Here is a 57,671-nt window from a genome sequence, read left to right as displayed (position 1 = left end):
AGGACGGCGCCCGCTGGCTCGCCGAGCGCCGCGTGGTCGCCGCGGGCGCCGACACCACCGCCTTCGAGCGGATCCCGCCCGGCGACGGCCACCGCGTGCTCCCGGTGCACCGGATCCTGCTCGTCGAGCACGGCATCCACATCATCGAGCACATGGCGCTCGAGGAGGCCGCCGCGCAGGGCCTCACCGAGTTCCTCTTCGTCCTCACGCCCCTGCGGATCGTCGGCGGCACGGGCTCGCCGGTCCGCCCGGTCGCGGTGGTCGGCGCATGACCCCGGCGAGCACCCCGGCCCAGGAGTTCGCCGCCTTCGCCGCCCGCGCCGCCGTCGAGGGCCTGCCCGCCGAGCTGCGTGCCGACCTCGTCGCGCGCACCGCCGACGTCCTCGGCAACTCCCTGGCCGCCCGCGACGCCGAGCCCGCCCGCGTGGCCGCCGCCGTCGTCGCGGAGTGGGGCGGGACGGGTGCGGCGACCTCGCTCGCGGACGGGCGCCGGCTGCCGACGCCGTCGTCGGCGCTGGTCAACGGCACGCTGGCCCACAGCCTCGACTTCGACGACACCCACCTGCCCTCGGTGCTCCACCCGTCGGCGGTCGTGCTGCCCGCCGCGCTCGCCGCGGCCGAGGCCGCCGGCGCCTCGGGCACCGCGTACCTGGACGCGGCCGCGGTCGGCGTCGAGCTGACGTGCCGGCTGGGCATGGCCGGCTACGACGAGGAGCTCGGCAACTCCGTGTTCTTCGAGCACGGCCAGCACGCCACCGCGATCTGCGGGGCGGTCGGCGCCGCGGTCGCCGCCGGGATGCTGCGGGGGCTGGACGCCGAGGGCCTGACCTCGGCGATCGGGATCGCCGCCAGCACCGGCGCGGGCGTCATCGAGGCCAACCGCACCGGGGGCACCGTCAAGCGGGTGCACTGCGGCTGGGCGGCGCACGCCGGGGTGGCCGCCGCCGACCTCGCGCGGCACGGGCTGACCGGCCCGCCGACCGTCCTCGAGGGCCGCTTCGGCTTCCTGCGCGCGTTCTGCGGCGAGCGCTTCGACGTCGGCCACGTGACCGACGCGCTCGGCGAGCGCTGGGAGACGCTGCGCGTCTTCACCAAGCCCTACCCGTGCAACCACTTCACGCACGCCGGCGTCGACGCGGCCCTGCGGATGCGCGACGCGGGCGTGGCGCCCGACCGCATCACCGAGCTGACGCTCGGCGCGCCGGCCCCGGTCCTGCGCACGATCGCCGAGCCGCCCGAGGAGAAGGCCCGGCCGCGCTCGGGCTACCACGCGGCGTTCAGCGGGCCCTACACCGTCGCAGCGGCCCTGCTGGGGGGCGGCGGTCTGGGTCTCTCGCACGACGACTTCACCGACGCGGCCGCCGCCGACCCGGGCCGCCTGGCCCTCGCCGAGCGCGTCCGCTGCGTGCCGGACGAGGAGTCGACCGCGATCTTCCCCCGACAGTTCCCGGCGGTCCTGACCGTGCGTCTCGAGAACGGGGACTCGGTGACCGAGCGGATCCGCGAGAACCGCGGCGGCCCGGAACGCCCGCTCTCGCCCGACGAGGTGGCCGAGAAATTCCGCACGAACGCGGTCCGGTCGATCCCCGCCGACGACGTGCCGGGCGTCGTCGACGCCGTGCGGGAACTGCAGGGCGGGCGTCCCGTCACCGATCTCATGGACGATCTCGGCGCCCGACTCTGACGATTGTTCCCCTCGCCGGAACAATGTCGAAATCGTCCGCACCCCGAGCTCACAAGCTCTTGACCTGCACTGCTCGACCCGGACAAGCTCGAAACCAAGAGGCACGAAGCCCTGTTTCTCCGAACGGAACACCACCGATGCAGACACGGTTCCGCTGGGCGACCATCGCGCTGATCGTCGCCCTCATCATCATCAATTACATCGACCGCTCGGCGGTCTCGTACGCGGTGGAGCCGCTCCAGCGTGAATTCGGGATCTCGACCGCGCAGTACGGGATCATCTCGAGCGCGTTCGCCATCGGCTACATGGTCTTCGCGTTCCTGTCGGGCCCGCTCGTCGACCGTTTCGGCCCGCGCAAGGTCCTCCTCGTCGCGATCACGATCTTCTCGCTCGCGACGGCGCTCATCCCCCTCGCCGGCGGCTTCATCGGCCTCCTGCTGATCCGCATCGTCCTCGGCGCGGGCGAGGCCCCGGCCTTCCCCGCGGCGACGCGCACCGTGAGCCGCTGGCTGCCGCGCGCCGAGCGGGGGTTCGCCCTCGCGCTCATCGGCGGCGTCGCGGTCTCGGGCAGCCTGCTCATCGCGGGCCCGGTGCTCACGAACCTCATCGGCGCCGTCGGCTGGCGCGGCACGTTCTGGGTCATGGCCGTGCTCGGCATCGTCTGGGCCGTCGTCGCGATCGGGCTGCTGCGCAACACGCCCAACGAGTCGCCGCGGGTCAACGAGGCCGAGCGGGCGCACATCGCCGCAGGACAGGACGTCGAGGAGTCCGAGAACCGCTCCGGCGGCGTCGACTGGCGCTCGCTGCTGACCAACCGCAACCTCTGGATCGTCGCGGTCGGCTACTTCGCCTGGGGCTTCATGTTCTGGGGGTTCATGTACTGGCTGCCCCAGTTCCTGTCCACGAACTACGGCCTGAGCATCAAGGCGGTCGGCGCGTTCTCGGTGGCGCCCTGGGCGGCCGGCGTGGTCGGGGCGCTCGTCGGCGGGGTCCTGGTCGACCGCGTCTACCGGCGCACGCAGAGCATCCGCAGCCGTTTCACGATCATGGGCTGCGCGCTGCTGCTCTCCGGCGCGTCGCTCGTCCCGGTGTTCCTCGACCCCACGCTCACCGTCGCACTGATCTTCATCTCGCTGGGCGTGGGCTGCGGGTTCGTCACCGGTGGCATCTGGTGGGTCGCCTCGATCGACGCCGAGCCCGGCCAGCCGGGCAGCGCCGCAGGCTTCGCGGACGCCGCGTTCGCCCTCGCCGGCATCGTCGCGCCGGCCGCGATGGGCTTCATCGTGCAGTCCACCGGCACGTTCACCAGCGGGTTCGTGCTGATGAGCGTGCTGACCGCGATCGGCGCGCTGCTCATGCTCTTCGCCACTCGCGAGCCGGTGCGCCCGTCGCGGCGGCCCGTGGAGAGCTCCGTCGAGGAGGTCTAGGCTCACGCCCCGGCGAGGCCGGCGATCTTGCGCCGGAGCAGGCCCCGTTCCCGCTCGTTGCCGCAGCGCGCGACGGCGAGCTCCAGGGCCTGCCGCGCCTCGGCGGGGCGTCCGAGCCGGGTGAGCAGCTCGCCGCGCACGCTGGGCAGCAGGTGCGAGCCCGCGAGGACGTCGGAGCCCTCCAGCCCGTCGACGATCGCGAGCGCCGCCGCCGGACCCTGCGCCATGGACACCGCCACCGCCCGGTTGAGGTCGACCACCGGGGAGGGCGCGAGCCGGCCCAGTGCCTCGTAGAGCAGCACGATCCGCTCCCAGTCGGTGGCCCGCACCGACGGGGCGTCCGCGTGGCACGCGGCGATCGCGGCCTGCAACCCGTAGGCACCGAGGCCCCGGCCGAGCCCCTGGGCGCGGGCGAGCGCGGCCCGGCCGCGGCCGATCGCGGCGACGTCCCAGCGCCGGCGGTCCTGGTCCTCCAGCAGCACCGGCTCCCCGTCCGGCCCGGTGCGCGCCGGGAAGCGCGCCGCGGTCAGCTCGAGCAGCGCGAGCAGGCCGTGCACGTCGGCGTGGTCGGGCACCAGACGCGCCAGGACCCGCGCGAGCCGCTGCGCCTCGGCGGCGAGGTCGGAGCGGATGACGTCGTCGCCGGAGCTCGCCGAGGAGCCCTCGGTGAAGATCAGGTAGATCACGTTGAGCACCGACCCGAGCCGCTCGCTGCGCTCCGCGGCCGGCGGCACCCCGAACGGCACGCCGGCGGCGCCGAGCGTCTTCTTGGCCCGGGTGATCCGGGCCTGCACGGTCGCCGTCGGGACGAGGAACGCCCGGGCGATCTCGTCGCTGGTCAGACCGCCGACGACCCGCAGCGTCAGCGCCACCCGGGCCTCGCGCGAGAGCACGGGGTGGCACGAGACGAAGATCAGCGCGAGGACGTCGTCGTCGATCCGGTCGGGGTCGAACAGCAGGTCGTCGACGACCGGCCCGGGCTCGGCGCCGGTCGCGGCGCCGCCCTCGTCCAGCTGATGAGCGAGGGCGGCGTAGCGCTCGTCGCGGCCGGCCCGGCGGCGGAACGCGTCGATGGCGCGCCGCCGCCCGACCGTGAGCAACCACCCCGCGGGCTCGCGCGGGACGCCGTCGCGGGGCCAGCTCACGAGGGCCTCCGCCAGCGCCTCCTGGGCGAGGTCCTCGGCGAGCGCGAAGTCGCCGGTGTAGCGGGCGAGCGCGCCGACGATGCGCGGCGACTCGATGCGCCACACCGCGGCAGCGGCGTCACGGGCGGCACGCTCGGCCCCGGCGCTCAGAGCTGGCCCGTCGCCTCGCGCCACGCGCGCTCCTTCTGGATCCACGGGTTGTCCTGCGGGAACTCGTCGATCGACGAGACGCGGCGGATCTCGGTGCGGAAGCCCGGACCGGTGCCCGGCGCGCGCTTGGCCCACTCGACGGCCTCCTCCCGCGAGGAGACGTTGAGCAGGTAGAAGCCGCCGAAGAGCTCCTTGGTCTCGCCGTAGGGCCCGTCGGTGACGATCGGCGGCTCGGAGCCGTGGTCGACGACGACGGACTCGGCGGGGTCCTCGAGTCCCTCGGCGGCGAGCAGCACCCCGGCCCGGAGCATCTCCTCCTGGAACCGGCCCATCTTCTCGATCATCTCGTCCATGCTCACGTCCGCCATCGCCGCGTACGCCTCGTCGGTGGCCCGCATGATCAGCATGTACTTCACGGCTGTCTCCCTGGGTCGTGCCGGGTCCCTGGGCGGACCCTGGCACCCACAGGTCGAGCCGCCCCACCCCGGATCGACACCGATCCCGGGGAATTCTCGCGCCACCCGGTTGATCACCTTGTGTCACCGGTGTCGCTCCCTGTCCGGGCGGCGGTCCGGAGGTTAGAGTCCGCCGGGTGACAGCCGACACGCCGGAGCTACTGACGGTAGCCGCGTCGGTGTTGGACGCCACGACAGCGCGGGCGGCCGGGCTCCAACAGCTCACCGAGCAGCTCTCCCGCGCGCTCACCCCCTCCGACATCGGGCGGCTGACCGCGACCACCGCGGCCGCCCTCATCGGCGCCGACGCGTGCGCGGCCTACGGACGCCGCGACGGGGCGGACGTCGTGGAGTCGCTGCACACGCACGGCTGGCCCGGCGACGTCGCGCCGTTCGCCCGCATCCCGCTGCACCGCGGCCGCCCGATGTCCGACGCGGTGCTCACCGGCGAGCCGGTCTGGCTCGAGGACGCCGAGCAGTGGCGCACGCGCTACCCGGAGATGGCGCACCTCGGGGTGTCCCACGGCCACGAGGCCTGCGCCTGCCTGCCCCTGCGCGTCGAGGAGCGCGACCTCGGCGCCGTGGTGTTCAGCTTCTTCCGGCCCCGCGCCTTCGACCCCGCCGAGCGCGAGTTCCTGGCCACCGTCGCCTCCCTGTGCGCGCAGGCGCTCGACCGCGCCCGGCTCTACGCCGCCGAGCGCGACGCGCGCGCCACGGCCGAGCGCGAGCGCGACCGCATGGCGTTCCTGGCGCAGGCGAGCCGGCTCATGGAGGCCCCGCTGTCGGTGGAGGAGCGCCTGCGCCAGCTCGCGGACCTCGCCGTCACGGGCATCGCCGACTGGTCGGCCGTGCACCTCGTGCGCGGCGCGCGTGTCGAGCAGGTCGCCGTCGCGCACCTGGACCCCGAGAAGATCGAGTTCGTCGACCGGCTGGAGCGGCGCTACCCCCGTGACCCCGAGGCGCGCGGCGGCGCGGTCGAGGTGGCCCGTACCGGCATCCCCGTCGTCCTGCCGGAGGTCCCCGACGAGCTGCTCGCGGCCTCGGCCGTCGACGCGACCCACCTCGAGCTGATCCGCGCGCTCGGCATGCGCTCGGCGATCGTCGTCCCGCTGCTGGTCCGCGGCCGCAGCCTCGGGGCGCTGACGCTGGTGCACGCCGAGTCGGGACGACGGTTCGGCGAGGAGGACCTGACCTTCGTGGGCCAGCTCGCCGCGACGGCCGCGCTCGCCCTCGACAACGCCGCGCTCTACGAGCAGCAGCGCCTGGTCGCGCGCACGCTGCAGACCGCCCTGCTGCCGAGCGAGCTGCCCGACGTCCCCGGGGTCGAGTGCGCCGGGCGCTACCTGCCGCCCGACCCCGACCTCACCGACGTCTACGTCGGCGGCGACCTCTACGACGTCCACCCCGACGAGGAGCGCGGACGCTGGGCGCTGACCGTCGCCGACGTCTGCGGCAAGGGTCCGCAGGCGGCCGCCCTGACCTCGCTGATCCGCCACACCGTGCACGCCGAGGTCCGCCACGGGCTGCGCCCCGCGGAGGTGCTGCGGCGCGTGAACGCCGCCATGCTGCGCCACCACGGCGAGGCGCGGGCGCGCTTCGCGACCATGGCCCACGCGGTCATGACCCCGGACCCCGACGGCGTCTCCGTCACGCTCGTCAACGGCGGGCACCCGCCGGGCCTGGTGCTGCGGCCCGGAGCGCCGCGGAGCGGCCGCGCCGGAGGCGGAACACCGCCCGGTGACCGGGTGGAGTGGATCGACCTCCCGGGCACGCTCGTCGGGGTGTTCGCCGACGTCGACCTCCCGGAGATCGACATCCGGCTCGATCCCGGGGACACGCTGGTGCTCTACACCGACGGCGTCACCGAGGCCCGCGGGCCGGCGGGCTTCTTCGGCCCCGAACGGCTCGCGGCCGTCGTCGCGGGCCTCGCCGGCCGGTCGGCCGACGGGCTCGCCGACGGCGTGCTCGCCGCGGTGTCGGATTTCCAACGCGGCCGGCTGCGCGACGACGTCGCGGTGCTCGTGGTCCGGGCGCAGCCATGACCGAGCCACGCGCCGTCCTGGAGGTGGACCGCATGTCGCACGAGGGCCAGGTGGTGCTGGCGCTGCGCGGGGAGCTCGACAACGACACCCTCGGCGTGGCCCAGGACCAGGTCGCCGCGGCGGAGGCCGACGCCCCGCCGGTGCTCGTCCTCGACCTCACCGGGCTCGAGTACGTCGGGTCGTGCGGCGTGCGCCTGGTGCTGCTCGCCCAGCACGGCGCCACCGCCGCGAACCGCCGCCTCGCGGTCCGCCTCGGGCACGGCCAGACCCGGCGGATGTTCGACATCCTCGGGCTCACCACCCGCCTCGAGGTGCTCGACCGGGACGACCCCGAGGGCCCGGCGACGTGACCGCGGCCCCCGACCGTCCCGCCCCGCCGACCGACGGCGAGGCGGACCCCTTTCGCCACCTCGCGATCGAGTACCGCGACGTCGACGGCCTCGTCGCGACGCTCGCGCCGGTGCTCGAGGAGGCGCTGACCCGCGGCGACCTCGTGCTCGCCGTCGTCGACGACGTCGTCCGCACCGCCGTGCTGCGCCACCTCGGGGTCGGGGCCGCGGGGATCGTCTTCGGGGAGCCGGCGCAGCCCTACACCTACAGCGGGCAGACGACCGCCGCGCGCCGCGCCACGACTCTGCGGGAGCTGACCGCGGGCGGGCGCGCCGCACTCGTCCTCAGCGACAGCTCTGCCGCCGGCGCCCCCGACGCCTGGAGCGTGCTGGACGCGAGCTCGAACCTGGCGCTGCGCGGCCTCCCGGTGACCCTGCTGTGCCTGTGCGACGCCTCGCGCGCTGTCGAGGACAGCGAGCGCTTCCTCTACTGGAACCACCCCGAGCTCTACGTCGGCGCGACGGCGAGCCCGAACCCCCGGTACCGCACCCCCGAGCGGGTGCTGACGGCCGTGCCGGCCCCGCCCGCGCCCGAGCTCGGCCCGCCGGACCACGTGACGACGTTCGCGGGTGCCGGCGCGCTGCGCGGGGTCCGCCGCGAGACCCACCGGCGCGGCGAGGAGGCCGGCCTCGACGACGAGCAGATCGACGGCCTCGTCCTCGCGGTCGGCGAGCTGACCAGCAACAGCATCGAGCACGGGCCGGGCCACGGCACGCTGTCCTGGTGGACCCGGCCCGGCCGGCTCGTCGCCCAGATCAGCGATCCCGGGCTGATGACCACCACGACACCCGGGCTGCGCTGCCCCGAGACGCGGTCGGTGCGCGGGCGGGGCGTCTGGCTCGCGCGCCAGCTCACCGACGTGCTGCACCTCTGGACCGGCGCCGCGGGGACCCATGTCCGCCTGGAGATCGGCGACAGAGCGGGAAATTAGTTCCCGGATTGCTCCCCCCACGCGCGCCGCCATGCGGTCTGCTCGGCCGCGCGGCCGTCGAGTACCCGGCGGCTGCGCGACAGGTGTCGGCCGGGTGCCGGGCATTCGGCCCCGCACCACCAAGGAGGCCATCGGTGATCGTCCTCGGCGTCATCCTCATCATCCTGGGGTACATCCTCGGGATCTCCATCCTCTACACGATCGGCGCGATCCTGCTGGTCGTCGGACTCGTGCTCACCCTGCTGGGGGCCGCCGGCCGTGGGGTCGGTGGTCGCAAGACCTACTTCTGACGCTCCGCACGTGAGCGGTCCGGGTCGTCATGGCGAGCCGTTCCGCTCACGTGCGCGCAGCGCGTGGAGGTCCCGCAGGAGCGCGATCTCCGCGCCGTGGAGGATCACCTGGCGGTGGACGTGCTGCACGACGCCGGCGACGCTCCAGCCGTCCCGCCCGCCGCCCGCCGCCGCGGCGAGCCCCGCCCGCATCCCGCGCGACCCCGACGTGCCGGACCGTGGCCGTCGCGCTGCAGACCGGCAATCGAGTTCCGGCGCTCCGCCTCAGGCGGGAGCGATCCCGATGGGCCGGGTCGGCTTCCAGCGCGGGACCGGCTCGGGCCACGGGGCCGGATGCGGCGTGGGCACCCGGGGCGCCGGGATCGCGTGGTACGGGATGGGCGGCGGATAACCCCACAAGGTCCACGCCGGGGCCTCGCCCCGCCACCCCGCGGCGATCGCGACGGCGTGCTGCCAGGCGGCGGTCGCCCACGGCTCGCCGAGCTCGCCCACGTCGACCAGCCCGGCCGGCGCCTCGACCCGCGGCGGCGCCGGGTGCCGGAACCTCTGTCGCTCCATGTCGCTGAGACGGTCCGGGGGCCCGGGGATGTTCCCGTTCATGCCGCCGACGGTCACAGATTCGCGGACGCCGGGCGTCGGTACTTCTACCCGGTCGGCGGCACTCGGTCGCGGTGCCGGAACACCCCGCGCACGGCGCGGAGCAAGTCCGGCGAGGTGGGTGCTGCGCGCGCAGCTACAGCTCCTCGGCGAGCGCGACGACGATCCCCGACGGTCCGCGCAGGTAGCAGAGCAGGAACATCTCCTCGAACTTCGCGATCTCCCCGACCAGCTCGCCGCCGCGGGCGCGCAGGCGCTCGACGGTGTCGTGGATGTCGTCGACGGCGAACATGAGCCGGCGCAGGCCGATCGTGTTCGCGGGCGCGCCCGGCTCGGCGGTCGTCGCCGCCGGCGTCCGGAACTGTGTCAGCTCGAGCTTGCTGTGCCCGTCGGGCGTGCGCACCATCGCGATCTCGACGCGCACACCCTCGAGGCCGACGACGCGGTCGACCCACGCGCCCTCCGCCGGCATCCGGCCCTCGAGCTCCATCCCGAGCTCGAGAAAGAACGCGATCGCCGCGTCTAGGTCGTCGACGACGACGCCGACGTGGTCCATCCGCTTCAGCGCCACGGTGTCCTCCTCGTTCGTCCCGCTCCTCGCCCGGGGGACGGAGCCGACGCGGCGATCTCGACAGAAAGTCGGATGCGTCCGCCCGGCGCTGCGCGTCATGGTGCCGACATGCTGCGGCGACGATCGGATCGGCACACGCGGCTGCCGCGGATCGCGCTGACGCTCGCCCGCGTCCTCGTCGACGCCGGGCCGGACACCGCCGAGCTGGTGCGCGAGCACGGCGATCAGTTCGACGAGGTGCTGCCCACGGTCCTGCTGGCCGACCTCGCCCGCTGGTACGTCGCGGCCTCCCTCGGCCCGGTCGCGGGCTCGCGGGCCGTCGCCGACCGGGTCGTCGTGGCCCTGGCCCAGGAGTTCCGCGACGGCGACGACGTGGCGCGGGCGGTCATCGCGACCGGGTTCCTCGCCGCGCTGCCCGCGCCCGGGGAGCTGGGGCACGAGGTCGTGGCGCGACTGCCGCGGCGCCTCGGTCGCGAGGTCGCCGCGATGCAGCGCGGGTAAGGGCTCAGGCCGGGAGCGCCGCGAGGGTCTGCTCGATCTCGACGTGGTGGAAGGCGCGCGGGGAGACGCGGGCGCCCGTGCGGTGGTCGCGGTGGCCCGCCCGCATGCCGCACCATCCGCAGCACCCGGCGGTGTCGATCACCGCACGCGACTCGATCTCGTGGCGGCGAGCCACGAGCGCGTCGGCGCGACGGCGGTCGAGGCCCTGGGTGTGTCGATCCCACAGCCACCAGACGCCGAACGGGATGACGAGGATCGCCGCGGTGATCAGCACCCACTTCACGATGAGGATGACCAGCCCGATCACGACGATGCCGGCGACGACGACCGCCGCGGGACTCGCGGTGCGGCGCGCCATCTCAGCACCACCACTTGCGCGCGCAGTAGCCGCCCGTCAGGGCGCCATCGGGGAGACCGTTGTCGCGGCCGTCGCCGAGGTCCACGTCGACGTCTGGCCCGCTCGTGCTGCTGGTGGTCGGCGACCCGGAGCACTCCCGCTCGCCGTGGTCGGCGGCGCGCAGCCGCGACAGGTACTCGGGCGCCGCGCCGTTGCGGCCGTCGTACACCCCGACCGTCGGGTAGATGACCATGAGCTCGCCGAGGTCGGACGACGCGGTCGTCTCGACCCGGCGCAGCAGTCGCCCGGAGCCGTCGCGGTCGCGGGCACCGTCGGCGACGAGACGGACCTGACCACTCGCGACGAACCCCTCCAGCAGGTCCTTCGCCTCCCGGCCGCCGCGCGTGCTCATCTCGCAGGCGTCGATGCCCAGCAGGCGGACCCGGCGATCGCCACTGACCTCGAGGGTGTCCCCGTCGATGACGTCGGTGACCGTGACCGTCTCGCCGGCGCCCGCGGCCGCCGTGCTCGTGGTGACGGGCGCGGCGGTCGTCGTGGGCACCGTGGTCGTGGTCCTCGTGGTCGTCGTGGTCGTCGACGGCGCGGCGGAACTCGACGCCGCCGGTGTCGGCTGCGCCGTGGACCCGAGGTCGGTGACCGCCACGAGGACGAACACGCCCGCCGCGATTCCCAGCCAGACCTGGTGCGCCTGCCTCACCGAACTCCCCCCGCCGAGATCCGCATCGTGTGATCACGGTTTCGGCGGAGGGGTCCGCGTCGTTACCGAGGTGCCCCGGGCGAGGTCACTCCCAGGGCGGGTCCTCCTCGCCGTCGTTGATGCGTTCGCCCTGCTCGACGAGGTCGCGGTGGAGCTCGAGGAGCAGGCGGGCCTGCTCGCTCTCGACGTCGTCACCGTCGAGGGCGCGGGTGATTCAGTGATGCGCCATCACCGGGTCGGCCTGCGCGATCGCGATCTGCGCGAGCCGCAGCCGGGCGCGCCGGGGCCAGCTGCCCGGCGCCGACATCGCCGCGCCCAGCCGCGATTCCGCCACCTCCAGGTCGCCGCGCCAGAACGCGATCTCACCGCGGATCGCGCACTCCCAGGAGCGCTGGAGCTCGGACCCCGCGCAGAAGCCGGTCAGCTCGCGCTCCGCGCGGTCGAGGTCGTCGGCCCGCAGGTGCTCCTCGGCCAGGCACAGCAGGTCCTCACCGGTGCGGGCGCGGCGGAACGCCGCATCCGCGTCCGCCGGCTCCCCGCGCTTCTCCAGGAGCCGGCCGAGGGCCAGCGACGCCTCGGTGATGCCGGCCAGGTCGGCCTGCCGCAGGAGCGGGAGCGCGTCGTCCGGCCGCCCGCCCCGGAGGTCGGCCCGACCGGCCCGCCAGGCGCCGAGGGCGGCGAGGTCCGGGTCAGGGCCGGCCGCGGCCTGCACCCACCAGCTCCGGGCGAGGCGGCCGTGGCGCAGCCACGCGTCGATGTCGCCGAGCGCGAGGAGCGCACGCTGGTCGGGCACGGCGGCCTCGAACACGGGACGGAGCGCGTCCCGGATGTCGCTGTCGGTGGACCATGCCGCCAGCACCACGGCGGCGATGCGGACGCGGGTCGCCGTGAACGCCACGGGGTCGCCGGCGGTCGGCGCGTCGCGTCCGAGCAGGCGGGCGAGGCTCAGCGCCTCCCCGCGCGCGAGCTCGTGCTCGAGGTCCTTCGAGGTCACGGGCTCGATGGTCGCTCCCGGGGGCGGCGCGCGGCGAGGCAATTCGGGGCTCAGCTGCCCGGCGTGCGGTAGGCGCGCTGGACCGTCGCGGCGCGCTCGAGGACCGCGGGCAGCTCGGAGCTCGGGAAGATCTCGTGGGTCTCGAGGGCCTTCGCCGCGCCCGTGCTGTTCACCGCGAGCGACAGGCCCGCCGCGGCTGCCGCGTCGGGGAGGTCGGAGATGACGAAGCCGTCGTGCGACCCGAACATGTAGTACAGGGCCTCGACGTCGCCGCCGAGCGACTGCGCGCTGGCGCGGACCGCCGCCAGCCGGTCGCTCGGGTTCGCGATCATCTTCGCCCACGTCTCCTCGGTGTAGGAGAAGAAGGTGATGTACTTGGCCATGGCGCACCCCCGGCGCTCGTCGACGCGCCGCCGCCGGCTCTGGTGCCGGCGTGACGCCGGGCCACTGTCCCGCCGGCGCTGGTCCGGGCGGGTGTCGAACGGGGCGCGTTCTCGTCACGCACGAAAGTCCCGCATCGTCGTCGACGACCACGGGGACCAGACCGTCAGCAAGGCCTACGACTCGACGATGGACCCGGCGGTCGCCGACCTCCTCGACCGGATCCGCCGACACCCGGCGAGCGCCGAGGGCGACGGGTAGGTCGGACCAGCGACAGGGCGGTGTCCGGCGTCTACCGTCACGGTCACCTGACCGTGGCGGCGGGAGTCCGGAGATGACGTACGACGTCGTGATCGTCGGTAGTGGATCGGCCGGCTGCGTGCTGGCGAACCGGCTCGCGGCGAGCCCGGCGCTGTCCGTGGTCGACGCCTCGGTCATGCCGACGATCCTCGTCGCCGAGCGCGCAGCGACGCTGCTGGGCCGGTGGCTCGGCGCGACGTCGCGATGACAGGAGCTCGAGTGGACTCACCGGCGGACAACCCCCTCGCCCTGCCGGTCACGGTCATCGTCGGCGCGACCTCGAAATGGCAGCCCGACGGGCCGAACACGAGGTTCGTGCACGGCGGGGACGTCGGGCAGGACCTCCCGGTCGAGCGCCGATGGGGGCTGGGCGGGGCGCTGGCCCAACGGTTCGCGCGGGAGGGCCACCACGTCGTCCTGACCACGCGCCGACGCGGCAACGCCGAGGCGCTCGCCGCGACCGTCGAGGACGGTGGCGGTTCCTGCTCGATCGTCGAACTGGACGTGGGCTCGGCGGAGTCGGTCGCCGACGCCTTCTCCTCCATCCGGACGCGCGCCGGCTCCCCCGAGGTCCTGATCTACAACGCCGGCTACATGGCGGGCCGTGAGCTGACGGCGGACCAGGAGCTGCTGGAGCACTTCCCGAACGACCTCTTCGACGTCGCCATCGCCACCGCGTGCCGCGGTCCCTTCCTGGTGGCGAAGGAGGTCCTGCCCGCGATGCGGCAGCGGGGCTCGGGCTCGATCCTGTTCTCCAACAACCAGTACTCGCTGCGCGGGCGCAAGCGGTCGACCGGCCAGTCGCTCTACTACCCGCGCACCATGATGCGGGCGCTCGCCCAGGCCCTCACCGAGGAGTACTCCGAGCACGGTGTCCACGTCGCCAACGTCGTCGTGGACGGCTTCATCGACTCGCCCGGCACACGGGCGCTCCCCGCGCTGCAGGAGCGTCCGGACCTGTTGATCGACCCCGCGAGCATCGCCGACGCCTTCCACTTCCTGCACCGGCAGGACCGGTCCTGCTGGACGCACGAGCTCCAGCTCACCGCGGCCACCGGACCCGTCAGCAACTGAGTCCCCGCCGCGATCAGTCCCGGAGGTGACGCGAGGCCGACTCGTCGGCGACGTTCCAGACCGTGGTCGCGATCGGCTGCGCGAGCTCCTCGCGCAGGTGTCCGACGAGACCGATCGTGCGCGCGATGACGCCCATCCCGCGGGCGATGCGCCAGTCGACGCCGAGCAGGACGACGCAGACACCGATGGCCCCGGTGGCGTTGACCGGCAGGTGCCGTCCGGACGCCTCGCTCGCGGCCGCCGCGACCGCGCGGACGAGCCGGCCGGCGGTGCTCGGGAAGTCGAGCCGGTCGGCGAGCCCGAGCAGCGCCTCGGCCCTCGGGTCGATGGGTGTGTGGACCGGGTGGCCGACGCCGGGGACGTGGGCACGCTGCTCGCGGAACCCCGCCACGATCCGCGCCGCCTCGGCGCGCACCGCGTCGTCGGTGGGTTCCGGGCCGAGCGCGTCCAGCCCGTCGGCGAGGTAGCGCGCGGAGCCCTCGATGGTCCCCACGAAGCGGGTGCCGAGGCCGAGCAGGCCGGCCGCGACGGCACCCTGCAGGGACTCGGGTGCCCCGAGGTAGGTCATCCGGGTGGCCAGCACGTTGGGCGTGACGCCGTGCTCGACGAGGCTGACCAGGGCGGCGTTGAACAGGGTGGCCTCGGCGGGCGACGGCATCCGTTCGGTCAGCAGCAGGTGCGCGAACGTGCCCAGGTCGACCGAGCCGATGAGCTCGGTGCTGAGGTCACGGCCGAGTACGGTCACCGAGGTCTCGTCGCTCCAGCAGATGTCACTGCGCACGTCGAGGGCGGGGGCGGGGCGGCTCACGGGAGGCTTCCTTCGGTCGGGGACAGGAGCCGCTCCACCTCGTGGCGGAGCAGCTTTCCGGAGGTGTTGCGCGGCATGAGTCCCGGCGCGACGAGCCGGATCTCCTTCGGCACCTTGTGTCCGGGGAGCACGGCGCGGCAGTGCTCGAGCAGGTCGTCGGTGGTGCCGGCCTCGTGCGCCACGACCGCGACCGGCACCTCGCCCCAGGTGGCGTCGGGCCGGCTGACCACGCAGGCCTCGACCACCCCCGGGACCTGCAGCAGCACCCGTTCGATCTCCGCCGGGTAGACGTTCTCACCGCCGCTCTTGATCATGTACTTGACGCGGTCGACGAACGACAGCGTGCCGTCGGGGTGACGGACGAGGACGTCGCCCATGTGGAACCAGCCGTCGCGGAAGTCGGCGGCCGTCGTGGCCTCGTCGTCGAAGTAGCCGCTGAACAGCGTCGGGCCGCGCATGCAGAGCTCGCCGGGCACGCCGTCCGGCACCTCGTGCCCGTCCGGGTCCACGAGGCGGACCTCGCAGAACGCGCTCTGCACCTTGCGGAACTCGCTCGGTGTCTCGCCGACGGGGATGACGCCGGCCGAGCACGGGGGGCACCCGGTCTCGGTGGCACCGAACGTGTCGGCGTACGGCGCGCCCAGCAGGGTGGTGAGCTCCGCGATCTCGGCGGGCGGCACGAGGTCCGGCATGACCCCGCACAGCCGCACGCCGACCGGCCGCGTGCCCGACGCGCGCAGGGCCGCGACCAGGCGGCCCACCGTGCCGGGCATGACGAGCAGCCAGCCGACCGGCTCGTTCGCCAGCACCGCGACCAGGTCGTCGACGCGGAACCCGTCCACCAGCACCACGGTGCCACCGGACACGAGGGTGCACAGCGAGTTGTCCAGCGCCCCCATGTGGTGCAGCGGGGACCACGCGATGAACGTGTCCTCACCGGCGAGCCCGAGGTCGGCCCGGGTGGCCATCGCGCGGGCGATCTCGGCGCGATGGCTCACGCACGCGCCCTTCGGCCGCCCGGTGGTGCCGCTGGTGTAGAGGATGACCGCGATGTCCTCCGGGACCGCCCGTGCGGCGCCCGCGAACGGGTCGGCGGCGGCGAGCCGGTCCTCGTACTCCGGCCCGAAGGTCCAGAGCGGGCGCTCCGCAAGGACGTCGGCCTGCCGCGCGCGGTGCTGCGGCGAGCAGATCACGAGGTGCGGGGCGACGAGGTCGAGGCACCCGGCGAGCTCGTCGGAGGTCGCCCGCGTGCTCTGCGTGGCGACGGCCGCGCCCAGCCGCGCCGCGGCCAGCACGACCTCGAGGTACTCGATCCGGTTCTCCGACAGGAGGGCGATCCGGTCGCCGCGTCCGACACCGGCCGCGGCCAGGAGGCCGGCGAGGCGCCGGCTGCGGTGCTCCAGCTCGGCGTAGGTGGTGCGCCGGGCGCCCTCGCGCAGGGCGGTCCGCCCGGGGTGCATCCGGGCCCGGGCGTCGACGAGGCCGGCGAGGGTGCTGCCGGCCGCCGTGGCGACGAGGTCGGCCGCGGTCACCGCACCCCCGCCGTCGCGGGCGCCTCGTCGCGGACCGGGCGGACCAGCAGCACGCCGGCCACACCGACGAGGCTGGTGAGCACCATCCAGCCGGCGATCGCCCACGGCTGTCCGTCCTGCCAGACCAGCAGGGCGGCGGCGATCAGCGGCGCGAGCCCGCCGCCGACGACGGTGCCGCCCTCGCGGCCGATCGAGACGGCGCTGAAGCGACTCTGCGGGCCGAACAGGCCGGTGAAGTAGGCCGGCTGGATGGCATCGGCGGCGGCCGCTCCCCCGCCGATCCCGATGGTGACCGCGACGACGACGAGCGCGAGGTCGCGCGTCTCGGTCAGCAGGAAGAAGGGGAACGCGAAGAGCACCTGGAACGTCAGGGCCGCGAGCATCACCGTGCGGAACCCGATCCGGTCGCCGAGCAGCCCGTAGAACGGGCAGAGCACGCAGGCCAGTACCGCGCCGATGACCGTCGCGGTGAGCACGGACGCCCTGGGCAGGTCGAGCGTCGTCGTCGCGTACGTCAGCACGAAGACCGACACGATGTTGAACGTGGTGTTCTGTCCGAGCCGCATCAGGAAGATCGCCACGACGTTCCGCGGCCGCCGCAGCGCCGCGATGATCGGCGCGTGCTCGCGGGCCCCGCGCTCGGTGACCTCCCGGAACTCGGCCGTCTCCGGCAGGCTGCGCCGGATCCACAGGCCGATCCCGACCAGCGCCAGGCTCACCAGGAACGGAATCCGCCAGCCCCACCCCAGGAGCTGGTCGTCGGTCAGGAGCGCGGAGAGCCCCGTGAAGGCGAGCGAGCCGAGGATCAGCCCGGCGAACACCGCGCTGGACAGGAAGCCGCCGACGAAGCCCGGACGGCGGGCGCCGTTCTCCTTCGTCATCAGGGCCGCACCACCCCACTCCCCGCCGGTGCCGAGTCCCTGCACGATCCGCAGCACCACCAGCGCCACCGGGGCGACGATCCCCGCCTCGGCGTAGCCCGGGAGCAGACCCACCCCGGCGGTGGCCGCGCCCATCAGCACGAGCGTCGCGACCAGGACCGCCTTCCGGCCGATCCGGTCGCCGAGGTGCCCGAACAGGAGACCGCCCACCGGCCGGGCGGCGAACCCGGTGGCGAACGTCGCGAACGACAGCAACGAGGCCGTCGTCGGGTCACCGGCCGGGAAGAACACCTTCGGGAAGATCAGCGCGGCCGCGGTGCCGTAGAGGAAGAAGTCGTACCACTCGACGACCGTGCCGATCGTGACCGCCGTGGCGATCCGCCGGGTCGATGCGGGCTGTGTCGGTGCGGGCTCCGCCGCGCGCGTCGTGTCGCTCATCGCTGCTCCACCGTGGCTCCTCGTCGAGACTTGACGATTTCGCTGAGCGAAGTTAATGTCGCTCTACGAAATTGTGACCGAGACTGCGCCGCGGAGGTTTCGGGTGTCAACCCCGGACAAGGAGCAGTACGTGACCTCGCTGGCGCGCGGGCTGTCCGTCCTGCGGTCGTTCGGGCCCGACCGTCCCGAGCAGACGATCGGTCAGGTCGCGGACGCGACCGGGCTCAGCCCCGCGGTGGCGCGCCGGTTCCTGCTGACCCTCGTCCAGCTCGGCTATCTCAAGCAGGTGGACCGCAGGTTCGTCCTGACGCCGCAGGTCCTGGAGCTCGGAGCGAGCTACACGGACTCGATGAACCTCGCCGAGGTGGCGCAGCCGCACCTGCAGCACATCCGCGACGAGACCGGCGACAGCATCTCGCTCACGACCCTCTCGGGCACCGACGTGATGCACCTCGTGCACCTGCAGACGGAGCGACTGCTCCGCTTCGCGGTGACGCAGGGCAGTCGGGTGCCCGCCTACGTGTCGGCGACGGGCCGGGCCATGCTCGCGACGCTCCCCGACGCCCGCCTCGACGAGTACTTCGCCGCGGCGCAGCTCGCTCCCCGCACCTCGCGCACCGTCGTGGACGAGCGGAGTCTGCGCGAGCAGCTGGTCCGGGTGCGCCACGACGGGTACGCGCTCGTCGTCGACGAGCTCGACGTGGGCATCACCGTGCTCGGCGTGCCGGTGATGCCCGACGGCTCCACCGCCGCGGCGGGGGTGAGCTGCGCGATCGCGTCCGGGCTGTGCACCCCCGAGGCGTTCGTCGCCTCACGGTTGCCGCTGCTCCTGCGCGCCGCCGAGACCCTCGCCCGTCAGATCGCCCGCTCGCCGGCGTTGCGCGATTCCCTCGCTCCGGCCGGCGCGTGAGCAGGTCCGGACCCCACAGCCTCACGCTCGGTGGGCCCGCAGCAGACGGACCGCCTTCGGCCCCACGCCGTGGATGGCGAGCAGTTCGCGGTCGGTCATGGTGGCGACGCGCTCGAGCGTGGTGATCCCGAGGTCGGCCAGGGCGCGGGTCGCCGGCCGGCCGATCGAGGCGGGCAGGTCCCCCACCTCCCCCGGCTCGGCCGAGACGGCCGCGGCGGCGTTCTCCGCGATCGCCGGCGGTGCCTGCGCCGCCCAGGCCCGGCGGACCCACCCGTTGAGCGCCTGGCCGTCGATCTCGGACAGGGCGAGGCGGACACCGATCCGCCGACCGTCCTCCTCGACCCTCTCCGCCGCGGGGTGGGCCGCCGTCATCGCGTCGCTCTCGGTCTCGGTCAGCAGCAGGACCACGACCTGGCCGGCGTCGAGGGCCGCGAACACGCGGCCCTCGACGGCGAAGGCGGGACGCCCCTGGTCGTCGGTCGTCTCCTCGGCCCCCCGCAGCCCGAGCGCCGCCGTCCGGACCTGCCGCGGTGTCGTCACCCCGGCGAACCTAGGGCAGGTCGCGGTCGGATCCGGTCCGCGACGACGCGCAGCCCGTCGACTCGCCGACGCGAGACGTCTCGGCCGGCACCCGCGCCGGGTCGGCGGGCGAACGCACCCGGGAGGCCGCAGCCCTGTCGATCGTCGAACCCTTCCGCCGTCGCATCGGCGGTCCCGACGGTGGCAGCGAGAAGGCCATCGTCGGCGTCACCTGGTTCCTCGTGGCGGTCTTCCTCGGCATCCTCGTGGCGACGGCCTGACGTCACGGCGCTGTCGCCGCTGCACTCCACATCGCCGACGTCCATCGCGAGCCCTTCTCGGGCTCCGCCACGACTCCCCGGGTCGGCTGCCTGCGGGACGTTGACGAGGCGACCGGGTCGGGCACCCGTGGCCGTCGTCGAATCGAGCGCTCGCCGGAGCGCCGCGATCAGGAGTGAACCGATGAGCAACCGCGTGCCCGACCGGACCTCGCCACCGCCGGGCCCACCGGCCGACGCGTCGGTGGGCGAGCTGATGACCCACCTGTCCGAGCAGACCTCGCGGCTGGTGCGCGACGAGCTCGCACTGGCCCAGGTCGAGCTCAAGGCGACCGCGAAGCAGGCCGGCAAGGGTGCCGGGCTGCTCAGCGGGGCCGGCGTCCTCGCCCTCTACGGGGTCGGCGCCGCGATCGCGACGGCGATCATCGCCCTGGCCCTGGTGCTGCCGCTGTGGGCGTCGGCGCTGATCGTGACCGCGGTCGTGTTCCTCGCTGCCGGCGTCGCCGGGCTGGTCGGCAAGAAGGAAGTCGAGCAGGTCTCGCCCACGCCGCAGCGCGCCGTCGAGAACGTCAGCCGTGACATCGAGCAGGTGGAGGAGGCCCGTCACCGTGACCACACCCGATCGGCCTGAGATCCCCGCGCCCACGAGGGGCCCCCGCGGCCCGCGGCCCGGCCCCGACGCGAGCGCCGAGGAGCTGGTCGCCGACATCGAGGCGACGCGGGCCGAGCTCGGCGACACGGTCGACGCGCTGAGCCAGAAGCTCGACGTCAAGGCGCAGGCGCGCGACTCCCTCGACGACGCCAAGCAGCGCGCCGCCACCCAGGCGCGGGTCGCGCATGAGCGCGGCGCCGAGCTGTTCGCACAGGCCAAGGACGCCGCCACCGACGAGCACGGTGCGCTGACGCCGCAGGCCAAGTCGATCGCGGTGAAGGTCGCGGCCGGCCTCGCGGCCTTCGTGGTCGTCCGGACGGCATGGAAGAAGGTGCGCGGATGACGCAGGCGGGCAGCGGGCAGGCCAGCACCAGCGCGAAGATTCTCTATCGCCCCGTCGGGATCGTGAGTTCGATCCTCGGCGGTGTGGTAGCCAACCTGATCTTCAAGAAGGTGTGGCAGCGTACGGCCCCCGACGGCGAGAGCGACCCGCCCGGCGCCCTGGACTCCGGTTCCGACCTGAAGACGATCCTGGTCGCCGCGGGTTTCCAGGGCGCGATCTTCGCGGTCGTCAAGGTCCTCGTCGACCGCGGTGGGGCCGTCGCCTTCCAGCGGTGGAGCGGGGAGTGGCCCGGCAACTGAACGCCACCAGGCGTTCGACGCCAGCGGGCCCGGCCGAGATGGCCGGGCCCGCGGTGCGTCTGGGCAGGAATCCTGAAGAACCTGCTGGTGGGTGGAGCCGCCTGTCGGAATCGAACCGACGACCTACGCATTACGAGAACTCTCGTCACCGCCAACGGCGTGCTCACTGCGTCCAACGGTGCACGTCGCAGAGTTCACGGTGGACACCCAGTCCCACCGGGCGCCCTCGCTTGAGGCCACGACGGAGGCCACGAATGCGGTCGTCAAGATCGCGAGCGTCGTTCACCTCGCGGGGAGCCAGTTTCCGACTGCTGCCTGTGCAAGGATCTTCGTCGTGAGCACGGAGCCGCCGAACGACGATCCACTTGTCCCGGGGGAGCAGGATCGGCCGGACTTCGATGGGTTGTTCCTGTTCGGTGACGGCGAGGACGACGCCTACCGCTGGTTCACCCGACACCGGTCGTGCGCGTCTGGCTCGCCCTGGACTTGATCGCCGACGAGTACCACGTCGATCCCCCCCCGACTCACCGGAGCAGTCGCCGGGGTGCTGCGCGAACCCTCGGTCGTCGAATCGCACGCGGCCTGGAGTTGCGCCGCGCGGGTGCGCGATGCTGCCTGAATGGCTGTTGATGAGCCGCGAGACCTCGTTGGGGTGACCGCGGATGCCCAAGCGATCGACAACGTCCGCCTTCTCCTCGCGGCCAGACCGACCGGGCTTCCGGGGCAGGAGTGTTGGGCGCGCAGTGTCGAGGCCGTGCCCGAGCTCGACGACGGGCAGTTCCGCGTCCGGGTGCAGTACATCGGGCTCGAGCCTGCGATGCGCGGGTGGATGAACGAGCGGCCCTCCTACATTCCGCCGGTCGGCCTCAACGAGGTCATGCGCGCCTTCTGCGCCGGCACAGTCGCGGTGTCGCGGAACGACGCGTTCCCCCCGGGCACACCCGTGACCGGCGAGTTCGGCGTCCAGGAGTACGCGGTCTCCGACGGCGCGGGAGTCACAGTTGCAGACACTGCGGTCGCCGACATGCCGACATGGCTCGGCGCGCTTGGTCTCACGGGCATGACAGCGTACTTCGGGCTGTTCGAGGTCGGGGCGCTGCGCGACGGGGACACCGTCGTCGTCTCCGGAGCCGCTGGCGCCGTGGGGACTGTCGTGGGGCAGCTGGCCAAGATCCGTGGGTGTCGCGTGGTCGGCATCGCCGGCAGACCGGAGAAGTGCCGGTGGCTCGTCGACGACCTCGGGCTCGACGCAGCGATCGACTACCGCAGGGAGGACGTCCGGCGTGGCCTCATAGCAGCAGCGCCCCACGGTGTCGACGTCTACTTCGACAACGTCGGCGGACCGATCCTCGACGCGGTGCTGGCCCGGTTGCGTCGCCGAGCCCGGGTGGTGCTCTGCGGGGCGATCAGCCAATACAACGCAGAGGGTGGCGTGTCCGGTCCGGCGCACTACACGAGCCTGCTGGTCAACCGCGCCCGGATGGAAGGCTTTATCGTGTTCGACTACGCCGACCGCTACTCCGAGGCCGCCACCGTGATGGCCGAGTGGCTGCGGGACGGCCGGCTCCGCAGCGAGCACGAGATCGTCCGCGGGACCGTCGACGACTTCCCCGAACTCCGAGGGCACCAGCCCGAGATAGGCCCCGATCGTGGCGCCGGTGAAGCGGTGCCAGTCGGCGACCTCGACGCGCAACCCGGTCGCGGTCAGCGTCGAGACCCCCCGCAGGCAGCGCAGCCGCCCGACCGGCCCGGCCAACGCCGGCTCAATCGTGGCCATCTCTTCGATCGCGGCGTCGAGGCGGTCGCGGCGCGCGTGCACCGAGAACACGGTGTCGAGGGCTTCGTCGAAAGCGAGCTGCACCCCGCGGCGCTCGAAGCGGTGACCGCGCAGCCACGCCTCGTGCGCCCCGGTCCAGGCGCTCTGGTCCCAGACCAGGCCCTGGCGCAGCAGCAGCTTGGACAGCCGGTGCCGGGCACGCATCAGATCCCCGCGGCAGTCCTCCCGGGCCCGCACCAGATCGCGAGCGGCTTCCTCGGCCTCGGTCGGTACCCGCACCCCCGGGACCTCACCGATGCGCAGCAGCCGGGCCAGCCGCTCCGCGTCGCGGCGATCGGTCTTGACCTTGTCCCCGGCCGGTCGCTCGATCTTCGACGGGGCCACCACCTCGCAGCGCACGCCGGCGGCGTCAGCGCTCTGGCCAGCCCGAACCCGGTCGGCCCGGCCTCGTAGCAGGCCACTACCGGGCCCGGCTGCGCCCGCACCCAGGCCACGATCTGCTCGGTCCGTGCCCCGATCCGCTGGGCGCGGATCTCTGCGGCGGTCTCGTCGATGGCGCACCCGACCACCGAACGCGCGTGAACGTCCAACCCGACCCACGTACCCTCGCCCAGCACCGGCGCCTCCCCGTAAATGCGGCACCGCCACCAGCGACGGTGACCCGCGCCAACTTACGAGCGGAGGCGCCGGCCCTCATACGGTCTAGCCGCTCGGTCCGAGCTGCCCCTGGCTGTCATCGCCAGCGTCGGCCTTGAGCTTCCATACCAGCTGGAGCAGGGGCTGTAGCGCGGCCCGCTCCACCTCGCTTCGTTGGCCTCCCGCGTCAGTCGGGACACCAGCTCACCGGCCAACTCCATGGTCGTGAGGTCCTCTAAGCTGGGCGCGGTGTCCGTGCCGTACGCGATCGGGAACAGCACGATCTCAGCTACCCGACTCCACCGAACTCGGGGCGAACCACCGACGACTTCTGACTCAGGACACCAGAGGAACGCTCGCGCCTGCGCACGGGGGTACGGGTCACGGCGCAGACGTGTGCATGGCTGAGAGCGGGGGCAGGCGGAGGAGAGCTCGGCCGCCGCAGGCCGCCCGCGCCTCCGATGCCTCCTCCAGTAGTGGTCGTAGCGAGAACGTGAGGCGCTCGGTCACTAGTGCCTTGCATCTGTCCCCGCCTGCGTCGTGGAGCAGGCCGAGTTCGACGTCGACGTGGTCCTCGCGCGGCGCCCATGCCCGGACTTCCACATCGAAATGGTGCTGGGCGCAGCCTCCCGGGTAGGACACCTCGAGCGCGAGGAGGTCGTCCTGCACCACCATCGACTGCAGGTAGGCCGCATCGTGCGGACGGTCGCGCGCGGAGGCAGTCGGCATGAGGACCGGTTTCGGCGAGGACATCGTTGGTGGGGTGCCCGGGAACGGCTCAGGTTGCGCTCAGCCGCCAGCGCTGGTTGTCCCCGCCGTGCCAGTCCCACTGGATGATTGCGGCGCCGGCACCGCTCGACGCGCCTGAGACGTCCAGGACTTTGCCGCTGTGTCTGGCTACCACTCGGCAGAAGCCGCTGCCCACCGGCTCAAGGCGCCACCGTTGGTTTGTGCCGCCGTGCCAGTCCCACTGGATGACCTTCGCCCCGGACGCTGTCGATGCCCCGGAGACGTCGAGGACCTTGCCACTGTGAGCGGCGATGATCCGGTAGTCGCCTCCGCCCAACGACTCGACGGTGAACAGCTGGTTGTCCTGGTGGTGCGGTGTCCACTGGATCAGCTCGGCGCCCGCTGCGGTCGAGGCGCCACGAACGTCGAGCGCCATGGCGCTGTGTCGCGCGAGAACCGGTGCTGCCCGCAACCGCCACCGTTGGTTGTTCCCGCCGTGCGCGTCCCACTGGATGATGCGTGCGCCCGCAGCGCCTGATGCCCCGGTCACGTCCAGGACTTTGCCGCTGTGCTTGGCCACCACCCGGACGTGACCCGCTCCAGCGGGCTCGAGCCGGAAGCGCTGGTTGTCGCCGCCATGCCAGTCCCACTGGATGACTGCGGCGCCCGACGCCGTGGAGCCACCGGTTACGTCGAGGACCTTTCCGCTGTGATTGGCGACGATGCGCACATGCCCATCACCGAGCGCCTCGAGCCGGAATTGTTGGTTGTCACCGCCGTGGTAGGGCCATTGTATGATCTCTGCTCCCGCCGCGAGCGACTCACCGCGGACGTCGAGTACCTGGCGGCTGTGGCTCGCGATCCCGAGCGTGTAGCCCGGGACGAGCGGCGCGAACTCGGTCGTGCGTGTGCAGTCCTCACCTCGGCAGCCCGTGGACGGACAGACCAGCGACACGTTGCACGGCCCTTGAGCCACGAAGTCGGTCTCACCGCGGACGAGCGTGCCCTCCACCCGGTGGGTCTCGCTCCCGAACACCGCCGAGCCCGAGTTCCCGCCGTAGGTGTCGAGGTTGGCCACGAAGAACGCTGCTGGGTTGGTGTCGCGGACGGTTGCGCCTGGCGCGTACTTGGCCGGTAGGCCGCTGGGGTGACCGATCACGTGGAGCGGGAGGTCCTTCGCGACTTTCCCGGCCAGACGGATGCGGACTGGACGACGGTTGGGGACAGGTCGATCCAGGCGGACGAGCGACCAGTCCGTCCCGGCGCTGTCCTCGGCACGACCGACGAGCTCGACGCCTCGGTAGATATCGTTGGTGGGTATTCGTGTGGTCACGGTCGTGGCGTCGGTCATGCGGAAGCCGAACACGAAGCGCACGTCGGGCACGCCTGCGGCGTCAATACAGTGTCCGGCTGTTGCGATGAGGTCGGGCGCCACGAGGTATCCGGAGCAGAAGGCCCCGATGACCTGGTCGCGGAACCGCTCGCCCTGACAGAGATTGCGGGCTACTGCGTAGCTTGTCGTGCGCAGGGTCGATGTCCCGTCGCCGTTGTCGACGACGTCGTTGCGGGCGAACAGTGCGACGGTGGCGTCGGCATCGGCGAGGACCTGCGAATCGTTGACCGTGAACAGGTCTGCGCGGTCGTCTACGCCGTAGATGACCTTCTGCCCGGCCCGCACGGCTTCGACGATTCGGTCGGTAGTGACGTCGCCAAGGGCTTCGACCGCCTTCATTCTCGGCGCGACCTCGGCATCAGGTCGACCGAGCATTTCTCTGCGGCGCAGTTCCCAGAGCATGTCGTCGACTTCGATGTTGTCGAGCGCTTCCCCATCGGGCATGATCATCCCCCTGGAATCAATTACCCCACACGACCCTCTAAGGCAGGAGGCTGTAGGCAGTCGATGTCGAGCTTGGCACAAACACTGATCAACAATTAGTGGCGCCACCCGCACAGCGCAAAGCGATTACACCCTGTGCAGCCTCGGCTACCAACCGCCAAAAAGCGCGGGCCTCGATGTCTTTCACGATCTACCTACATGGGCTGACGCCGCCGAACGAGTGAGACCGTATCGCTCGCTCGTTGGATTGCCGCGTTGCCTCAGGGGCGGCACGATGAATTGCTGATCTCTTGCCAGGCGCGTCGACCGTCAGAGAACGTCGGGTGGTCGCCCTAGTCCAACGGGGCAGCATCGTGATTCGCAGTTGGGGGTCGATCGTTGATGACCAAGCCGGTCCCACCCTACGCCGTGGAGATCCGATTCGTGGGCGGACTCACCTCGACACAGCGTGCTGCTTTCGAGGAGGCCTCGGCACGATGGTCGGCGATCGTGAGCGCTGATGTGCCGTCCGTCGAGGTGAACGGCGAGGTCGTGGACGATTGCTTGATTCTGGCCGAGGGTGCCGCCATCGACGGTCCGCTGGGAGTGCTGGGGGAAGCGGGCCCGCGCGTCATGCGCGCTGGCTCACTGCTCCCGGCAGTTGGCGTTATGCGGTTCGACACCGCTGACCTCTTCCGAATGGAGACCGATGGCAGCCTTGAGAACGTGATCTTCCACGAGATGGGGCACGTGCTTGGCATGGGCACGTTGTGGGAAGACATGGAACTGCTATCCGGCGCTGGCTCCGCCAACCCGGTATTCACGGGCCCGGGAGCCATGCGTGAGTTCGCCGCTTTGCTCGACCAACCAACACCTCAACCAGTGCCGGTGGAGAACAAAGGCGGCCCCGGCACCCGAGATGGACACTGGCGAGAGGCTGTCTTCGGTAACGAATTGATGACGGGCTTCCTCGGTGAAGTGCCCAACCCGGTCAGCGCGATGACGATAGCGGCGCTCGAGGACATGGGCTATCAGGTCGATATCACTGCAGCGGAGAAGTACCAGCTGCCCACGCAGCGCGAGCTGGCGATCATGGGAATCGGCGCGACCGTGCACCCGCAAGGTTGTGTCATGGCGGGCGCGGAACGGCGCGGAGCGTCCCCTCGCGTGCTACCGAAGAGCGCCGAGAGGGCGCGCCGATCTCGTTGAGTAGATGGTCGAGATCGCTCGCCGGCAGCAATCCCGTGTTGCATCTACGGCGAGCCGTCGGGCCCGGCGGCGAGCTCCTGAAGGGAGGAGTCAGATGCCCGAGCCCACGTACTTCGTCGAGAACCGATACTCGTACGTGTTCGATGCGCGCGCGTTGCTCGCGACAGCCCATTTCGAGGTCGCGTCCCCGGAGTCGGCGTTCGAGCGATCCGTGCAGGCCGAACTCGTGGCCGCACACCGACTCCTGATGGAGCGCAAGCACGGTGCAGCGCTGACGAAGTATCAACAGATCCGCGGCCTGATCGCGGCGACGATCGTCCCCAGGCTCCCGCCATGGATCGGTACGACGCTCGAGTGGACCAAGGTCAACCGGGCCGAGCTGCTCGACCCGCTGATCGCGCGCTCGGCGGAGATGCTGGTGAAGACCCCGGTCTCGGAGGCGGCCTTCCCCCCACGACTCCTCGGGGGTGACATCCAGGTCAGCGACGCGGCCCTGCGGCCGTTCGCGGGCGTGGCTCAAATGGGACTCACCGACCGGGACCTCGCGGTCGGCTCTCTGCTGGACCAGGCGGGCGTGGCCGTCGGCGCCCGTGAGTTCGACGGGGCGCTGGCGCTCCTGCAGCGGGCCGCCGAGACCACGCGGGACAGGGCGCTCGCTGGTGCGATCATCCACGATGTCGGCGTCCTCCTGGAGCGGAGCGGTGACCGCCCGAGGGCGGTGGAGACGCTGAACCAGAGCGCGCGGATGTTCGCCGGGCTGGAGCAGCCGGAAGCACAGGTCGACGTGCTGACGACGCTGGCGGGAACCCTGAACCGCGGCGGCTCGACCGACGCCGCCGCGCAAGTCCTCAAGGAGGTCGACGGACTGCGGGCCGAACACAACTTGTTTGACATTGCTGTCTCCGCTCGGGCCGGCGCGCGCGACGACCGCTCGGCGACCGCGGTCCGCCTGCTGTCCACCGACGCGTTCGCCACCCGTCGGAGCCCCAAGCAGTTCGCGATGGTCGACGTCGCGGGCTCGGTCCACGCCGTCGTCCTGGACCGCCAGGCGGCGCGCAACGTCGGCGCGTTCTACGACACGCTGTCGACCACCAACGACGTGAGCCTGCTCATGGGCTACCTGGTCAACCACACGACCACCGTCGCCTACCTGACGCACGTCTGTTTCTGGGTCCTGCCGATGGCGATCGGCGACTGCCAGGCCGCGCTCGGCTCCTATGCGGAGGCCGAGAAGGAGTACCTCAGCACGCTCGACTACAAGTACCTCAACCGCGCCGTCGAGTCAGTGAACCTGTGGCTGCGGCTGGCCGAGCTCTACCTGGATTGGGGCGACCGCATCTATCGGCAGGCCCGCAACGTGGTGGCCGACTTCGCACCGGCACGCGACAGGTACGAACTCGTCATGCTGCTGGACAACACGCTCGACGGCGCCTCGCCGCTCTACGCGTCACCGCTGTTCGGCACGATGCGGGCTCGGGTGGAGGCCGCCGTCGGCGCGATGTTCCTGGGCGGCGCGCCGGTCACCGAGAACCCCCGGGTGACCAGCATCCTCGCCCGGGCGCGGGTGCAGTTGACCAAGATCGATTCGGGCCTCAACTACCTGGGCATGAGCCTGACGCTACCGCCGTTCAGCTTCGAGCACCTGCAGGTCACAGCTCGCTACTTCGCGCAGCACGCCGCCCAGGTGGAGTCGACGTTCATCCAGTTCCAGAGCTCGGCGGAGAACGAGCAGCTGCGGGAGCAGCAGATGGCACAGCAGGCGGCCATCGCCGCGGCGTCCGTCGAGCTGGAGCGCCGGGGGGTGGCGGAGGCGCAGGAGGGTCTCGACGTCGCGAGGGCCAACCTGAACCTGGCCGACGTGCAGCGGCAGAACGCGCAGCAGGCGGCCAATGACTTCGCGGCCGTGCGCTGGGAGCTGTACGAGCTCGACACGCTGCAGGCGTGGTCGTCAGCAGCGGCGCAGGACGAAGACGACGAGGTCGAGCAGACCATCCGCGGCTTCACCTACTACAGCGCCAACGACAAGCGACGGAGCGAGGTCCTCTACGAGCTGTCCGCCCGACGGACCCGGATCTCGCATGACCTGGAGGCGGCGCGACTGCAGCGCGAGATCGCGGCCTCCAATGCCTACCGGGCGACCGCCCAGCAGCAGGTCCAGCAGGCTCAGGCGCGGATCGCGGTCGCCCAGCAGCGAGTGGTCATCGCCCAGGCCCAGGAGCAGTTCGCAAAGGAGAACCTGGAGTTCCTACAGGGCCGGGAGTTCAGCTCGGCCGTGTGGTATAACCTCGCGCGCGAATCCCGCCGGATCGCCAACCGCTACCTGGACATGGCCATCGAGGTGGCGGTCATGATGGAGAAGGCGTACGAGGCCGAAACCGGGCGGGACCTGCGCAAGATCAAGCTTGAGTACGGGCTTGGCGAGCTCAACGGCCTGCTGGGCGCCGATGCCCTCCTGATGGACGTCGATTACTTCACGCTCGACCACGTCCGTACCCGCTCCAAGAAGGCGCAGATGCGCCAGGGCCTGTCGCTGGGCGATCTCTTCCCCATGGCGTTCCGTCGGCTACTGGCCATCGGCACCACCTACTTCGAGACCACTCTCGACCACTTCGACCGGCGCTACCCGGGGTTCTACCTGCAGAAGGTCAAGCAGGTGGAGGTCGTGTTCGTCGGTCTGAACGGCTCCGAGGGGCTGCATGGAACGCTGCGCAACATCGGGCTCTCACAGTTTCGGCAGAAGGACGGAACGATCGTGCACCAGACCTATCCGGCCGATATCATGCCGCTCTCGGAGTACGACGTCCGGCAGGACGCCGTCATCTTCCAGCTCGACGCCCGTGAACTGCGCCTGTTCGAGAACAACGGCGTCGCCACCATGTGGCAGTTGGACCTGCCGCGCTCGTCGAACACGTTCGACCTGAACCAGATTTTGGACATCCAGATGGTTCTCTACTACGACGGGTTCTTCGACCCGGGCCTCGAGGCGACGATCAAGGCCGCCCTGCCGGCGGGCGAGAGTGCCGCGCGGGCGTTCTCCCTGCGGATGTTCGCTCCGGACGAGCTGTACTTCCTTCGCAGCCAGGGCTCGGCGCGTCTGAAGATCGACGCCACGATGCTCCCGGCCAACCACGGCGACCCCCGCATCACCGACTACTTTGTACAGGCGGTCGGCCCGGCGGCGGCCGGCCTCAAGGTGAGGCTCGAGTCGGACGCGCTCGGCGCCGGGCACCTGTTCACACTGGACGCCTCGGGCAACGCCTCCGGGGCGGGTTTTCCGGACGCGGTCGGGCAGCCCCTGGTGGACAGCTGGACGATCAGCGTCCCGCCGGCGGAGAACCCGGGCGTCGACGTCGGTGCCCTCACCGACTTCTCGCTGTTCGTCGAGTACGACTTCACCTACCCCGCCTGATGGCCGGATCGGGAGCCGGCGCGACGTCCACCTCGCCGCCCGCCGGCACGGGGATGACGGCGGGGCTTGGCGAGTCCTTCTCCCTGGACCTCAACACCGGTCAGGGCAACGTGAGCGTCCCGTTCGAGCTGCCGACCGGTGTCGCCGGGTTCACGCCGTCGGTCAAGCTGGAGTACATCCACGGGTCGGGAAACGGTCCGTTCGGGATGGGCTGGCGGCTTCAGTCGAGGGAGATCGGTCGGCGCCTCGACCTGGGCATCCCGGTCGACGGTGACACCGAGGTCTTCCTGGACTCCAACCTCGAGCTCCGCCGGTCGGCCGACGGGACCTACCACCCTGTGCGGGACCTGGCGTTCAGCGTCTACGAACGGGTCGGCGATCACTGGGAGGTCACCGAGAAGGACGGCGTGCGCTGGCGGTTCGGCGTTACCGCGGACTCCCGCGTCAGCGACCCCGACGACCCGGGCCGGGTGCAGACCTGGCTGCCGTCGCAGCAGGTCGACATGAATGGCAACGCGGTCGACTACAGCTACACGCGGATCGACGGCCACCCCTATCTCACCGGCATCGGCTACGCGACGTTCCGGGTCGGCTTCGAGTACGAGGTCAGGCCCGACGTGGTCACCAACGGGCGCGCCGGCTTCGCCCAACGGGTCAGCCGGCGGTGCAGGGCGATCACGTTGACCATCACGCCCGGCCGCCTGGTCCGTACACTGGCGTTTACCTACGTGCAGGCGCCGCTGTCCGGGCTGTCCCAGTTGGCGTCGGCGAGGCTGACCGCCCACGGCGACGACGTGCCGGACGTGGTCCGGAACCCGGTCACGTTCGAGTACGGCTCCTTCGACCCGGCCGCGTTCCGGGTCCGATTCATGGAGGCGGACGGCGGCGCCTCGCCGCCGCCGCTGAACGATCCCGACGTGGCGCTCGTCGCGCTGGACGATCTCCCGCTACCGGGCGTCCTCACTAACCACAACGGTCGACTCTCCTACTGGGAGAACAGCGGCGAGGGCCGCTGGCGCGGCCCCCGGCCGGTGCCCCGGGCACCGTTCGTGCGCTCGTTCGGCAGCGACGGCGTCGCCCTGATCGACATGGACGGTGGTGGGACGGCGGACATGCTGGTCGCCGTCGGCGGCAACCCGCTCAACGGTTACTACCAGAACGCCGGGGCGGTCGGCTTCGGCGACTTCGTGGGCTACCCCCGGACGGCCCGGACGCTGCCGCCGGTAGAAACCGGTCGGGTCCGGCTGGGCGACCTGGACGGCGACGGCGTCGTGGACGCCCTGCTGTCCACCGACCGAGGCCTGGTGACGTATCGGAACCGGGTAGCCGCCGGCTGGGCCGAGCCGACCGTCGCCCCCGACCCGGCGGGCGTGAGCTTCGCAGACCGGCTTACCCATCTGGCCGATATGAACGGCGACGGGCTCCCCGACGTGGTGCGCGTGCGCAGCGGCCGCATCGAGTACCTGCCCAACCTCGGTCACGGGCGCTTCGGTGCGCCGGTCGCGATGACCGGCAGCCCCCGGCTCGAGGGTCTGTCCGGCGCCCCCGAGCAGGTGCTCCTGCTGGACGTGGACGGCGACGGCCTGGCCGATCTGGTGCGGGTGTCCGCCGCCGGCGTCGACGTCTACCCGAACCGTTCCGGCCACGGCTTCGGCCCCCGGATCTCCCACGGAGTTGTGCCCGCCCCAATTCCGGGCACCGTCCGGGCCGCCGACATGGACGGCAGCGGCCGGGCCGGACTCGTCTACAACACCCGGCGTGCCACCGGCCTCGCCACCGTTTGGATCTCCTGGCCGCAGCTGACGCCACCCCACGTGCTGCGCCGAATGGACAACGGGTCGGGGCTGGTCAGCACGTTCGAGTACGCGTCGGTCGTGGAGATGGCGCTCGCGGATCGTGCGGAAGGGCGCCGCTGGGACACGTCGATGCCGTTCCCCATGCAGGTCGTCGCCGCCACGATCGAGGTCGACACGGTCCGCGGTCGCACGCTGACCACCCGCTACCGCTACCGGGACGCCCACTACGACCCGGTCTTCCGCCGCTTCCAGGGCTTCCGGGAGGTGGACAAGCGGGAGGTCGGTGACGAGAGCCGGGCCGACGTGCTCGTCCGGCACCGCTTCCTGATGAACCAGGCCGGAGTCCCCGGCAACACCCGCGACCACGCGCACCTGGACCGGATGCTGGAGCGCGTCGAGGCCTACAGCCTGGACGGGACGCCGCAGCAGGACCGCCCGGTCCGCTGGGAAGAGACGGTCTACGGCATCCGGGAGCTGGAGGTGCTGGCCGACGGCACGACGCGCGTCTTCACGTTCCCGCACATCACCCGCAAGCACTACCCGGAACGGACAAACGACGACCGCATCGAGGAACGGGAGCTCGCCTACGACGCCGTCGGCAACGTCGTGCGGGAGGTGTGCCGCGGCCGGGGGACGCAGGGCGGCGTCGCCCGCCCGGAGCTGGAGACGATCACCGAGATCGAGTACGCCCGCGACCCCGCGTCCCGGATCCACCAGATGTGTCGCACGGTCAAGCGGGACCCGGCCGGTGTGGTCCTCATGGAGATGCGCCGCCTGTTCGACGGCCGGCCTCTCGGCGAGCTGACTAGGGGACTGCTGACCCGGGAGGAGCACCTGGTGCTTCCGCTGGCCGGGTTCCAGGCGCACTACGCCGGGATGGACGCCGCGGCGTTGGGCTACCTCGAGCAGCCGGACGTGGACGGCACGCCGTCGGTGTTCGCTTTGGAGACCGAACGGAAGTACACCGCTCAGGGCAATGTCGACACGAAGACCTCGGGCCTCGGACGAACGACGGTCACCACCTACGACGCGGACCACCTGCACACGGTGCAAGAGGTCGTCAACGGGAAGGTGACCACCCGAACGAACGATCCGGTCACCGGCAAACCGACGCGGCTGACGTCGGCCGGCGGGGCATCGACGCGCATGACCTACGACGCGTTCGGCCGGCTCACGGCCTACATGGTCGCGGACGACACCCCCGCGGCGGCGAGCCGCGTCGTGGAGTACGACAACACAGCTGTCCCGAATTCAATCACCGTCGACCACCGCGTGGACGCCACGACGCGCGCCCGGACCGTCACGTACTACGACGGCTCGGCGAGGGAGGTCCAGAAACGGGTGCAGCGCCAGGCCGATGAGGTGGTGGTCAGCCCGTGGGTCGCCCACAACCCGTGGGGGGACACCAAGGAGGAGTTCGAGCCGACGCTGGACACGACGCTCGCGTTCGCCGTCCCCCCGACCTCGGCGCGTCCCTCCCGCACGGTCCAGCTGGACGCCGAGGGCCGCCCCGTGCGAGCGAACAACTACAACGGTGCCCGAAGCACCGTCGAGATCACTCCGTTCGAGGTGACGATCCGGGACGCCGCCGACCTCACCCCCGGCGCTCCCGGCTTCGACACCCCGCGTCGCGAGCAGGTCAACGTGTGGAACCAACGCACCGCAATCCTGGAGGCGGGCAGCGAGACCCGGTTTTGGGTGGGCCAGTTCGGCGAGCTGCGGGAGCTCGGCGACGCTGTCGGCACGGTTTGCACGTACCACTACGACCTTCGGGGCAACCGGCTGCGCATCGACCATCGGGACGCCGGGCATCGGATTCAGTGGTTCAACAGCCACAACGAGATCGTCCGGACCGTCGACGCGAAGGGCGACGACGTCGAGGTCGAGCGCGACCCGGAGGGTCGGGTGACACGCGTCCTGCTCAACGGGGCCTTGACCGAGACGTTCGTCTACGGTGACGACGACCCTGCGGCCGACGGCCGCCTGGTCGACGCCCGCTACCCGGGCGGCCGGCAGGAATACACGTACGACGCCCGCGGCTTCCTGACCGAGCATCGGTTGTCCGTCGGAGGTCAGGTCCTCACTCTGGGGTACGACCACGACGACACTGGACGGCAGACCTCGGTCACCTACCCGGACGGCACGGTTGTCACGCGGAGCCACATGCTGAACGGCGTGGTCGCGCGCATCGACGGCGTCGTCGATCGGATCGACTACGACGCTCGCAACCTGCCCACCCGCATCGAGTTCGCGAACGGCGTCACCACGACCGTCGGCTACGAGCCGGGGGTGGGCCACATCGCGAGCCAGCACACCGTCGGCCCCGGCGGGGTGGTGCTGGAGGACGCCGTCTACACCTACGACGAGATGATGCGGCTGTCCGGCACAACCGACGTCGCCGACAGCGCCACCTACGGGTACGACCCGCTGGGCCAGCTCGCACACGTCGAGGGCACCGACGCCGGCGGCCCCTACGCGTTCGACTACACCCACCACAACAGTTACGATCTTGTCCAGGTCGGTGAGTCCGGCTCGACCCTCGGGTACAGCGACCCCGCGCGGCCCGACCGGGTCACCACCGTGGACCGGCCGGGGGAACCGCGATTCGACACGGTGTACGACGCCACCGGCAACCTCAGCGCCCTGCCCGGGCGCACGATGGAGTTCAACTACAAGAATCAGCTCACCCGCGTGACGGTGGCCGGCGGCCCGGACATCCGCTACGACTACGACTATCGGGGAAACCTGACGCGTCGCCGGTCGACCCAGGGTCCAGTGACCGACGAGACGCTGTTCCTCGGCCGGCTGATGGAGCTGCGCAGCGGCCAACACGTGAACTTCGTGGTTCACGACCGTCGCCGCATCGCCGTCAAGCGAGGTGCGCAAACCCGGTGGGTGCACCTCGACCCGGTCGGTAGCGCTCGCTTGTTCACCGACGAGACCGGCGCCTCGGTCGCGCAGATCGCCTACCACCCGTTCGGGAAGGAGCGCATCCGCGTCGGTTCACCGGCGACTCGGACGTTTGCGCTGCACGACTTCGACGAGGCCACCGGCCTCGTCTACATGGGATTCCGCTGGTACGCGCCGGAGATGGGCCGGTTCCTGACCCCCGACCCGCTCTACCTGCACGACCCTGACCGAAGCGACGGCGACCCGGTCAAGCTGCGCCTCTACACCTATACCGGCAACGATCCGCTGGGCAGCAACGATCCACAGGGACTGTCGTTCTGGAGCGTCGTCGGGGCGATCGTCGGTGTGATCGTGGGGATCATCGCCGCCGTCGCGATCATCGCCGCGTTCGCCTGCGGCATCGGTTTCGGGCTGCTCGCGGTCGCCGGACTGATTGGCTTGGTGACGGTCAGTTACGTGGTCGCCGCGAACAACCAGGGCACCGCGCTCGGTGAGTTCTTCCGCGGCTTCATGCTCGGTCTCAACGCCGGCCTCAACGCCACGTTCCTCGCGGCGATGGGCCCGGTCGGCGCCTTCCTCGGTGGATTCGTCGGCACGATCATCTTCCTGGGAGCGTTCGACGAGGTCGCCGCTCTCGACGGGTATCAGGGCGTCCTCGGCTGGTCGAACTGGCTGATGCCGATGTCATGGCTGGTCATCGGCCTGGGCGCCGCAATGTGGATTCTGAACGGCCTGGGCCACCTGATCTTCTGGTCGATCCCGCAGCTCTGGGGCGGGGGCATCCAGTTTTTCCGCATCGAGGGCTTCCGGATGGATTGGTCCACCGGGATGCTGGCGACCCGTGGGGGCTGGGTCGCCAACCTGAACAACATTGATACCGCCTACAACATGGGTTTCTTCGCCTACGTCGACTCGAACTCCTCCGGGTGGCACATCGACCATGAGGCGGGCCACAACCTGAACCTGGGGGTGTTCGGCAGCATCTTCCATTTCGTCGGCTTTATCCACGAGATGGGGACCGCTGCGGGCTCCGGCGCCTTCTCCGAAGTCCAGGCCGACAGCAACGCCGGGCGGCCGGGGATGTGGTCTTAGGCGACCCGCCGACGGCGTTTGGCGCGCCCACGGAATATCGCTGTCCTAAGAGGTCGGATTGCACGTCTGATATCGAGGTGTCGATCGACGATCCGTCCGCCTTGGCGGCTCTTTATATCATCGAGCTCGGGGGGCCGCTCGGACACGATGTTCGTCAGCCCGAGCCGATACACGTCATGGAGATTCCAACCGATATCAGCCTCTCAACATGCCGTTTGCTTTCATAGGACCGGTTATCGGACGTGTGTGCTCTCGATCCGACTCTGGGTCGAGGCCAGGGGTTGACCTCGGCCTCAATGTTGATCTCTGGAGCTCGGGGGCCCTGTGTTCGCCGATCTGCGGTTCAAGTCGATCTCGCCGAGCCGGTGGCGGCTGGCCGACGCAGTCTTGGCCATGAGCCTCTCGAGGTGCTTGTCTACCGTGCGCGGCGAGAGTACGAGCCGATCGGCGATCTCACCGTTGGTGAGCCCTTGGCGCACGAGGAGGAGGACCTCCATCTCCCGGGCGGTCACGCCGCGCTCGCGATAGGCAGGCGGGATGGGCGGGCCGGGTGTGCGCCGTGGGATCGGCGCGTTCGCCTGCCGGAGCAGGGTGCGGCAAGCCCTCGCGACGTTGACGGCGCCGGTGTCCTCGAAGTGGAGCAGGTCGCCCCGCAGCCATTCCGTCGGCTGGCCCCAGCCGTCGCTGAGTGCTGACTCGGCGACGAGACGGCGGGAGATGTGACGGAAGGTGGGGATGGGGACGGGGTCGGTCATGGCCTTCTCCGCGGAGCGGAACGCTTCTTCGGCCATCTCTGTTCGACCGGCCCGCCCGTGCCGGACCGCTTCGGCGTACGAGAGGAGCCCTCTGGTCCACCGCGCCGTGCGTGCTCCGGGTGTTGCGGCTGCTTCGTCCAGGGCGGTCTCGTCTCCGTCGATGGTGGCGAGCAGCGCCCACCGCCCCAGGGCGGGCAACGAGGTCGTGGGCCCTGCCTTGCGTACGTGTTCCATGGCGCGGGCCAGACAGGTTCGCGCGTTCTCGCGCTGTTCGGTGAGGAGCCAGTGCATGGCCCGGACGTGCCAGGCCTCCACCAACGCGCTGCTGTCACAGTCGGGGCGCTGCAGGAGCTGGTCGAGCAGCGTCTCGGCTTCGGGCCAGCGGTGCATGCCGGTCAGTACACCGGCGCGAAGGACTGATGCCATGAAACGGGTCGGCAGGTGCAGGCGGGTGGCGAGCTGGAGGCAGCGGTCAGCCGCCTTGAGGGCTTCGGGGAGCTCGCCTCGGACGAGCTGTGTCCCGGTGAGGTGGAGATCGACGTCCACCGCGATGGCGAGGGCGCCCGCTCGGAGTGCGGCGTCCCGTGCGGCGAGGATCGGTGTGCAGTCCAGGTCGTCGAGACTCGCGATCGTGGCGAGCTCGTGCAGCGCCCGCAGGTGCCAGAGCGGGAGGTCGTGGACGTGCGCCACGCGGCGCTGGCGTTCGAAGAGGACCCCTGCCGTTGCCAGGTCGTTGCGGCGGAGCAGGCGTCCCCGCAGTTCCAGGGCCTCACACAGGTGTTCCGGGGCGCCGCTCTGCTCGACGCGGGTGAGCATCTCGGCGGTCTCGCGCTCGGCGAGGTCGAACTCACCTCGGTGGATGAGTGCCAACGCGCCCACCAGATCGATGCTCGTGCTCAGGGCAGGCTCGTCGGAGGGCACCGAGTTCCGGGCACGTTCGACGTCGGCGGAAACGGCGGTCCAGTCGCCCGCCACCGCCCAGGCCTTCGCGCGCCGTAGATACGCGTGAGCGAGCTGTGGTCCTGCGGTCCCGTCGGCGGCCAGGACCTCGATGACTTTGGTGGCAGTCTCGACGGCCGGTCGCGCGATACCAGCCTCGATCAGGACATTTGTCAATGCCTCGTCGATCTCGAGGGCTTTCACCTGGTCGGTGCGCGCGAGCTCGCGAGCTCGCCGCAACATCTCCTCGGCGCTGGCCAGGGCGCCGCGGTTGATGTCACGGAGACCACTGTCGAGCATGAGGCCAATCGCCCTCGGAGCATCCTCAGCAGCGGCGGCGAGGTGGGCAGCCAAGTTGAGCCAGTGGCCTTCCAGTGCGGGATGGGCTTTCTCGACGGCCCCCAGCGCGTTGCGGCTCAGGTCGGCCCGCTCGAGGGTGAGCAGCGTCTTCAGTACCGCGTCGCGGGTGAGAGCGTGGCGGAAGCGGAGAGCGCTCTCGCTCGTGAGCTCGAGTAGCTGTGTCTCGACCGCCGCCCGCAGCCCATCCGCCACGGTCGAAGGCGGGAGCCCTGTCGCGTCGGGGAGCAATGTCGCGTCGACGTGCTCGCCGAGGACCGCCGCCATGCGCACGCACCGTCGCGCCGGCTCGGGCAGTGCCGCGAGGCGGAAGCGCACCAGCTCGAACACTGTCGTAGGCACCGCCGATGGCCCGGATCGAGCACCCGCCGCAACTAGCTCCTCGACGAGCAGCGGGACGCCCTCCGCCCTCCTCTGCACGAGGTCCAGCAGGTCCGGCTCGGGTGCAGCGTCCAGGCATGCCGCGACCATGGCCTGGACCGACGACCCTTCCAGGGGACCGAGATCGAGCGGTGTGACGGCGCGGCGGGTGGACAAGCGCTCGATCAAGCCCCGGGCCGGCGCGGTCTCGTCGCGGGCGCTCAGCACGAGCACCACCGGGGAGTCGGTCAGGTTGTCGGCCACGAATTCGACGACGGCGAGCGTCTCGCGGTCCGCCCAATGCAGATCCTCGAGTACGAGGATCGCGCACCCGTCGGCTGCCAGGAACCCCAGCAACCGTAATATCGCCTCGGCGAGGACGGTCAGCGACGGCTCGGGGCCGTCATCGTCGTCCCGATACTGGGGCAGCAGCCACCCGAGGGCGGGGCGGAAGGGTCCGAGCGCCGCGAGCTCCGGTGACGGGGCTCGCCGGAGACCGGTCAACAGCGCCTCCACCAGCGGCCGGAACGCGACTGGTTCCCCGTCCTCCACCGCCCGGCCGACCATGGCAGGTGCCGGACCGGTCGCGAGGGCGGCGAACTCGGCGATCAGTCGGGACTTGCCGATGCCAGGTTCGCCGGTGACCGCTAAGGCGGTGCCGCGGCCTCGACGTGCACGCGCCAGGGCGTCGCGGAACGCGTCGAGCTCACGTTCGCGACCTATCAGCCTCGGGCACCGCACTGCCGGCACCACGGCAGTATGAGCGATGTTGCTACCGGCAACAGTAATGCTGCGCGGTCGACGTCGACAGCCATCATGCCCTCTGCGGCGCTTGTGAGCGGTGACAGAGTCGAGCAGTTCGGCGTCGTCGCGCACGGCCCAGTGTTCGACGACCAGGCCGTCTTCGAGCCGGAAGATGCGCGAGCTCGCCCGCGTCGCCGGCGCCCGATGGGCGATCGAGGAGACCTTCCAGACCGCGAAGAACGAGGTCGGCCTGGACCACTACCAGGTCCGTCGCTACACCGCTCGTTGGCGTCGACGTGAGCAGCGTCGCCGACGACCACCACACGGCCCCGGCACGCCGGGCGCCCTACGCCGTCGCCGGCCAGACTGAGTCCCAAGAGACCGTCAACGGCCATCCGACCAATCAAGCGCTCTGGACAAGTCTGCGGCGGGCGAGCAGCCAGTAGCCGGCCCCGGCCAGCGGGCGGATCGGGGCGCGGGCCCATTGGTGGCGCCAGGCCCAGATGTGGGGCAGTGCAACTGGCGGGTAACCTGACGGCCCGCCCAGCCTTCGGCCACGCCGAGGTCGGGACCTTGGCGAGCAGGTCGGGGGTGTGCTCGGCACTCGCCGACAACACGCCCAGGGCCGCCGCACAAGCAGCCAGCGGGCTTGAGGCGGCACCAGGCGTAGAGGGGCCTCCGCGACGTGTCGCGTCCATTTAGCTGTCGGAACGCCGACTGTGCGAAACTCTAAATTTCCCGCTGCCGTACCAACGATGTAGGACTCCTCAAGCACGGCTGATGTGCCATCCTACCAAGCGCGAATCTGGGCGGGCCACGTCTATGTCTACCTCGAAGATGCCGGCTGCTGATCAGCGCGGGCACCGCGAGCACGTCATCGGCTCGAGACCTTCGGGGTGGTTCCCCGACGCCCGGACAGCCAGTTCATCGGTAATCCTCGGGCATGACGACCTCGGTCGTGTCCCCGGCCGTGCTCATCGTGGGCGCCGGGATCGCCGGGCTGGGCGTGGCGGCGGCGTTCGACCGCCGCGGTGTCCGCGTCGCCGGCGCCCGATGGGCGATCGAGGAGACCTTCCAGACCGCGAAGTTGCTGCCGCCCGCCGTGCGCGACGCCGCGCTCCGCGAGCGAGGCGACAACATGCTCCGCGATCGCTACCGACCCCTGGCAACGCGGACGTCGACCGCCGGCCGGCGTATCCCAATGGCGCCCGGGGCACTCCGGCGACATTGCCTGGTGGAACGTCCACCAACACTGCCGCGAGCAGCCCGACAGCCGTCGACCACCACTCCCTCGTCAGCGCGCGCCGCCAGCCGTCCGCGCCGCTCGCCGCAGGCTGCTCGTCGTTGACGCCGTCGGCCCCTGGGTCCCCCATGCTCCACCGTCCGCGCGCTCGTCCCTGCAGTTGCAGCCGATAGACCTGAGGGCTGGAAGTCTGCCCACCCCGGCCATCCGGTCGCCTCGCTGACCGCACCATTCTGGCCGTCGGCGCGGCCGCCTCAGCCACGCGTGTTGTTGAGCCAGCGTCGGCGAAACGGGGCTGGTCGACGCCTCCGGGCGCTGTCCGGGTGTCAGGCGAACTCCGGAGGGCCAAGGCGACTTGAGCTATCGGAGGAGGCGTAGCGGGAACAACTAACCGAGCACCAGCTGCTCTACTTCGAAAGTCCACCGTCGGCGAGTGCCCAGGGTCGTCTGATCCGTAGTTACGTGCCTACCGCGTGCATACCCGCTTTCCTGGGCAGCAGCGGGCACCACCGGTGAACCGAAGGGCGTCAGAGGCGATGGTGGGCGGCAGTTAGTGGATCAGATTGTGCATCGAGATCGACTGAAGATCGCCGAAGAGATCGATCCGCCCGCCGGGCAGGGCGCCCGCTCCGAGCTGAGCTATGCGTCCCCCGGGCGAGAAGCTCCCCGGCTACGGCTGCATCGACACGAGACCGCCGAGGGCCGGGTCGTCACCGAGGCCCTGCTGCGGGACACCTGGGTGGAGCTGCTCGCCACGGTATCGCCGGCGACGCGCGGAGCGCTCGAGGAGCGCCTCCCATGACGGACACCCCGCCCGGGTGGCGCTGCTCCTTCTGCGGCTACGGCTTCCCACCCGGGAGACTCCGGCCGACGCGTTCTGCTGGTCCTGCTGGCAGAAGATCGAGACTTGCTGCGAAGGCGCGCCGCTGCCCCCAAAGGGCGCTCCGTGAAGCGCTGCTCTGCGTGGTCCGGGTACAGCTACTCTCGGTGCTTATCGCGGAGTTCCGACCGTTCCCGTTAGGTCGACGCCGACCGCGCCGGAGAGGTTGGCGCCGGTGAGGGTGGCGCCGGTGAGGGTGGCGCCGGTGAGGTCGACGCCAGTGAGGTTGGCGTCGGTGAGGTTGGCGCCGGTGAGCTCGGCGTCGGTGAGGTTGGCGCTCTCGTACCCGGGCCCGAGGCCGTCTTTGATGGTGGGGTCGGCATCGACGGTGAACTCGGTGCCCGCGAGGTTGGCGCCGGTGAGGTCGGCGCCGTTGAGCCGGGCCCTCTGTAGGTCGGCGCCGCCCAGGTTGGCGCCGGTGAGGTTGGCGCGAGTGAGGTCGATTGCGGAGAGGCTGGCGTCTGCGAGGTTGGCGCCGGAGAGGTTGGCGCCGGAGAGGTCGGCGCCTCTGAGGTTGGTCTCGAGGAGCTTGGCGCCGGAGAGGTCGGCGCCGGTGAGGTTGGCCCAGTGGAAGTTGGCGCGGGTGAGGTCGGCGCTGCCGAAGTTGAGATATGCGAGGTCGATGTCGTCGCCGAGTCTGGAATCGGTGAGATTGGCGTCGGTGAGGATGACGCCGGTGAGCTCGGTCGCGACGAGGTGGAGGCCGGTGAGGTTGGCGCCAGTGAGGTTGGCGCGGGTGAGGTTGACGTGGAGGACGTCGCGGTCAGAGACGAGGGTGGCGCGGGTGAGATTTGCGTCGGTGAGGTTGACGTTCTCGAGGTCGGCGGCGCGGGCGAAGTTGGCGCCAGTGAGGTTCGCGCCGGCGAAGTTGGCGCGGAATAGGTTCGCCCCGGCGAGGTTGGTGCCGGTGAGGTCGCTGCTGGTGAGGTTGGTGCCGGTGAGGTCGATGTCTGTGAGATTCAAACGGCAGACCCGGTCAAGGGAGAGCCTCGCTATGTTGTCATTCTTGCGGTCGCGACGACTCAACACCACGAGAGCAGCGACAACATCAGTTGGCGGAGCGTTCAGCGGCGTCTCGCTACAGGCAGGCGTCCCAGCGATTGGGACGTGATTGCGAACGTAAGCGGAGAGGACTTCTACCACGGTGGGATGGTCACGGGGGGAGTCACGAGCGAGTCTCTCGAGCGCGTAGATGCCGCCTAAACGCACATCGGGCGCGGGGTCACCGAGCTGGACAACCGCACGCGTGAAACGCTCGGTGACTTGCCCCTGCTCCGCTACCGCAATCTGGCGCTCGGTGGACAGCGATTGGGCGGCTGTATAACGCAGCGCCGCGGTTGCGACGAAGGCGCTGATGATCGCGGCCAGGGCCGTGGCTAATGAAGCAGCAGCAGCCGGGTTCGCCTTGATACCTCGCCACCCGCTCGATAGGGGGGCCAACAAACGACGCCATCGAGACCGCGGCGAGGGCTGACTCAACCCAGTGCGTGTCCGGCCCGCGACTCTTCGTGTCCGCGTCTTCCTGCTCTCCGGGCGCCTCCGTCCTCGGACTCGTGCCATGTTTCGTCACCCGCCCCAACGCGGCGCGCACAGAAGGCGGTGAAACCGCCCTCTCGCGCTGCAGTTCATGCAGGAGGATAGGACCACAGGCGGCTCCGACATCGAGCCGTCCACGCGGGGTGATGGAATCGTGACGTGGGCGGAGCTCCGCAACGCCATCGCCAACGGAGTCCTCGGCACCGACCGGCACTGGAACGGCGAGACGATGGACGCCGACCATCAGTAGACTGAGCGCCACCTGAACGCGATGCTAAAGCAGGTTCCTCGAGCAAGACCCTTGGTAGACCACACTGCGGGTTCATGGGGGTTGATCGAGGATCTTCTCGTTGGCGGCAGCTCAGCTCATCGGTGCCGAGCCTACTCGTGGCCCTGGCCGTCACCACGCTGCTCGTAGGTCTCAGTGTCGCCGGCCGGGTGGCGTGGTCGGAGTTCGCTGCGTTCGTGCGAGCGATCTGGTGGGCGCTCCTCGTTGCTGCCGCCTTTCTGGTCGCCGCTGCGGCCATTCGGCGACGGCTCCGCTCCGGCCAACCTCGGCGAGACCCTGAGATCACCCCGATCTCCACGGGGGCTCTCGTGCTTGTCGTTCCGGTTGTCCTGGTCGTGGGCGTGGGGGTCACGCTCTGGCTCTACGGCATGGCCACTACCCCGCCAGCGCCGGGGCAGTCGTCCGACGCCGCGCTTCGGATCGACGCGATCCGTACGGGTCTCACTGTGGCGGTTGGCACCAGCGGCGCCTTCGGCCTCGTCCTGGCGTTCAGACGTCAGCAGTCCACCGAGATCACCGGCAGGAACCAGATCGTCGACACAACGGAGCGGCGGATCACCGAGCTCTACACGAAGGCCGTCGACCAGCTCGGGTCAGAGCAGGCGCCAGTACGCCTGGGCGGCCTCTACGCCCTCGAACGGCTCGCGCAGAACACCCCCGAGCAGCGCCAGACCATCGTCGATGTCATCTGCGCCTATCTGCGCATGCCGTACCGGCAGCGCTCAGCCAGTCAGAATCCTTTCTTTCCTACAGACGAAGGCACCGAAGCGCGGCACGACGATGCGGCGCTGCAGGAACGACAGGTCCGACTGACCGCGCAGGAAATACTTCTTGAGCACTTGATCCCGGACCACTGGTCTGTTTTCTGGGAAGGCATCGACCTCAACCTCCGTGGCGCCCATCTAATCGACTTCGGCCTACCTTCGTGCCATGTTCGGAGCGCCAACTTCATCGGGGCTACCTTCAGCGGCCGATCCTTTTTCGTCCGGGCCACCTTCAGCGGCGGCGCCTATCTCCGCGCGGCCATCTTCAGCGGCGACCTGGCCGACTTCGGCGAGGCCACCTTCAGCGGTCAAGCCGACTTCGATGGGGCCACCTACAATGGCGAGGCCTACTTCGGGGAGGCCACCTTCAATGGCGACGCCGACTTCCGCGAGGCCAACTTCGGCGGCGTCGCCCACTTCGGCGGCGCCACCTTCATCGGCGACGCCGGCTTCACCGAGGCCACCTTCAGCGGTGCCGCCAGCTTCACCGAGGCCACCTTCATCGGCATAGCCAGTTTCGGCAAGGCCACCTTGAACGGCATAGCTAGTTTCGGCGAGGCCACCTTCAGCAGCGACGCCTACTTCGGCGGGGCCACCTTCCGCGACAACCCCTTTTTCGTCAAGTCGGCCTTCGGTGGCGACGCCCGCTTCAGAAGCGCCACCTTTTAGCGACGACGCCCGCTTCAGCAACGCCACCTTCAGCGGCGACGTCGACTTCACCGAGGCCACCTTCAACGGCGACGTCACCTTCAGCTACACCACCTTCAACGTCAACTCCACCTTCTACGGGGCCATCTTTAACGGGGTCATCTTCAGCGGCGACGCCGACTTCACCGAGGCCACCTTCAACGGCGATGCCCACTTCAGGGCCACCAGGTCTGCGCCGCACAACGTAGCGTGGCCCTCAGGGTGGGCGCTCGATCAAACCGCCGAGCCGGATGTGAAAGGTCGCCTCCCCCTGGAGCGAGTGCCAGAGGAGAGTGAGATAGCCGAGTCGGACCAGTGACTCACAGCCGACCGCACCGCCGGCGCCCAGGACAAGGGGTGGCGAGTCGAGGCCGGTGGCGGTCACAGCGCCGTGCCCGGCGGCTGAGCGGGGGATCGACCTCGTCGACCTCGAGGAAGACCCGGGCCCTTCGACGACCCTGCGAGCCGACGACCATGGACCAGCGATGGGCCTCTAGCCCAGGCGGGCCCGCCGGCGGCTCCGCTTCCTTGGCAGGCCGGTCCAAGTTCAGCACGCTGCCGCCTTCGCGCAGCTCGGAAGCGCACCAGCCCCAGGGCGCTGACAATCCTGGGGGTTATCGGCTCGGGTGCGAGATGGTCAGAGTCGCCCGATTGGTCCGCGGGTCGTCTAGAGGGCACGGTGCGAGTGGCTCGCCTCATCCATGAGGCGAGCCTCGCATCTAGCGGGCGCGGTGGTAGGCCTCGGTGAGCTCGCGGAGAATGCGGCCGCGATCGCTGATGGTCATGCCCTGGGTGCGGACCCAGTCCCGGATCGCCTGGTTCTGCTCGCGATCGATCGAGGTTGCGCCACCCGCGCGGTCGCCAAGCCCGCCGCGACTCCCTGATCGAGCCCGCGACGAACCGGTCACGCCGGTCGAGCTGCCCCGCCGGCGTCCCCCGGTACGTCGCGCGTGCTCGACAAAGTCGGTGAGCGCGTCGCGTAGCCCGGCCGCGTGCTTCTCGGTGAGGTCGATCTCGTAGCTCACCCCATTAAGACCGAACTCGACGGTCTCGTCGGCTTCGCTCTGATCGAGGTCATCGAGCAGGGTGACAATAGTGCGCTGCGCCATGGTGGCCTTCGGATCCGGCGGGCCGAGTACTGCTCGGGAAAGCCCCCCAAGCGCAGCATCAGTACGCCGATCCCAACCAACACAGATGGTAAGGCACTGGTTGCGGACGTGCGAGAAGCGCCGATGAAGACGCTGGCTGGCTGGCACCTCCAAGAGGAGGAGCCTGCGCTGAGACAATCGACAGGGCTCAGCCCACGAGCCATAAGGCTCGGAGACGGCGCAATCCATTCAGCACAGGCACGAAGCACGAAGTACCAGAGCGTTGGTATGCGCGAACGGCATGATCAGCGCCTGCATCGGTGCACGTCGTGGGTCACACCGTCCTCTGCGGCGAGGTCTGGTTGTCGGCGTTCTCGTTCGACGACCGGCCCTCAAGACAGGAATCGGGTCGCGGCAACGATATGGCCGAGCGGCCGCGCGACGATCCCTTCACTCGATCGCGTCCAGTCGACGCAGCACCCGCACATGCGCCCCCCAGGTTGCTAGGCCCGCTGGGCGACAACCCCGACGTCGGCGGCGTTGTGGACCCGACCCGACGGAGGGATAGCCGTGCCTAGAGTTGCGCTTGAGGCCCTGCCTACTCTGTTCGGGCCCCTCCGAAGAGAGGCCGGCGACCCTGACGATGAGCAGCTTCGGGCCGCGGCTGCAACAGGGGGTGGTCCCGCCGCGTCCCGTGATGCCGCCGGGGTCGGTCGGGTCGACAAGGTCGGCGGTTCGGCCTGGTTCCCGGAACCGTCCTGAGGGCGGTTCACCGAGTGCTCCTCTAGCCGAGTCCGCTAAGCGCCCTCACCTCTCCCTACACGACAGGAGCGGATCAGGCTAGCGTCGCCGCATGTCCTGGTGGGGGTGCCTGTTGTGGGGCCTGTTCGGCGGGGCGCTGGTGGCAGGGCTGGACTTCGTAGGAGTGGTCGGCCGAATCGGAGACTGGCCGTGGCGCGCGCGCAAGAAGCTGCGAGCGGGTCCCTATGTGACCGCCACCATGGTCCGGCTACTGCTGGGTGGCGGCCTGGCAGTCGCGGCCTATCAATCCGGAATACCCCTGACGCCTCTGGCGGCAATCGCCGTAGGAGTCGCAACCCCATTGCTCATCGAGAAGCTTGGTCAAGCCGGGGCGGATGTGCTCGGAGGAGGTGGAGCTCGGTGACCGACCCATCAACCTCGGGGAGAATGTTCGGTCGGGCGTTGTTTGGGCGCGCGGCTGGTACGGCCGCGCAAGAGCCAGAGCGGACGGGATGGTGGCCAGAATTCTGGGCGGCACTGATCGGGCGAGCGACGATTCGGATTGACGCCGCCATGGGCGGGGCACAGAATCAACTCGTAGAACGTGATCAAAGCGATTCGGCGACGGCTAGCCCTGAAGCATGCGACCCTGCCGATAGTCAGACCGATACGGACGGGTCGATTCAAGGAAGGCTTACCCAGAGGGGGGGCCTACTACCCCGCCGTCGCCTGACTCAGTTGTTCGCACGAGATCGGACGCGCGGCGACTTGGTTGGGCTGACCATCATCTTAATTGCGATTGCGGGCGAAATGGGCGCCTTCTACCTCGTCCTGAACACGATATTGGACAGCTCGCCTACGCGCTCCATTCTTGCCGCCGCAGCTCCTGGCGCCGTCGCGTCCGGACTCGCACACCTAGCTGGCAAGGCTCTCGCCCGTCGATCTTACGGCGATCCGCAGGCCAGCTTATTGCAGGCGTTATCGGCGTTGGGAGTCTGGCTGCTTCTTGGGGCCAGCGGGCTCGTCACGCTACTCTTGGACCTTAACGTCTCGCCCGCTGGCGGACCTCCCGAAAGTTCCCAGCAATCCGAATCCTACGCGAGCGTCGGGCTAGACTCAGTAACAACGACCGTCTTGTTCGGGATCTTGTTTGCCTCTAGCGGGATCGCCGTGCTCGTGACCACGTACATCTCATTCAATCCCGTCGCCGGCACTCTACGACGGCTTGAGAAGCGGCTTATGGAAGCGACCGAGGCCGAGCGGCGCAGCCGGGCGGAGCTCGTACGCGCGCGCGAAGTGCTACGTCAGCAGGAAAACGAGCGCGGCCGAGAAGACCAGCGGTGGCGGGCTGCGCGCCAGCAGGCGACAGCCGAGATGCTAGAGCTGCAGAACTACGCTCGTACTCTGATGGCAGCAAGATTGAAGGACCCCTCGGCGACCGAGGCACTAACCGACTCTGGACCGTATCCGCCTTCTGCGAAAGGCGGGGAGGTCGTCGACTCAGAGACTCTCGCATCGAGGAGGCAGGATGCGCCTAGTGGAGCTTATTCAGGCGAAGAGAGTCTTCGTGAGAGCGTGGACGACGAGGGCGACGCTCCAGCCTCGACGTCCTCGGAACCCGGCCAGCGTTCGTAAGCGCAGTCCAGCCTCGCATCAACATGATAAGGGCAGCCCTGCAGCCCGATCCGCTCAGCTGACATAGAACCGGGTTATCGGATGGCCCGTAGGCGAAAGTCTCGAGAAGTGCTGAGCTTGCTCTCCAGACCTCTTGAGGCGGAGCCTCCGACGATCCTGGCTACAGGTAGATGAGCGTCAGGTTCGGTAGGCCTCGAGGGCGGTGCCCAACACGATGACGTTGTCCTCGTAGCTGTCGGCGTTGGTGTCGAAGGTGCCTCCGCAGGTGATGAGTCGCAGCTCCGGGCTCGCGGTGGGGCCGTACACCGCCTGAGTCGGGAACGCGTCCTTGTCCACCTGCGCGACGCGGTCGACATGGAATACCACTGTCACGCCGTCGCTGCGGTCGACGATCACCTGGTCGCCGGCCTCGACCTCGGCGAGCCGGGCGAACCCGCCCTCGGCACCTCGGTAGACGACGTGCGAGGCGTAGACGGCGGGACCTTGCTCGCCCGCCGACGCGCCCTCCGCGTAATGCCCCACCGTGGCCGCGTCCCGCGGCACCTCGAGACGACGGTCCGCGTCCTGCCCGAGCTCCGCGAGCCGTCCGGTGTCCAGCCCGATCGAGGGCACCCGCAGCCTCGTCGTCACGGCCGGGGTGAGTGGCAGCCCGACCGCCGTGCGCTGCGCGGGCAGCCCGACCGAGGCCGGACCGACCCGGCCGCCACCCGCGACGGAGAAGAACGCGACGGCGAAGGCGGCCACTGCGACGAGCAGGAGGACGACCGAAACAACACCCGGGCGCCTCGACACTCGTCGCGCCGGTGACGCCGCCCGGTAATCAGTCACGGCGCGCTGCGGCGACGGTGCCAGGCAACACCGCCGGCGCCCAGCGCCGTCAGACCGACCGCGCCCGCCGCAAGCGGCACGATCGGAACCGTCGCGCCGGAACCGTCGCCGGCGGCCACGCCCCCCTCCGGATACGCGGCGTCCTCAACGTCGTCTACCGACGGCGCGCCCTGCTCGAGGCCGGCGTTGACGACCTCGACGCGCTCGACGTCCTGCCCGCCGGAGCCGCACCGCACCGCGGTGCCGTCGCTGTAGGCCACCCACCGTCCCCCGTTCCACAGGTACACCGATGTCGGGTGGATGTTCGTCTGCTGGTTGACCGTCACCTGCTGGTTCACCACCGTAGTTGGCTGGTGCTGCGGCCCCTCAGGCCCCCTAGGACCCTCCGGACCCTGCTCTGGAACCCGCGGACCTTCGGGCGCCCGCGGGCCCTGCGGCCCTTCGGGCCCCTCGTTGCTGTTCTCGCACTCCTCGCGGGCGTCGGCGAGTTCACGGACGGCTTCCTGGAGGGCCCGGCCGGCGGCCTGCTGGGCGTCGAAGAGCCTCGTGTTGCGCTCCGCGGCCCGCTGCGCGGTGACGCGGGCGTCCTCGACGTCGGCCGAGGTCGCGCTGTCGTCGGCCTGCAGCCGCTCGTAGGTGGCGCGGGTGGTGGACATGACGGTCTTCTGGCGTTGGTAGGCGGCCAGCGCCTCGTCGAGGGCGCTCTGGCGCTCCCGCACGAGCGCCTTCGCCTCGACCACCGCAGCGCACGTCGGTTCGGGCGGGGAGGCGGCAGCGACACCGGCGCCGAGGGGCAACAGCAGCCCGGCCGCCAGGACCCGCCGAGCAGGACACGGACGCCGGTCGGTAGGGCGCAACGCTGGGACATCGGGTCTCCTCGCGGCTCGTCCCGCGACCGTGCTCGGTGGCGGTGACACGGGTAAGAGCGGCGGACCCCAGCGACTCGCACACCTTTCTCGAGGACTTTCTCGACGACTTCCGCGGGGGGAGCTCTCGGAGTCACGGTGAGTGCGGTCGGGTGGCTGCCCCCGGGCTGGCCGAACCGGAAGCGGCTCGCTATCCGCCGCCGAACAGCCCCCCGCCACCGCCGTCGCCGCCGCCGGCACCGTCGCCACCGCCGCCGCCACCACCGCCGCCTGGACCGCCCGGAACGTCGCCCCCGCCTGCGCCGCCGCCGGGGTCACCGCCTTGTCCGCCGTCCTGGCCCTGGTCTTCGCCGCCCTGTCCCCCCTCACCACCGCTGTCGACGACGCTCGGCGGGGTGGTGGATCCGCTCACGGTCGTGCGACGGACAGCCGGCGGCACGACGCGAGGCCGAGTCGTGGACGTCGAGGTGGCCGCGATCGTCGGCACGGCCGCTGCGGTGCGAGGGACCGCGCTGGCGCTGATCTCGTGTGCGGGGTGGCTCGCGGTCGCCTCCGTGCCTGGACCGGTGGTCAGGGGCGCGATCGCGACGAGAGAGACGGTCGCCGCGGCGACGAGAGGAGCCGCAACCGCGGCGAGCGCGGCGGGCGTTCCCGACCCCACGCCGGCGGGCCACCAACCGTGGTGGGCCAGCCCGCTGGTCTTCAGCAGGGGGGTGGCGTGCTGCACGACCGAATCCCCGAGCCATGCCGGTGCCGGGATGATCACCGGGGCCGAGGCCAGCAGCGCCTGGGGCGTGACGAGCTCGCGGCGGGCTCGGCTGCAGGATTCGCAGCGTTCGATGTGGCGGTTGAGCCGTTTGCGCAGCAGGACGGTCATCGCACCGTTCCAGTCCGCGAGCAGCGCGGCGAGCTCGGGACAGTGCTCGCGGTGGTGGCGGGCGACCAGCGTCGCGCCCAGGCAGCGCTCGATGGTGGTCCGCAGCCGCGAGACCAGGGTGTTGGCGTTGGTGGCGCTGACACCCAGGGCCTCCGCGAGGGCGGGACCGTCCAGACCGTGCTGGTAGTGCAGCTCGAGTACCGCGCGATCACGATCGGCGAGCCCACCGGTGGCCTTCGCGACGAGGGAGACGAGCTCGGTCCGCGCAGCCAGCGTCTCGGGCCCGTCGGCGGCGCTGGCGGAGTCGGGCAGGTCGTCGGTGGGTTCTTCCCGACGTCGCCGGCGAAGACGGGCCAGGGCCTCGTGGCGTGCGATGGCGTAGAGCCACGGCCGGAGCTTGTCGGGCTCGCGCAGCTGCCCGAGCCGTGATGCCGCGGTGCAGAACACGTCCTGGACGCAGTCGGCGGCCGCGTCGGGGTCACGCAACATCCCGAGACAGAAGTCGTGCAAGGCGTCGCCGTAGCGCCGATAGATGGCCGCGAACGCCGTCGGATTGTTCCGGGCGGCCATCGCCAGCGCCGCGTCCTCGACGAGGACCGGTTCGGTGGCCGGCCTCGGGTCGGACGACTTCCGTTGGTGGGGCACGCGTACCGAGGTGCGGACCAGGCGCGGCCGCGATGCGGCGACGATCGGACGGGCCGTGGCCACCGGTCCGGTCTCAAGGCCTCCGGACGCTTCGCCCGCCCGGGTCGGCGACGACATGTCGACAGCCGTGCCGAGCCCGTGTCGGCCAGCGGGTGCAGCAGCGGAGTCAGAGCGAGGAAGCTCAGGGCGCCCCGCCCCGTCCCGGGCCGTCACGTCGTGGTGTCCGCACGGTGCCGGGCATCGAAACCAACCAGCATGTCCCACCTTGCTTCCCGCGAGCAGGACCGCGACCTCGCCGACCGACGGTCATCCTCGCTCCCCCCGGAGTCGTGATCCACGCATCGCTACGCCGGTCACGATCGTTTCCTCCGCTCGCCCGGCGGCGCCCCACGCGGGCCGAGTGGTGGTCGAGACGCCGTTGGCCGGAACCGACGTTGCTCCCAATGGCCGACATGGAGCGCCGACCACAATGGGGGTCTCCGGTGAGGTTCGACCCGGTGCCCGTGTCGAGGCGTGGCTCCGACCGCGACCGACGGCCGATCGCGGCCCGGCGATCGGATCGTCACGCCTCCCGGGTCCGAGACGGCGGGGCCGACATCCGCGGAAAAATCTTGGAAGAAGTTCTCGAGAAAGTGTGCGAGCCACCCGGGCCCGCTGCTCCTACCCCCGTCACCGCCGCCGAGCACGGCTGCGGACGAGGCACGAGGAGAGCTGATGTCCCAGCGTTACCTGCCGTTCCGCTACCGCGTCCTGCTCGGCGGGGCCCTGACCGCCGGCGTGCTGCTGCCCCTCGGCGCCGGCGTCGCCTCCGCCGAATCACCCGCCTCGTCGCCCATCACAGCGCAGTGCCCGGAGGTCGTGTCGGCCCAGCGCGTGGTCGACCAGCGCCAGGCCGCCCTCCGGGAGGCCGTCGCTGCGTACAAGCGTCAGAAGCTCGTCGTGGCCGACGCTCAGGCCGAGTACCGACGACTCCAGGCCGACGACAACGCCACCGCCGCCGACATCGAGGCCGCCCGACTCACCGCGCAGCGAGCCGTCGAGAAGCAGACCCGGCTCTTCGCTGCACAGAACGCCGCAAACAACCCCCTCCAGGAAGCCATCCGCGAGCTCACCGAAGCCCGCGAACACTGCCCGAGCCCCGGCGGCGGCGGCAACGGCAACGGCGGCGGCAACGGCGGCGGCAACGGCGGCGGCAACGGCGGCGGCAACGGCGCCCGCACCGGCGGCGGCACCGGCGGCGGCACCGGCGGCGGCACCGGCGGCGGCAACGGCGGACCGTCGACCCCGTCGGAGCCGACGGTGGTGAGCCGGCCGGTGATCATCAATCAGCAGACGAACGTGTACCCGAGGTCGGTGTACCTGTGGAACGGCGGTCGCTGGGTGGTCTACAGCGACGGCACCGCGGTGCGGTGCGGTTCCGACGGGCAGGAGGTCGAGCGTGTCGAGGTCGTACAGGCCGGCGAGGAGCAGGGCGAGCCGTCCCCGACCGACGTTCAGGACGCCGCGTACCCGGAGGGAGGGGTCGCCGCCGGTGACGGCCCGGAGGCGACGACGCCGGTCGTGCCGATCGCTGCGGGAGCCCTTGGGGTCAGCGCCCTGGGCGCCGGCGGCTACATCTGGTACCGCCGCCGCAGCGCGCCGTGACCGACACCCACCTCTGCCCGGCGCTCCCGGAGGGCGCCGGGCAGAGCCGCGGGGGAGGTGTCGCGAGGGCGGTGACAGCGGAGGTGGGCTGTTCTGCGGCTGGCCGGAGGCCCGTAGCTGCCGGCCAAGCCTCCAGCGCCAGCACTCTCTGCCCGCTGGCGTCGCGCATCTACCAGGGGAGACGAGCCTCCATATCGATCGCTTCTCGTTCTCACCGTCGCGGAGGGCACGGCAGCGTCCCTGATCCCGGGCCACGCCAACCAGCACAGATGCGACCGCGCGAGTAACGCGCCGAGCGAACGCAACGACGAGCGGTGCATCCAGGGGGGGACCGTTGAAGGAAATACATCAAGAGGCTCGTAGGCCTGGCGCCGGCGACCCGCCCACGGAGCCGCTGCTCCGGCCATCCGGGAAGGGCGCAGCAGGAGTTCCGCCGCCTGGTGCCGCACCGAGCACCACACCGCGCCGACCAGCGCGGGCAAGGCTGATCGGGACAGTGGCGGTGGCGACACTGGTGGTCGCCGTCGGCGGGGTGTGGTGGCTGACTGCCGCGTCGACGTCCACGCCGGCTCCGGTCGCCTCCTCGGCGACAGCTTCCGCCGGGCCGACAGCTCCGCCGCAGCAGGTCGGTCCGGCGACCGTCGACAGCGATGGGCGTCCGTTGCCGTCACCCGCGAGCGACGGAGCGCGGCGCCTGTACTCGGCTCTCGAAGCCAACGACATGTCTGCTGTGCGAGCGGTGTACGCCCCCGAGGCCACCGCTGCCTGGTGGTCGACGTTGCGGACACGCCTCTCTCCTGAGGTGGTCCGCGTCGGGTTGCTCGAGGCCTTGCGCCTCCCGCCCCAGCCGCGACCCGAGGTCGACTATCTCTACGCGTCCGGCGACTACGGCATCGGACTCACCGAGACCGGACGCGTCGCGTTCGTCGGCACCGGACAGCGGACGGCCACGGCCACAACACCCACCGGACGCTCTCCCTCGGGCTCGCGCGCCGTGCCCTTCGAATGCGAGGACTCCTTCGTCGGCGACGGGCTCCAGACCCCGGAGTGCGACGTGCAGGGCAACGACGCGGACCCCAGCCGCTGCTCGACTGAGCTCGAGACGTGCCCGACCGGCTACCGGGAAGGCGTCACCAGCAGCGCCAACCCCTACGGATGCGACTTCGACGCCATCTCCGCCCAGAACCCGTGCCAGTGGCGCTACGAGGACCAGGGCGACCGCCCCAACCCCGTGACCGCCGCCCAGCGCTGGGCTGTCTGCCACCTCTCGGGCCACCGGGACTTCTGCTGACCGTGGGAGCAGTACGAGGCCTCCTGGACCTCGGCCACCAGTGCAGCGAACTGGGCCGGCGGCGCGGAGCCCGAGCTCGTCGAGGCCGCGCTCTTGAGTGCGGCCGCGCGAACGGCTCCTAGAACCACCGAGCCACCTCACACCGCCCGCTGACGTCGTCCCCGTCCGACACATCGGGCTCTCGCCACCGGGCGAACAAGCGCGCGCTGTCTGGGCTGGTCAGCGGCGTGGAACGCGCAGGACCCGCACCACGACGAGGCCCGATCGACGTCCGCGACCCCGCGGTCACCACGATCTACATCAACCCCGACCGGACACCCGCTGACCGCGCGGCTGGTCTCGTGACAGCTCTTGAACGCGTGCGCCGATACCGTAAGGAGGAGCGGCGAGCGCACGCCCAGCTGATGCAGGGCGATGCTCAGTGACCACGACCGTCCTGTGGCGGGCGACCTCGGTCGACACCCGGTATTTCGGTCGGGGCAGCTTCTGGACGCCTTCCCGTGCGCGAGCCGAGTGGTACACGACAACGCCTGGCTTCGGTGGCCCCGCGGTGTACCGCACTGAGGTCCCCGACTCCGCGTCGATCCTCGACCTGCGACACGACCCGTGGCAGGTCCTCGGCGAAACGTTCAGGCTCGACCGTGACGACTACGACGCCGCCCCAGATCACGAGCTGTTCGCCGATCTCGTCCCGGTTCTCGCCTCGTCGGGTGCCAACTGGGCGCCCTTCCGCATCGGCATGGACGAAGAGTGGATTCGGCTCGACGACCAGAAGATTTGCCGTTGAGCGCGGGGAACCTCAACGGAACCCGTAACGGCCCGCACAACGTCACCGACAGCAATGTCGAAGTGATCCACGGCTGAGGTTGCGCTGCTCGGCGCGGAACCTCGGCCCGCGCGTACCCACGGGCACCGGCGGTGATCGACGTCGACCCGCGCTCATACGGCGTTGCACCCAAGGGGCCCACTGATGACGAACCGCGAACCTCGCCACCAGCTAGACGAGAAGGCTCCGGCCAAGGAACCCCTCGGCAAGTCACTGAAGAAGATCTTCCTATGGACGACCGGAGTGTTCGTCGTCCTCGTCGTCATCGGGTCAATCGTCGGGGCGAACAAGGCGCCAATACCTGTTCGAGCGGCTACTCCGGCGGCGGCGCCCGTCGTGTCCAATTCGGTAACCAACCCGAACCCGGCGAGAGCCTCTGCGAACCCCGCGCTGCCACCCGGCGCAGAGCAGGTCACAGTGACGCGCGTGGTCGATGGCGACACCTTCGAGGTGGGAGCCCGGCGCATCCGGGTGCTCGGCATCGACAGCTGTGAAGCTGACACAGCCGGCGGACGCGACGCCACCGCCGCGGCGCAGAGCTCCGTGGGCAGCCCGGAGCGGATCGTCACCCTGACCCGCGAGCCCGGAGTCGACAAGGACCGCTACGGCAGGGAGCTTAGGTACGTCGCCCTCGCTTACCGCTCGACGCCGTCCCTGGCCCCGCAGGACTTTGGGAAGTACATGGTCGGCGCCTACCACACCGGCGTCTATCAGGGCCGGAACGACGCCTCCGACACCGTCGTGGCCGAGCTCCGCGAGGAGGACCAGTACAGCGGCCGAGACTGCTCATCGAGGCCTGGTCCCACCGGCGACGTCGATGTGGATGTCGACAACGACGGCGACCGGAACATGCCCGACGGCGCTCTGACCGGCGGATACTGCGCCCGCAAGTGGTGGTGCTGACTCGCGCTCGACGGGCCCACGTTGACAAGCCCCGGCCCTGGTCACCGACCGGGGTCGGGGCCGCGGTCGTCACTCTGCGGCTGGTCGGCGACGTCGATCGGTGGCAGAGGCGACGACCCGATCGGCGGGGTGACCACGGGACGCCAGCCGCGCAAGGCTCTGCCGATGACCGAGATCGACGTTTCCGTTGTCCGCGCGAGCTTCGCGATCCTGCGGGCCACGCTCCCCGACCAGAAGGCCGATGAAGGGACCACCGGCGTCCCACAGATCGAGGCGACTCTCGCCCACCTCGAGCAACGACATGGGTCACGGGCCGTCGCTCATGCGGTTCACTTCGTCGCCTTCCAGACCCTTAGGGCCATCAACACGATCATGCCCGAGACTGCGGACTTCAAGCTGAGCGACTATCTCGATCACCACGAGCAGCGCCACATCCTTGAGCTGGAGAACAGGCCGGGCCAGTAGGCGCGAGAACCGCCCTGGCCTCGCCCGACCGACTGCATCAGACACAACCACCGCCCAGCACCGCCCGGGCCTCGTCGCGCACCCGTGGCGGGCGCGCGCGTCCCAAGATCGCGCACGGCGGGTCGGCACCACTGCCAGTCGAGTCCGCGCTCGTCGAGCCACGCGACCGCGGCGGCGATCCCGCCCTCGTCAGTGACGGCCAGGAGCTCGGGCCTGACGGCGGCCGCGGCTGATCATCATCCAGATGTCACCGATGAGCGCGACCGCATCGTCCCCGCCGATCTCCTCGGCGGCGATCTCCTCATCGGACTGTTCACGTCCGAGCCCGGCGAAAGCGGCGCAGGTCCATCCGGCCGAGGCTCCACGTGAGCTGTTTCCGGCCGTGGTTCGCGTCCTCGTATTCGCGCCACAGCTCGACGTCGTCGACCTGGTAGGTCTCGGTCGCGTCCCGGAGCAGGGCGAACGGCGAGCGCCCGGACCGCGAGTTCTTCGTGAAGGTCGAGGTGAGCTCGAGCGCGGCCTTCCCGAAGTAGCCGGCCAGGCCCTCGTCGCCGTCGACAACCCGGCGGGTGTCGACGCCACGGGCCGGGGTGCTGTCGAACCCGTCGCGGCGCAGCGCGCGGTCCCAGCGGCGCCAGGAGTGCATCGCGACTCACGCGGAGTGCCGCTCGGACACGGCCGACGCCCAGGCGTAGATCACATGCGCGTGGACGTGCCATACGGCCCGCGCGGTGTGGGTGATCTCGACGATGCGCGCCCAGCCGAGTAGTCCGTCCTTGTCGCGCATGCATTCCTCGCCGCCGGTCACAGCCCGCCACGCCGCGGAGACCGCGTCCCAGACGTCGCGGAGCCGGTGCCCCTTGTGGTTCCGAACGGTGTAGGTCGTGAAGTCCATGACGCCGCCCGCGGCCTGCACCGCCTCCATCACGGTCGCGAGCTTGGAGGCCCGACGCGAAGCGAATCTTCCCGGCACAGCACGGGCACGCCCACACGCTCCCGCACGTCGCGAGCCCGGCGTAGCCGCTTCGTCCACCACTGGCGGTGCGCAGAACCGGGTTCCCGGTCCCCGTCAGCGTGGCGCGCCGACACTCCCGCAGTCTCTTGATCGTCGTCAGCGAGCGAGCAGCGCCAGCAGCGCCCACCGTTCGGCGCGGCGGGCGCGAGCGGAGAGGGCATCTTCTATCCCGGTCACCCGGGACGTGGGCGACACCGAAGAGATTTCCGCATGGTTACCTAGGGCGTGTCTCTTGGATCACGACCGGGACCAGAGCACGAGGCTGGCGAGCA

The 57,671-nt window shown here is 70.8% G+C and carries 49 protein-coding genes and 5 pseudogenes (1 of these 54 running past the window's edge); 30 read left to right on the top strand and 24 right to left on the bottom strand.

From position 1 onward, the window contains the following. The 3 genes from PHK61_RS26940 to PHK61_RS26930 form a co-directional block, all read left to right on the top strand. Positions 1 to 272: the end of a cyclase family protein gene (locus PHK61_RS26940; RefSeq protein ID WP_274284111.1), read on the top strand. Its footprint begins 553 nt before the window's first position; the window shows 272 of its 825 coding nt (coding positions 554–825); the start codon falls outside the window, past its left edge; its stop codon occupies positions 270 to 272. Continuing rightward, positions 269 to 1,684, top strand: a complete 1,416-nt coding sequence (locus PHK61_RS26935) for an MmgE/PrpD family protein (protein WP_274284110.1) — start codon at positions 269 to 271, stop codon at positions 1,682 to 1,684. The genes PHK61_RS26940 and PHK61_RS26935 overlap by 4 nt, the downstream gene beginning before the upstream one ends. A 137-nt stretch (positions 1,685 to 1,821) precedes the next feature. Then, positions 1,822 to 3,111, top strand: a complete 1,290-nt coding sequence (locus PHK61_RS26930; protein ID WP_274284109.1) for an MFS transporter — start codon at positions 1,822 to 1,824, stop codon at positions 3,109 to 3,111. A gap of 2 nt (positions 3,112 to 3,113) precedes the next feature. Here the strand turns inward: PHK61_RS26930 and PHK61_RS26925 are convergent, their stop codons facing one another. Next, complete coding sequence (locus PHK61_RS26925) at positions 3,114 to 4,406, bottom strand: RNA polymerase sigma factor (protein WP_274284117.1); 1,293 nt, start codon at positions 4,404 to 4,406, stop codon at positions 3,114 to 3,116. Further along, entirely contained in the window at positions 4,403 to 4,822 is a 420-nt protein-coding gene (locus PHK61_RS26920; protein WP_274284108.1) for a YciI family protein, read from the bottom strand. Before PHK61_RS26920 ends, PHK61_RS26925 begins: the two co-directional genes overlap by 4 nt. 221 nt (positions 4,823 to 5,043) lie before the next feature. On the opposite strand from PHK61_RS26920, the gene PHK61_RS26915 reads away from it, so the two are divergent. From PHK61_RS26915 to PHK61_RS26900, 4 genes are all read left to right on the top strand, one after another. Next, the gene (locus PHK61_RS26915) at positions 5,044 to 6,903 is read left to right on the top strand and encodes a SpoIIE family protein phosphatase (protein ID WP_274284107.1); all 1,860 of its coding nucleotides are present in this window, start codon (positions 5,044 to 5,046) and stop codon (positions 6,901 to 6,903) included. Further along, complete coding sequence (locus PHK61_RS26910) at positions 6,900 to 7,253, top strand: STAS domain-containing protein (protein WP_274284106.1); 354 nt, start codon at positions 6,900 to 6,902, stop codon at positions 7,251 to 7,253. Before PHK61_RS26915 ends, PHK61_RS26910 begins: the two co-directional genes overlap by 4 nt. Further along, positions 7,250 to 8,224, top strand: a complete 975-nt coding sequence (locus tag PHK61_RS26905) for an ATP-binding protein (RefSeq protein WP_274284105.1) — start codon at positions 7,250 to 7,252, stop codon at positions 8,222 to 8,224. Before PHK61_RS26910 ends, PHK61_RS26905 begins: the two co-directional genes overlap by 4 nt. Positions 8,225 to 8,358: 134 nt before the next feature. After that, entirely contained in the window at positions 8,359 to 8,514 is a 156-nt protein-coding gene (locus tag PHK61_RS26900; RefSeq protein ID WP_274284104.1) for a DUF6131 family protein, read from the top strand. A gap of 27 nt (positions 8,515 to 8,541) precedes the next feature. Here the strand turns inward: PHK61_RS26900 and PHK61_RS26895 are convergent, their stop codons facing one another. The 3 genes from PHK61_RS26895 to PHK61_RS26885 all read right to left on the bottom strand — a co-directional run bounded on the left by PHK61_RS26895 (position 8,542) and on the right by PHK61_RS26885 (position 9,682). Next, positions 8,542 to 8,706 carry a hypothetical protein gene (locus PHK61_RS26895; RefSeq protein WP_274284103.1) on the bottom strand — a complete coding sequence of 55 codons (165 nt, stop codon included), beginning with the start codon at positions 8,704 to 8,706 and terminating at the stop codon, positions 8,542 to 8,544. A 72-nt stretch (positions 8,707 to 8,778) separates the two neighbouring features. Continuing rightward, a complete protein-coding gene (locus PHK61_RS26890; protein WP_274284102.1) occupies positions 8,779 to 9,072 on the bottom strand; it encodes a hypothetical protein in 294 nt (97 codons plus the stop codon). 175 nt (positions 9,073 to 9,247) lie between these two features. Further along, complete coding sequence (locus tag PHK61_RS26885) at positions 9,248 to 9,682, bottom strand: VOC family protein (protein ID WP_274284101.1); 435 nt, start codon at positions 9,680 to 9,682, stop codon at positions 9,248 to 9,250. Between the two features lie 108 nt (positions 9,683 to 9,790). Here PHK61_RS26885 and PHK61_RS26880 point away from each other — a divergent pair, with 108 nt between their 5' ends. Then, a complete protein-coding gene (locus tag PHK61_RS26880) occupies positions 9,791 to 10,183 on the top strand; it encodes a hypothetical protein (RefSeq protein WP_274284100.1) in 393 nt (130 codons plus the stop codon). A 4-nt stretch (positions 10,184 to 10,187) separates the two neighbouring features. Here the strand turns inward: PHK61_RS26880 and PHK61_RS26875 are convergent, their stop codons facing one another. The 4 genes from PHK61_RS26875 to PHK61_RS26860 form a co-directional block, all read right to left on the bottom strand. Then, positions 10,188 to 10,541, bottom strand: coding sequence for a hypothetical protein (locus PHK61_RS26875; RefSeq protein ID WP_274284099.1), 354 nt, complete (start codon positions 10,539 to 10,541; stop codon positions 10,188 to 10,190). Position 10,542: 1 nt separating this feature from the next. Continuing rightward, on the bottom strand, positions 10,543 to 11,238 hold the full coding sequence (locus PHK61_RS26870; RefSeq protein ID WP_274284098.1) for a thermonuclease family protein: 696 nt from the start codon (positions 11,236 to 11,238) through the stop codon (positions 10,543 to 10,545). A gap of 214 nt (positions 11,239 to 11,452) precedes the next feature. Beyond that, the gene (locus PHK61_RS26865; protein WP_274284097.1) at positions 11,453 to 12,232 is read right to left on the bottom strand and encodes a hypothetical protein; all 780 of its coding nucleotides are present in this window, start codon (positions 12,230 to 12,232) and stop codon (positions 11,453 to 11,455) included. Between the two features lie 50 nt (positions 12,233 to 12,282). Next, positions 12,283 to 12,615, bottom strand: a complete 333-nt coding sequence (locus tag PHK61_RS26860) for a GYD domain-containing protein (RefSeq protein ID WP_274284096.1) — start codon at positions 12,613 to 12,615, stop codon at positions 12,283 to 12,285. Between PHK61_RS26860 and PHK61_RS26855 the strand changes: the two genes are divergently transcribed. From PHK61_RS26855 to PHK61_RS26845, 3 genes and pseudogenes are all read left to right on the top strand, one after another. Continuing rightward, positions 12,614 to 12,874 carry a hypothetical protein gene (locus PHK61_RS26855; protein ID WP_274284095.1) on the top strand — a complete coding sequence of 87 codons (261 nt, stop codon included), beginning with the start codon at positions 12,614 to 12,616 and terminating at the stop codon, positions 12,872 to 12,874. The two genes, PHK61_RS26860 and PHK61_RS26855, sit on opposite strands and share 2 nt — an antisense overlap. Positions 12,875 to 12,947: 73 nt before the next feature. After that, a pseudogene (locus PHK61_RS26850) lies at positions 12,948 to 13,037 on the top strand (lycopene cyclase family protein); the annotation flags it as partial. A 95-nt stretch (positions 13,038 to 13,132) separates the two neighbouring features. Further along, positions 13,133 to 13,987 carry an SDR family NAD(P)-dependent oxidoreductase gene (locus PHK61_RS26845; RefSeq protein ID WP_274284094.1) on the top strand — a complete coding sequence of 285 codons (855 nt, stop codon included), beginning with the start codon at positions 13,133 to 13,135 and terminating at the stop codon, positions 13,985 to 13,987. A 13-nt stretch (positions 13,988 to 14,000) separates the two neighbouring features. Here PHK61_RS26845 and PHK61_RS26840 read toward each other — a convergent pair whose 3' ends face one another. From PHK61_RS26840 to PHK61_RS26830, 3 genes are read right to left on the bottom strand one after another with little or no spacing between them, the layout of a single operon-like run. Beyond that, positions 14,001 to 14,795 carry a citryl-CoA lyase gene (locus tag PHK61_RS26840; protein ID WP_274284093.1) on the bottom strand — a complete coding sequence of 265 codons (795 nt, stop codon included), beginning with the start codon at positions 14,793 to 14,795 and terminating at the stop codon, positions 14,001 to 14,003. After that, entirely contained in the window at positions 14,792 to 16,327 is a 1,536-nt protein-coding gene (locus PHK61_RS26835; protein WP_274284092.1) for a class I adenylate-forming enzyme family protein, read from the bottom strand. The genes PHK61_RS26840 and PHK61_RS26835 overlap by 4 nt, the downstream gene beginning before the upstream one ends. Beyond that, positions 16,324 to 17,646 (bottom strand): MFS transporter, encoded by a 1,323-nt coding sequence (locus PHK61_RS26830; RefSeq protein WP_274284091.1) that lies wholly within the window; start codon positions 17,644 to 17,646, stop codon positions 16,324 to 16,326. The genes PHK61_RS26835 and PHK61_RS26830 overlap by 4 nt, the downstream gene beginning before the upstream one ends. A 103-nt stretch (positions 17,647 to 17,749) precedes the next feature. On the opposite strand from PHK61_RS26830, the gene PHK61_RS26825 reads away from it, so the two are divergent. Further along, the gene (locus PHK61_RS26825; protein WP_274284090.1) at positions 17,750 to 18,556 is read left to right on the top strand and encodes an IclR family transcriptional regulator domain-containing protein; all 807 of its coding nucleotides are present in this window, start codon (positions 17,750 to 17,752) and stop codon (positions 18,554 to 18,556) included. A 21-nt stretch (positions 18,557 to 18,577) separates the two neighbouring features. Here the strand turns inward: PHK61_RS26825 and PHK61_RS26820 are convergent, their stop codons facing one another. Next, positions 18,578 to 19,096, bottom strand: a complete 519-nt coding sequence (locus PHK61_RS26820; protein ID WP_274284089.1) for a helix-hairpin-helix domain-containing protein — start codon at positions 19,094 to 19,096, stop codon at positions 18,578 to 18,580. Between the two features lie 441 nt (positions 19,097 to 19,537). Between PHK61_RS26820 and PHK61_RS26815 the strand changes: the two genes are divergently transcribed. From PHK61_RS26815 to PHK61_RS32165, 4 genes and pseudogenes are all read left to right on the top strand, one after another. Continuing rightward, positions 19,538 to 19,984: a phage holin family protein gene (locus PHK61_RS26815; protein ID WP_274284088.1), complete on the top strand. Its 447-nt coding sequence runs from the start codon at positions 19,538 to 19,540 to the stop codon at positions 19,982 to 19,984. After that, a complete protein-coding gene (locus PHK61_RS26810; protein WP_274284087.1) occupies positions 19,962 to 20,348 on the top strand; it encodes a DUF3618 domain-containing protein in 387 nt (128 codons plus the stop codon). Before PHK61_RS26815 ends, PHK61_RS26810 begins: the two co-directional genes overlap by 23 nt. Continuing rightward, positions 20,345 to 20,647: a DUF4235 domain-containing protein gene (locus PHK61_RS26805; protein ID WP_274284086.1), complete on the top strand. Its 303-nt coding sequence runs from the start codon at positions 20,345 to 20,347 to the stop codon at positions 20,645 to 20,647. Before PHK61_RS26810 ends, PHK61_RS26805 begins: the two co-directional genes overlap by 4 nt. Positions 20,648 to 21,266: 619 nt before the next feature. Next, positions 21,267 to 22,205, top strand: a pseudogene (locus tag PHK61_RS32165) (NADP-dependent oxidoreductase); the annotation flags it as partial. A 447-nt stretch (positions 22,206 to 22,652) separates the two neighbouring features. Here PHK61_RS32165 and PHK61_RS32160 read toward each other — a convergent pair. The 3 genes and pseudogenes from PHK61_RS32160 to PHK61_RS26790 all read right to left on the bottom strand — a co-directional run. Beyond that, positions 22,653 to 22,808 (bottom strand): annotated as a pseudogene (locus PHK61_RS32160) (IS110 family transposase); the annotation flags it as partial. Between the two features lie 633 nt (positions 22,809 to 23,441). Then, positions 23,442 to 23,813 carry a hypothetical protein gene (locus PHK61_RS26795; protein WP_274284084.1) on the bottom strand — a complete coding sequence of 124 codons (372 nt, stop codon included), beginning with the start codon at positions 23,811 to 23,813 and terminating at the stop codon, positions 23,442 to 23,444. Between the two features lie 25 nt (positions 23,814 to 23,838). After that, the gene (locus PHK61_RS26790; protein ID WP_274284083.1) at positions 23,839 to 25,632 is read right to left on the bottom strand and encodes an RICIN domain-containing protein; all 1,794 of its coding nucleotides are present in this window, start codon (positions 25,630 to 25,632) and stop codon (positions 23,839 to 23,841) included. 375 nt (positions 25,633 to 26,007) lie between these two features. Here PHK61_RS26790 and PHK61_RS26785 point away from each other — a divergent pair, with 375 nt between their 5' ends. From PHK61_RS26785 to PHK61_RS26775, 4 genes and pseudogenes are all read left to right on the top strand, one after another. Next, entirely contained in the window at positions 26,008 to 26,814 is an 807-nt protein-coding gene (locus PHK61_RS26785; RefSeq protein ID WP_274284082.1) for a leishmanolysin-related zinc metalloendopeptidase, read from the top strand. A gap of 94 nt (positions 26,815 to 26,908) precedes the next feature. Beyond that, the gene (locus tag PHK61_RS26780) at positions 26,909 to 30,223 is read left to right on the top strand and encodes a Tc toxin subunit A-related protein (RefSeq protein ID WP_274284081.1); all 3,315 of its coding nucleotides are present in this window, start codon (positions 26,909 to 26,911) and stop codon (positions 30,221 to 30,223) included. Then, a pseudogene (locus tag PHK61_RS32155) lies at positions 30,223 to 30,516 on the top strand (SpvB/TcaC N-terminal domain-containing protein); the annotation flags it as partial. The gene PHK61_RS26780 and the pseudogene PHK61_RS32155, both read left to right, overlap by 1 nt. A gap of 45 nt (positions 30,517 to 30,561) precedes the next feature. After that, complete coding sequence (locus tag PHK61_RS26775; protein WP_274284080.1) at positions 30,562 to 36,021, top strand: toxin TcdB middle/N-terminal domain-containing protein; 5,460 nt, start codon at positions 30,562 to 30,564, stop codon at positions 36,019 to 36,021. Positions 36,022 to 36,314: 293 nt separating this feature from the next. Here PHK61_RS26775 and PHK61_RS26770 read toward each other — a convergent pair whose 3' ends face one another. Beyond that, positions 36,315 to 39,308 carry a helix-turn-helix transcriptional regulator gene (locus PHK61_RS26770; RefSeq protein ID WP_274284079.1) on the bottom strand — a complete coding sequence of 998 codons (2,994 nt, stop codon included), beginning with the start codon at positions 39,306 to 39,308 and terminating at the stop codon, positions 36,315 to 36,317. A 46-nt stretch (positions 39,309 to 39,354) separates the two neighbouring features. Between PHK61_RS26770 and PHK61_RS32150 the strand changes: the two are divergent. From PHK61_RS32150 to PHK61_RS26760, 3 genes and pseudogenes are all read left to right on the top strand, one after another. Continuing rightward, positions 39,355 to 39,468, top strand: a pseudogene (locus tag PHK61_RS32150) (IS701 family transposase); the annotation flags it as partial. 651 nt (positions 39,469 to 40,119) lie between these two features. Beyond that, positions 40,120 to 40,524 (top strand): FAD-dependent oxidoreductase, encoded by a 405-nt coding sequence (locus PHK61_RS26765; RefSeq protein WP_274284078.1) that lies wholly within the window; start codon positions 40,120 to 40,122, stop codon positions 40,522 to 40,524. 448 nt (positions 40,525 to 40,972) lie between these two features. Continuing rightward, positions 40,973 to 41,221: a hypothetical protein gene (locus PHK61_RS26760; protein WP_274284077.1), complete on the top strand. Its 249-nt coding sequence runs from the start codon at positions 40,973 to 40,975 to the stop codon at positions 41,219 to 41,221. Between the two features lie 189 nt (positions 41,222 to 41,410). On the opposite strand, the gene PHK61_RS26755 is transcribed toward PHK61_RS26760, so the two are convergent. Continuing rightward, the gene (locus tag PHK61_RS26755) at positions 41,411 to 42,739 is read right to left on the bottom strand and encodes a pentapeptide repeat-containing protein (RefSeq protein WP_274284076.1); all 1,329 of its coding nucleotides are present in this window, start codon (positions 42,737 to 42,739) and stop codon (positions 41,411 to 41,413) included. A gap of 483 nt (positions 42,740 to 43,222) precedes the next feature. On the opposite strand from PHK61_RS26755, the gene PHK61_RS26750 reads away from it, so the two are divergent. Together PHK61_RS26750 and PHK61_RS26745 are read left to right on the top strand one after the other, a co-directional pair. Then, the gene (locus tag PHK61_RS26750) at positions 43,223 to 44,557 is read left to right on the top strand and encodes a pentapeptide repeat-containing protein (protein ID WP_274284075.1); all 1,335 of its coding nucleotides are present in this window, start codon (positions 43,223 to 43,225) and stop codon (positions 44,555 to 44,557) included. Beyond that, complete coding sequence (locus tag PHK61_RS26745; RefSeq protein WP_274284074.1) at positions 44,523 to 44,894, top strand: pentapeptide repeat-containing protein; 372 nt, start codon at positions 44,523 to 44,525, stop codon at positions 44,892 to 44,894. Before PHK61_RS26750 ends, PHK61_RS26745 begins: the two co-directional genes overlap by 35 nt. 400 nt (positions 44,895 to 45,294) lie before the next feature. Here the strand turns inward: PHK61_RS26745 and PHK61_RS26740 are convergent, their stop codons facing one another. From PHK61_RS26740 to PHK61_RS26725, 4 genes are all read right to left on the bottom strand, one after another. After that, positions 45,295 to 45,684, bottom strand: coding sequence for a histone-like nucleoid-structuring protein Lsr2 (locus tag PHK61_RS26740; RefSeq protein ID WP_274284073.1), 390 nt, complete (start codon positions 45,682 to 45,684; stop codon positions 45,295 to 45,297). Between the two features lie 2,532 nt (positions 45,685 to 48,216). Beyond that, positions 48,217 to 48,783: a sortase domain-containing protein gene (locus tag PHK61_RS26735; protein WP_274284072.1), complete on the bottom strand. Its 567-nt coding sequence runs from the start codon at positions 48,781 to 48,783 to the stop codon at positions 48,217 to 48,219. A gap of 80 nt (positions 48,784 to 48,863) precedes the next feature. Continuing rightward, on the bottom strand, positions 48,864 to 49,664 hold the full coding sequence (locus tag PHK61_RS26730; RefSeq protein ID WP_274284071.1) for a hypothetical protein: 801 nt from the start codon (positions 49,662 to 49,664) through the stop codon (positions 48,864 to 48,866). Positions 49,665 to 49,923: 259 nt separating this feature from the next. Further along, positions 49,924 to 51,255: an RNA polymerase sigma factor gene (locus tag PHK61_RS26725; protein WP_274284070.1), complete on the bottom strand. Its 1,332-nt coding sequence runs from the start codon at positions 51,253 to 51,255 to the stop codon at positions 49,924 to 49,926. Between the two features lie 714 nt (positions 51,256 to 51,969). Here PHK61_RS26725 and PHK61_RS26720 point away from each other — a divergent pair. The 5 genes from PHK61_RS26720 (at position 51,970) to PHK61_RS26700 (ending at position 56,384) form a co-directional block, all read left to right on the top strand. After that, positions 51,970 to 52,899: a hypothetical protein gene (locus PHK61_RS26720; RefSeq protein ID WP_274284069.1), complete on the top strand. Its 930-nt coding sequence runs from the start codon at positions 51,970 to 51,972 to the stop codon at positions 52,897 to 52,899. Between the two features lie 514 nt (positions 52,900 to 53,413). Then, entirely contained in the window at positions 53,414 to 54,190 is a 777-nt protein-coding gene (locus PHK61_RS26715; RefSeq protein WP_274284068.1) for a nuclear transport factor 2 family protein, read from the top strand. Positions 54,191 to 54,611: 421 nt separating this feature from the next. Next, a complete protein-coding gene (locus tag PHK61_RS26710; protein WP_274284067.1) occupies positions 54,612 to 54,977 on the top strand; it encodes a hypothetical protein in 366 nt (121 codons plus the stop codon). 183 nt (positions 54,978 to 55,160) lie between these two features. Continuing rightward, positions 55,161 to 55,919, top strand: a complete 759-nt coding sequence (locus PHK61_RS26705) for a thermonuclease family protein (RefSeq protein ID WP_274284066.1) — start codon at positions 55,161 to 55,163, stop codon at positions 55,917 to 55,919. Positions 55,920 to 56,048: 129 nt separating this feature from the next. Continuing rightward, complete coding sequence (locus PHK61_RS26700; protein WP_274284065.1) at positions 56,049 to 56,384, top strand: hypothetical protein; 336 nt, start codon at positions 56,049 to 56,051, stop codon at positions 56,382 to 56,384. Between the two features lie 313 nt (positions 56,385 to 56,697). On the opposite strand, the gene PHK61_RS26695 is transcribed toward PHK61_RS26700, so the two are convergent. Next, the gene (locus tag PHK61_RS26695; RefSeq protein WP_274284064.1) at positions 56,698 to 57,030 is read right to left on the bottom strand and encodes a hypothetical protein; all 333 of its coding nucleotides are present in this window, start codon (positions 57,028 to 57,030) and stop codon (positions 56,698 to 56,700) included. A 6-nt stretch (positions 57,031 to 57,036) separates the two neighbouring features. Then, complete coding sequence (locus PHK61_RS26690; protein ID WP_274284063.1) at positions 57,037 to 57,312, bottom strand: rep family protein; 276 nt, start codon at positions 57,310 to 57,312, stop codon at positions 57,037 to 57,039. Positions 57,313 to 57,671: the final 359 nt, after the last annotated feature.

The sequence above is a fragment of the Actinomycetospora lutea genome (assembly GCF_028737205.1).
Taxonomy (GTDB): domain Bacteria; phylum Actinomycetota; class Actinomycetes; order Mycobacteriales; family Pseudonocardiaceae; genus Actinomycetospora; species Actinomycetospora lutea.
This window is presented reverse-complemented; position numbering and strand designations above follow the sequence as displayed.

Coding starts and splice junctions, on each gene's coding strand:
- PHK61_RS26875 (WP_274284099.1), bottom strand. CDS start 10,541: ATGGCGCGCCGCACCGCGAGTCCCGCGGCGGTCGTCGTCGCCGGCATC.
- PHK61_RS26910 (WP_274284106.1), top strand. CDS start 6,900: ATGACCGAGCCACGCGCCGTCCTGGAGGTGGACCGCATGTCGCACGAG.
- PHK61_RS26695 (WP_274284064.1), bottom strand. CDS start 57,030: ATGCACTCCTGGCGCCGCTGGGACCGCGCGCTGCGCCGCGACGGGTTC.
- PHK61_RS26780 (WP_274284081.1), top strand. CDS start 26,909: ATGCCCGAGCCCACGTACTTCGTCGAGAACCGATACTCGTACGTGTTC.
- PHK61_RS26740 (WP_274284073.1), bottom strand. CDS start 45,684: ATGGCGCAGCGCACTATTGTCACCCTGCTCGATGACCTCGATCAGAGC.
- PHK61_RS26895 (WP_274284103.1), bottom strand. CDS start 8,706: ATGCGGGCGGGGCTCGCCGCGGCGGCGGGCGGCGGGCGGGACGGCTGG.
- PHK61_RS26795 (WP_274284084.1), bottom strand. CDS start 23,813: ATGTCCTCGCCGAAACCGGTCCTCATGCCGACTGCCTCCGCGCGCGAC.
- PHK61_RS26805 (WP_274284086.1), top strand. CDS start 20,345: ATGACGCAGGCGGGCAGCGGGCAGGCCAGCACCAGCGCGAAGATTCTC.
- PHK61_RS26880 (WP_274284100.1), top strand. CDS start 9,791: ATGCTGCGGCGACGATCGGATCGGCACACGCGGCTGCCGCGGATCGCG.
- PHK61_RS26785 (WP_274284082.1), top strand. CDS start 26,008: ATGACCAAGCCGGTCCCACCCTACGCCGTGGAGATCCGATTCGTGGGC.
- PHK61_RS26860 (WP_274284096.1), bottom strand. CDS start 12,615: ATGGCCAAGTACATCACCTTCTTCTCCTACACCGAGGAGACGTGGGCG.
- PHK61_RS26830 (WP_274284091.1), bottom strand. CDS start 17,646: ATGAGCGACACGACGCGCGCGGCGGAGCCCGCACCGACACAGCCCGCA.
- PHK61_RS26705 (WP_274284066.1), top strand. CDS start 55,161: ATGACGAACCGCGAACCTCGCCACCAGCTAGACGAGAAGGCTCCGGCC.
- PHK61_RS26765 (WP_274284078.1), top strand. CDS start 40,120: ATGACGACCTCGGTCGTGTCCCCGGCCGTGCTCATCGTGGGCGCCGGG.
- PHK61_RS26890 (WP_274284102.1), bottom strand. CDS start 9,072: ATGGAGCGACAGAGGTTCCGGCACCCGGCGCCGCCGCGGGTCGAGGCG.
- PHK61_RS26790 (WP_274284083.1), bottom strand. CDS start 25,632: ATGATCATGCCCGATGGGGAAGCGCTCGACAACATCGAAGTCGACGAC.
- PHK61_RS26815 (WP_274284088.1), top strand. CDS start 19,538: ATGAGCAACCGCGTGCCCGACCGGACCTCGCCACCGCCGGGCCCACCG.
- PHK61_RS26930 (WP_274284109.1), top strand. CDS start 1,822: ATGCAGACACGGTTCCGCTGGGCGACCATCGCGCTGATCGTCGCCCTC.
- PHK61_RS26720 (WP_274284069.1), top strand. CDS start 51,970: ATGTCCCAGCGTTACCTGCCGTTCCGCTACCGCGTCCTGCTCGGCGGG.
- PHK61_RS26935 (WP_274284110.1), top strand. CDS start 269: ATGACCCCGGCGAGCACCCCGGCCCAGGAGTTCGCCGCCTTCGCCGCC.
- PHK61_RS26855 (WP_274284095.1), top strand. CDS start 12,614: ATGGCGCACCCCCGGCGCTCGTCGACGCGCCGCCGCCGGCTCTGGTGC.